We start from the raw sequence: 57,671 nt of genomic DNA, 5'->3' as shown, positions 1-57,671 counted from the left end.
AGCGCCTACACCATCCACGACTTCGAAAATCCCGGCGTCGGATATTACTACGAAAACTGGCCGCATCAAGCCATGTTCGAGGAACTGAACAATTTGACTGCACCGGCGATCCGTCCGGCGGAAAACGTCATCGTACCCGGCAATAACCGGATGCGCATGCTGACGTTCTTATCGCCTCTGCCGTTAGGCGGTCTCAATTCCCCCGGTACGGTGCTCATCATGGTGAGAGAGGAAACGATTATCCGGCTGATGAAGTCGGTTTCCGAATCGTACAATGGCGATTTTTTCATTTTTGACCAAAAAGGAACCCGGCTGGTCGCTTCCAACGAGACCTCCTACACCGATTCGAGCGAATTCCGGAACCTGGTGTCCGGCTTGAGCGAAAACCGTTCAGGATCGGGTATTTACCGGATCGACGGCAAATCTTTTATCGTCTCGCACGAAGTGTCGGATAAAAACGGCTGGAATTACGTCACTTTGGTGGCCGTGTCCGAAACGCTGCAGGATATCCGAACGATTCAGCGCAATACTGTCATTCTTTTTATATTGATTTTATTGCTCGAAGTGATCGTCATCTATGTGTCCATCCGCAAAAACTATCATCCGATCAAAGGTTTGGTTCATTTCGCCAAAAACTTGTTTACGCCGAGAGAGCCGCGGACCATGAACGAATTCGATACGATCCGGTATGCGCTGGATCAGCTTTCCTCCGCCAACAGCAGGCTGGACGAGAGGGTGAAAAGCACGCTGCCGGTTATGCGCGACAATTTGTTGTTCGAGCTGATTTGCGACCGTTACCCGTCATGGGAGGCGTTTCAAAAGGAGGCCGATCCGTACGGAGTCGTATTCGACTACGCTCATATTGCGGCTGCAGTCCTGTCCTGCGAAACGAGCGAAGGCGGTATCGAAGCGGCGGCGGAGTATTGCCGGACGGAGGAGAACAAGCTGCCTGAAGGGCTTCAGGGGTATTTTTTCAAAAGCATTTACAATCAGGAGATCGTCTTTGTCTGTTCCCACGACCCGTGCTTTCGTTTGAAGACATATCTGAGCGGCTTTCAACAGCAGCTGCTTGAGGGAACCGGCATCCGCACGCTGATCGGAATCGGAACGCCGGGGCAGTCCCCGGGCGGGGCTCACCTGTCTTATTTGCAGGCTATCCGCGCCGCCGAGCATCTTCGGGTCCGGAACCAGTACTCGGTTCTTGTTTTTGACGAAATCGAGGTCCAGCAGACGAGCGCGGTTTCCTATTTTACGGAGCAGCTGCAGTCGCTTGAGCTGTTCATATTAAAAAACGACGTCACCGCAGTCGAATCGGTCATGGAGCGCATCGTCGCCTATATCGGGCAGGACGGGACGCCGCCGCATATGGTCAGGGCCGTTTATTTGAACACAGTCATCGTCTTATTCAACGGATTGCACCGTTTTGGGCAAAGCGACCAGAGCATGCTGCAATTGACCGGCGTCTCCCACCTTCATCGATATACGATCGAGCAGATGATCGGCATTATGCGTGAAAGCTGCCGTAAGCTTTGCGATCTCATCCGCAGCTCGCAGCTTCCGGCCCGTACGGCGTCGCAAACAGACATTCTGACTTTTATAGAAGGAAAAGGCATGTATCCCGATTTTTCGCTGCAGCTTATTGCCGACCATTTCAGCATGTCGATTTCCAATTTCAGCTATCATTTCAAGAAGACGATGGGGCAAAATTTCAAGGAATATATCGACCGGCTGCGCATTCAAAAATCCATCGCCTTGCTGCGGAGTACGGATGAAACGCTGGAGTTGATCGCGCAGCAGGTCGGCTATTCGAATACGTCGAGTTTTATTCGGTCCTTCAAAAAGATGGTCGGCATCACCCCCGGCCAGTACCGGGATTCCATCAAAAATCAGGAACCGGCTGAATTTGCGGCCGACTCCTGAAGGTCCGGCCTCCGTTCCGGTAGCTTTGCCGCCCCGGTACTTCCTGCTTGCATCACCCCTCCTCTCGATTTGTTCATTTCCTCCTCACGGTGAGCCTCCGTTATCACTCTCGTCCTTCCGGTTCAAGCAGCGCTTATCGTCATAAGATCGCTGCTTTGAACACGATATCGCCTGCAAGCAGACTGAAAAGAAAGCGATACTTGTTGAAAAACTCCCACGCCAGAGCCGGCACAGCCGCTTCTCCCTTCTCCCCACCCCATGCCTCTCCTGGACGGGTTGCGCAGCTTAAATGGGGGGGACAAGGCGGCTTGGCAGAAAAAAACCTGCGATAGTGCAGGTTTTCCCTTCGAAATCGGCCTATTTTGGCGAGAAGCCTGCGATTGCACAGGAATTTTTCGATTACAGAGGGTCCGAGCGCACGTCCGCGGTGAAAAGCCTGCACTTTGCAGGTTTTCTCCGCATTTCCAGGTAAATTTGCTTTGTTTCCAGCATGTGTGCAAGTTTCTCGTCAGTTTGTTGTAAAGGCGCAGTTTTTGAAAATATGCAGTTTTTGAAATCCGTCTGCAAGGCGCTTCTGCGTCGTTTTCTGGCTGCGATGTTAAGCGTTTTCAAAAAATGGGGATTCATCAAAAACTGATCGTTTACGCCTCCTCGAACGAAAGATTACAGTTAGATGGAATCGGCAAGGATTTGGTACACAACCAATACTTCAATGAGGGGATGATGGCAATGCGCAAAAAATTAGCAGTTGTGCTCTCGCTTTTTATGGTTTCCGCCGTTGTAATGACGGGGTGCAGCGATTCCGGTTCTACTTCCGGGGGCGAAAGCGGGGGAAAAAGCGACTCCGGTTCGGGAAATGCAGGCGGCAGCGGCGCGAAGGTACAATTAACGGCCATAATGGTCAAGCACCCGCTTACCAGACCGCTGGCCGAAATGGAATGGCTGAAAAAGGCGCAAGAAGCGGCAGGCGTTGAAATCAAATGGCAGGAAATTACGGCGGACTGGGGGCAAAAGAAGGGCACCATGCTGGCCAGCGGCGACGTTCCGGACTTATTTGTCGGTCCCAATGTCATTACTGACGCCGATTTTGCGCAATTTCAGGGCTTGTTCCAGGATTTGTCCGATTTGGTTGGCAAAGACGCTCCGAACGTTCAAATGATGTTTAATGAAAAGCCCGAGACCAAAATCATCGCCACGCAGCCTGACGGGAAAATATACGGCTTACCCAGGTACCAGCGCTTTTGGCCCGCTTCCGCTACAAGACAATTTATCAATCAAAAGTGGTTGGACAATCTCGGTCTAAAAATGCCGACGACGTGGGATGAGTTATATAACGTGCTGGTGGCGTTCAAGCAAAAAGACGCGAACGGCAACGGCGATCCGAATGACGAGATTCCTATGGACTGGCCGGGCGGGATCGGCGGATATTTCAATCCTGCGGTCCTCTTGGGTAGCGAGGGCATTACTTTATCCGACGGAAGTCCCCAAGGATATTACGTGGAAGACGGGAAAGTGAAAAACTTCCTGATCGACGAACGTTTCAAAAACCTGGTCGTATTTTTGAACAAATGCTATGCTGCCGGGCTGATCAATCCCGAAGTGTTTACTCACGATTACACGAAATTCCAGTCGATTGCCCGTGGTACCGGGGATACGGCGAAAGTCGGCTTCACGTGGGGCTGGGTCGGATCGGACAGGTTCGGAGACCAGGTGGCTCCGCAGTATACATCGATGCCCCCGCTCAAGATGTCAGCCGATTCGACCTCCAAAATAACCTGGAGCTACGACTACAATTCCCTGAACTTTGGAAGCAACATGATTGTCATGTCGGCGAAAACGAAAAATAAAGACGCGGCGATGAAATTCATCAATCAGCTGTATGACCCTAAAGTCAGCATGCAGGTTTTGTTCGGTTCGTTAGGCCCGAATATTAAAGATAATGGAGATGGAAGCTATAGCGTCCTGCCGCCAACCGATCCGAAAATGGATCCCGGAACATGGAAATGGACGTCGACTATAGCGGATAACGGACCTTTGTACATTCCGGATTCCTTGAAATTGAATCTCGGCAAAGATATGAGCGAAGTGCTCACACAATCCGAATCGCTGAAGAGCGCTTTGAGTGTGAACACCAAGACGGATGTATTCCCGGCCATATTTATCAAATATTCGACCGCGGACAATAACATCCTCAGCTTGAACAACACGAATCTCATGAATTTGGCCAATCCGAAATTTGCCCAGTGGGTTACGAAAGGCGGCATTGATGCCCAATGGGACGCTTATGTGAAAGAATGCCAAAAAGCCGGATTGCAGCAAACCATTGAAATTATGCAAAAATACTACGACAGCTTCATGAGCAAAAACAAATAAATCGCATCCATCCAAAAGGGAGAATGCCGTGATGAGCGCTCAAATACGCGAAGCCGACAAAATCGCTGCCGGTATCCGCTTAGCCGGAAAACCGACAATTGTAAGCACATTCAAACGCGACCATCAACTGTGGATCATGATTTTTCCGGCAATCGCCGTCATCCTGCTTTTTAATTACGTTCCGATGTACGGCATCCAGCTCGCTTTCCGGGACTACGATTTTTCCAAAGGGCTCACGGGAGGGGAATGGCGCGGACTTTACTATTTCAAGCAATTTATTAACAGCTATTTGTTTGCCGATTTAATGAAAAATACGTTTACCATCAGCTTGGCGTCGATTGTGCTCGGATTTCCCGCCCCGATTATTTTGGCGTTGATCCTGAATCAAATCAGAAGGAAAAAAGCGAAGCAAATTTTGCAAACGACGGTGTATTTGCCTCATTTTATTTCCACCATTGTACTGGTCGGAATGCTGAATGTCCTGCTATCGCCGGAAACCGGCATTGTCGGGTACTTGATGAAATCCGCCGGAATGAGCGATGTAAATTTGCTGGCCTCTACCAAAGCATTCATGCCGGTCTACGTGCTCTCCGATATTTGGCAGCATTGCGGGTGGAACAGCATTATTTATCTAGCTGCGTTGTCTACGATCGACCCCCAGCTGTACGATTCCGCCAAAATAGACGGGGCCGGCAGATGGCAAACGATCCGTTACGTGGATCTACCGGCAATTGTGCCTACGATGATTATTTTGTTTATTCTCAGCATGGGGAATATACTCGGCACCGGCTTTGAAAAAATCTTTTTAATGCAAAATTCGTTAAACCTCCCGGTTTCCGAGGTCATCGCCACTTATGTATATAAGATCGGCATTGTGTCCAATCAATTCAGCTACTCGGCGGCAATAGGCTTGTTCAACACAGTCATCAATTTTATATTCCTGATTGCCGTGAACAGCATTTCAAAAAGATTTTCAAATATGAGCCTGTGGTAATCGGATGGCGGAGGAGGGAGCCGACTTGGGTTTATTAAGCAAGCATGGCAATGACATCGCATTCCGTCTTGTTTTGTTCGTGTTATGCGTCTCGTTCTTTCTGATCATTGCCTACCCGTTGTACTTTATCGTTATTGCATCCGTTAGCGATTCCACCCTGGTGTCAACCGGCCAAGTCTTGTTTCTGCCGAAGGGCGTCAGCTTTTTCGGATACCAGGAAATTTTTAAAGACTCGAGAATTTGGGTCGGATATCGAAATACCATCGTTTACACATTGCTGGGCACTTTCGTAAATTTGCTGTTCACTTTACCGGCAGCCTACGTGCTCTCAAGGAAGGAATTCGCGGCCAGGCGCGTTTTAATGTTGATCTTCGTCATTACGTTGTTTTTTAACGGAGGCTTAATTCCGACTTACTTGTTGATAAAAGGACTGCACTTGACCAACACGATGTGGGTTTTCATTTTTCCTTTTGCCGTGAACGTGTTCAATCTCATTATTGCGCGAACGTTTTTTGAAACTTCCTTGCCATCGGAATTGTACGAAGCGGCGGCGATGGATGGTTGTTCTCACTTCAAGTTTTTTGCACAGGTGGCTCTGCCTTTGTCCAAAGCGCTTATATCGGTTATCGGCCTGTACTACTTGGTCGCGCACTGGAACGATTTTTTCACGGGTTTGATTTACATAAGAAATAACGAGCTGCAGCCGCTGCAAATCATATTGAGAGATATCCTTCTGTCGAATCAGGTTTTTGCCAATGGCGCAGGCTTTGGCGGCGACGCGGGAGGCTACGCGCAAAGATATGCCGACCAAATCAAATACGGCGTGATCATCGTTTCAACGCTGCCGATCTTAGTCCTTTATCCTTTCATCCAAAAATACTTTGAAAAAGGCGTATTGATCGGCTCTATAAAAGGGTGAACGAGCGGGGGGAACCGGAAGGTTGCCGCTAGGGCGGGCGATTCACGGACCGGTCGCGGGGCCAGTCGAAGGGCCGTTCGACCGCCGCCATGCGTCGGCGACACAACGCGCGCCCAGGACTCGCGAAGCGGCTTGCCAGCCTGGAAAACCTGCAAATGTGAAGGTTTTTGCCCGTTGAGGCGCCCGCGGTGGAATATTCCTGCAAATGTGCAGGCTTTCCGGCGAATACATAGGCTCAAACCCATTTTGAGCAAAAATTCCTGCACAATCGCAGGCTTTTCCCAAAAACGGGCCACTTCCGCGGAAAAAGCCTGTATTTTCGCAGGCTTTTCGGCTTGCCGAGCCGCTGCGCGGGTGGCTGCGACCAAATCGAAGGGTCCTCAGACTGTTCACAGCCAAATTGAGGCTCCCTTCTGAGCATACAGCTCCCTCTCAACAGCCTGACTGCTGCAGTTTTCTGAGCGCACTAGTGGTGAGGCGGCAGTTCTAGCAGACGCGTAATCCGATGGACACTTTGACAACGCTCATACAGCCACGCTTGTACCAGCCGCTCCTTGGCACGAAACGACATTTTGCATTACCGCTACATAAGGAAGGCTTTGTGAGGAAAGCCCATTTGCAAATTTCGCATTGTGCCATATAATGAAATTAAGTTTCATCTAACAAAACAATCAAGGTGGTGCTTCTATGACCTGCGAATTTGTTGGAATCGACCATGTTCAATTAGCCGCGCCGGCAGGCTGCGAGGATGCGGCCCGGGATTTTTATCACGGCGCGCTGGGCATGTGTGAAATTCCCAAGCCCGACAAGCTGAAGGCCAGAGGCGGGGTCTGGTTTCAATGCGGCGCCCACCAGGTGCACATTGGCGTGCAGCAGGATTTCGCCCCCGCGCGAAAAGCGCACCCCGCTTTCGAAGTCCGCGGCCTGGCTGCGCTTCGGACCCGCCTGGAGTCGCGCGGCGTGAAGGTCCAGGACGACGATGCGCTCGAAGGCGCGGAGCGCATTTACATCGACGATCCGTTCGGGAACCGGATCGAGCTTTTGGAGTGGAGGAGATAGCGCGCGGCTATTGCGGCGGCCGAATGACCCGATACTCCCTCCACTCTTCAGGCAGCAGCCGCTGGTAAAGCGGCTGCAAATACCGGTCGTCCACGAGCAGCAGCGTGCCGCGGTCCGTCTCGGAGCGGATGAGCCTCCCGCCGGCCTGGAGCACTTTATTCATGCCGGGGTACACGTAGGCGTATTCGTAGCCGTTTTTGCCTGTCCGGTCCATGTAGTCTTTGATGATGTTCCGCTCCAGTCCAAGCTGCGGCAGGCCGACGCCTACGACGACAACGCCGGTCAGCCGGTCGCCGACCAAATCGACGCCTTCGGAAAAAACGCCGCCCATTACGGCAAACCCGATCAATGTTCCCGGATTTCCAGCCTGAAAAGCTGCGAGAAAACTTTCCCGCTCCTCTTCGCTCATCGACGGCTGCTGCACCATCGTCTTCACCTGCAAGCCGGCTCCATCGCCATCCGCGGCAAACATTTCATACACACTGTTCATGTACTCATAAGAAGGAAAAAACACCAGGTAGTTGCCGGGCCTATCCTCGGCTAACTGCCGCAGCGTACGCGCGATCGGTTCGCGGCTCCGCTCCCGGTCCTGATAGCGCGTGGACTGCGGCTGGATGAGCACGTCAAGCTGCTCCTTGGCGAACGGAGACGGCACCGATACCGAGTAGTCGTCCTCCCCGCCGCCCAGCAAGTCCATGAAGTAGGACAGCGGAGACAGCGTCGCCGAGAAAAACACGTGCGACCGGTACCCCTTGCCCATCTGCCGCAGCAGATGCGACGGGTCCAGGCAGAACAGCCGCACGCTCACCTCGCTTTTGGCGCATTCCGTGTACGCCACATAGCGCTCGTCGTACAGCTTGGCGATGCGGACGAAGTTCTGCGCGCCAAAATAGGTGTCAAGCAGCAGCGCAGAAGGCTGGTCCGGGCGCGTGCCCGCCAGTTCCTTTTCCGCCGCCTCGGCAAAAGCTTCCGCCAGCACAACAAGCGCTTCCGGCAAATGCTCTTCTACGCGGTTGGCCCGCTCGCCGACCTGCTTGCGCACGGCGATCAGGAAATCGTTGACGGCTTTCGCAGCCGCGTACACGGCCGCATTGACGCCTTTGAACTCCCGCTGCACGCCGAGAAAATCCGATTTGTTCAGCGCAGCCGAATACATCTCCCTCGCCCGGTCCACCATGTTGTGCGCCTCATCGATCAGCAGCACGGTCTGCTTTTTCTGCTCCTCAAACATCCGCTTCAAATTCACCCGCGGATCGAACACATAATTATAGTCGCAAATAACCGCATCCGCCGCATAAGCGGCATCCAGCGAAAACTCGAACGGGCACACCCGGTGCTTGCGCGCATACTGCTCGAACACCTGGCGGCCGACCAAAGTTTCGTTGGCCCATAAATCCAGCACCGCCTCGTTAATCCGGTCGTAATATCCGTCCGCAAACTCGCAATGCTCCTTCGAGCAGCGCACTTCCTCCTGGAAGCAAACCTTCTCCTTCGCCGTAATCGTCACGGCCTGAAGCTCCAGCCCTTTCTCCCGCATAATCGCAAAAGCTTCCTCAGCCGCCGTTCGCGTCAGCGTCTTGGCCGTCAAATAAAAAATGCGCTGCAGCAAGCCTTCCCCAATCGCTTTGACGGAAGGAAAAATCGTCGAGATCGTCTTGCCCGTCCCGGTAGGCGCCTTGGCAAACAACTTATGTCCGTTCGCTATCGTTTGGTACACGGCACCGGCCAACTTGCGCTGCCCTTCGCGGTACGTCTCAAACGGAAACGCGAGCTCCTTGATGCTGCGGTTTCTATTCCGTTCATGCCGCACCTTCGCCTCCGCGTAAGGATAATACCGCGCCACCACATCGAGAACGAACTGTTCGAGTTCTTCCAGCGCAGCCTCCACGGCGAACTGCCTCTTGGCTTCCGAGCCGATCTGAACATACGTCAACTGCACGCGCATTCGGCTTAACCCGTGATCCCTGGCGTACATATAGGCATAAAATTTGGCCTGCGCCCAATGCACGGGATACCCCTCCGACTCCATCAGCCCGATATCGCCGGAAGTCGATTTGATCTCGTCCACGGTGACCGTCTCCCCGTCAAAAAGCAGCCCGTCGCAGCGCCCGTCCACGACAAAGACAAGATTTTCAAAAGCAATCTCGGCCGACACGTAGACTTCCCGCCGGTCTTGTTCGCCGTACATTTGCTGTATGGTTTGGTGCGCCTTCGTACCCTCGGTCAAAGCGGCGCTCGTCCGGAATCCGGAGTCTATGCTCCCGCTGCGAAACGCGTATTCGACCATAGAACGTACGGCAATTTTGACCTTATCCGGCATGTGCGTTTTGCTCCGTTTCAGAAGAACATTTGTTCCTTATTGTAGCATAGCCGGACACATTTTGCCCATCGCGCTCTGATAGGAAATTTGGAATTTTGTGTATTTGCATATTGACAATAAAATCCGGGCGCTCTAAGCTATTTATTAGCCGACTAATCAATAAGGAGACCCGTTCCATGGATCGTTCCAATTCCATCATTCATTTGATGTCCCATGCCGTTAAAATGCACCGGCACACGGTCGATCAGATGATTCACGAACACGATGTATACTCCGGCCAGCCTCCGCTGCTCATCCGCCTATCCGAACAGGACGGCCAAAGTCAAAGCGATCTGGCATCGAGCATGCGCATTACGCCGGCGACGCTGACCGTCATGGTGGACCGCATGGAGAAAACCGCCCTTGTCGAGCGCAGACCCGATCCGAATGACCAGCGGGTATCCCGCGTCTATTTGACGGACAAAGGACGCCGGGCGACGGAAGCCGTCATAGCTGCGATTCAGGCTGTCGATGAAAAGTGCTTCGAGCGGTTTTTGCCCGAGGAAAAACTGCTGCTCCGCCGCCTGCTGCTGCAAATGCACGACAACTTGCACAAATCCGACTGAACAATTAATTAGCCGACGAACAAAACGAGGTGATGTTTATGTGGAAGCTGCGTTCTTATATTAAACCCTACTGGGCTGCGGCACTGCTCGCTCCTCTGCTCATGATCGTGGAGGTATGGATGGACTTGACCCAACCGCGGCTGATGGCGGCCATCGTCAATGACGGCGTGAGCAAGGGCGATCTTCATCTGGTCTGGACGACCGGACTTCAGATGTTCGGCATCGCTTTGATCGGGCTGCTCGGAGGCGTGGGCTGCACCTTCTTTTCAAGCCGGGTGTCGCAAAACTTCGGCGCAGACTTGCGCATGAGCCTGTATGCGAAAGTACAGTCGCTTTCTTTTCGCCAGCTCGACAAGTTTCAAACCGGATCGCTCATCACCCGCCTGACCGGGGACGTCGTACAGATGCTGGGGCTGCTGCAAGTACTGCTTCGCCAGTTCGTGCGGGAGTTCTCCCTGGTGATAGGCAGCACGATCATGGCGGTTATCGTAAGCCCGCGGCTGTCGCTGATTTTGGCCTTCGTCATCCCCGTGCAATTCGTGATCCTGCTCGTGCTGATGCGGCGCTCGACGCCGCTGTTCAAGGCTATGCAGCAGAGACTGGATAAAGTCAATACGGTTCTGCAGGAAAATACGACGGGCATGCGCGTGATCAAAGCTTTTGTCCGCGACGCCTTCGAGCGGGCCCGGTTCGGCAAAGCCAACAACGACTATTTGGACCGGGGGCTGAGAGCGGCGCGCATCGTCGCCTCGACTCCGCCGTTAATGACATTGATTTTGAACGTCAGTGTCGTCGGCGTCATTTGGTACGGAGCCGGGCAAACTTGGAGCGGCGCGATGGCGATCGGGGATTTGGCCGCTTTTCTGATTTATATGACTCAGGTGCTGTTCTCCCTAGTATCGATCAGCAACACGCTGATGACCGTCTCCCGGGCAAAAGTGTCCGCCGACCGCATCCGCGAGGTGCTGGATACGGAACCGGATATGCACGAGTCCGCGGCTGACGGCGGCGAAAAGCACAACAGCGCCGAGTCGGGCGCCGTAGACGCCAAACCGTCGGGTCGGATCGTTTTCGACCATGTCTCATTCGCCTATGGGTCGAATCCCGACAAGTTGGTGCTGGAGCAGATCAGCTTCACCGCCGAGCCGGGCCAGACCGTCGGCATTCTCGGAGCCACCGGCTCGGGCAAATCGACCCTCGTCAGCCTGATTCCGCGGCTGTATGATGTCACGTCGGGCCGCATTCTCATCGACGGCGCCGATGTCCGCGACATGCCCGTGGAGCGCCTGCGCAGCAAGATCGCCATGGTGCTGCAGCAGTCGATTCTTTTCAGCGGCACGATCCGCGACAACATTCGCTTCGGCAAGCCTGAAGCGGCCGAGCCGGAGGTGGAAGCCGCAGCCAGAGCCGCCGAAGCGCACGAGTTTATCCGCAAGCTGCCGGACGGCTACGACGCCAAGCTCGGACAGCGCGGCGTGAACTTGTCCGGCGGCCAGAAGCAGCGCATCTCCATCGCCCGCGCGCTGCTGATGAGGCCCCCTATTCTGGTGCTCGACGACAGCACAAGCGCGATCGATCTCACTACCGAGAAGCGCATCCAGCGCTCGCTGCAGGCTCTGATGAAGCAAAGCACCTGCATCGTCATCGCCCAGCGCATTTCGTCGGTCATGCATGCGGACCGGATCATCGTCTTCGAGCAGGGCCGCGTCGCGGCTGCGGGCACACATCATGAGCTGCTGGCAAGCAGTCCGGTGTACCAGGACATCTACCGCTCGCAGCAAGGAAAGGAGGCCGCCATGCATGGCTAACGGCAGGAATGGCAAGAATGGCAGGAACGGCAACCCGGACAAGCCGCCAAAAGCGCGGGCACAAAACGCCGAGGCCGCAATCCGCAGATTGTGGCAGTACTTGAAGCGCCAGCGCGCCAGTCTCATCACGGTTTTTATCGTGACAGTACTGAGCAGCGGCCTGGGGCTGTTAGGCCCCTATTTTATCGGACGGGCAATCGACCGCTACATCATTCCACGGGACTATGACGGCTTGCTGGGGTTCTGCCTCCTGCTGCTCGCCATATATGCCTGCAGCGGCATGATGTCGTGGGTTCAAGCCTTCGCCATGGCCGGAGTATCCCAACGCACCGTATGGGAATTGCGCCAGGATTTGTTCGCGCATTTGCAAAAGCTGCCGATCCGGTTCTTCGACCAGACGACGCATGGCGAGCTGATGAGCCGCACGACCAACGACGTGGAGAACGTGTCCACCGCGCTCAGCCAAAACCTGACGCAAGTCATCACAAGCGTCATCACCATCATCGGCTCTTTTGCCATGATGCTCGCGCTAAACCCGTGGCTGACCCTGCTCAGCCTGGTTACTGTGCCGATAGCCTTGTACACGACGAAACAAATCACGAAGCGCACGCAAAAGCTGTTCAAGGAACAACAGCAACAGCTCGGGGAATTGAACGGTTTGATCGAGGAAACTATCTCCGGGCAAAAGGTCGTCAAAACGTTCCGCCGCGAAGCCGCCTCCATCCGCCAGCTGGAGGAAATTAACGCCAGGCTCAAAAAAGCTGGCACCGCCGCCCAGACTTTGTCCGGCTTGATGGGCCCGCGCATGAACTTGATCAACCATTGCGCTTTTATTTTGCTGGCTGCCGTCGGGGGCTGGATGGCGCTGAAAGGCTGGACGACGATCGGCATCGTGGTTAGCTTTCTCAATTATTCCAGGCAGTTCAGCAGACCTGTCAACGATCTGGCCAACCAGTACAATATGATTCAGTCCGGCATAGCCGGCGCGGAGCGCGTCTTTGAAGTTATTGACACGGAGACGGAATACGAAGCCGGATCCGGCAGCATGAAGCTCGCCCGCTTGGAGGGCGAAGTCGTTTTCGAGGACGTCTTTTTCGGCTACAAAAAGGAGCTGCCGACTTTGAGCGGCATCTCGCTAACGGCGAAGCCGGGCGATACGATCGCGCTCGTCGGGCCGACCGGCGCCGGCAAAACGACGATCATCAATCTGCTGACCCGCTTCTACGAGATTGATCAGGGTTCGATCCGCATCGACGGCCATGACATCCGCCAGTTGGACAAAAACAACCTGCGCAGCCAGCTCGGCATCGTGCTGCAGGACGTGTACCTTTTCTCGGATTCGATCCGAGAAAATATCCGCTTCGGCCGTCTGGACGCGACGGACGAAGAAGTCGAGGCCGCCGCGCGCCAGGCGAACGCGGACGGCTTTATCCGCAAGCTGCCGCAGGGCTATGACTTCAGGCTGACCGCCGAAGGCGGCAACCTGAGTCAAGGCCAGCGGCAGCTGCTCACGATCGCGCGGGCGATTCTCGCCAACCCCGCGATCCTCGTCCTCGACGAAGCGACCAGCAGCGTCGATACGCGCACGGAAATGGCCATCCAGGAAGCGATGGCCCATCTGATGCAGGGGCGCACGAGCTTCGTGATCGCCCACCGCCTGAGCACGATCCGCGACGCGAGTGCTATCCTGGTCATCCGCGGCGGCGAAATCGTCGAGCGCGGCACCCACGAGGAGCTCCTGGAGCTCCGGGGCCACTACTACGAACTGTACGCGAACCAGTTCCAGCAGGTTGGATAAGGCGGCCACGTGCCGCCGCCCACCCGGGCATTTTTGCCCGCCATCGCCCCGCTATCCCCGCCAGTATCTCCTCCTGGGTTCTCCCGCCCCGCATCTCCTCCCGGGTTCTCCGACCAGCATCTCCTCCCGGGTTCTCCGACCAGTATCTCCTCCCGGGTTCTCCGACCAGTATCTCCTCCCGGGTTCTCCGACCAGTATCTCCTCCCGGTTTCACCGACCGGTATCTCCTCCCGGGTTCTCCCGCCCCGTATCTTCTCCCGGGTTCTCCGACCAGCATCTCCTCCCGGGTTCTCCGACCAGTGTGAAGGAACGGGTTAGAGGAACCGTCGGGGACGCAGCCGCCCTTACCCAATCCACGCCTCTGCAGCCCTTAAATGGGGAGCACAAGGCGATTCGACGAATAAAAAAACCTGCAAAAGTGCAGGCTTCTTCCGTAAAAATAGTCCATTTTGGCGAAAAGCCTGCGATTGTGCAGGAATTTTCGGCTTAAATGAACCTAAGCCCGTGTTCGCGGCGAAAAGCCTGCACAATTGCAGGAATTTTTCGTGGCCAGCGTTTCAGCCGAGCAAAAACTGTACTTTTGCAGGTTTTCTCCCGCCATTAGTATGCAACCATACCTATCACGGTGGATTATCAGTAAGCCGTGCATACTTAAAACTCTGAAAACTATCGAACGATTACCATCATCTAAGACTTGACGCAGTACGGCAGGTTGTTGGAGCAGCTCTGGCGTGTGGGTTTCCGGGCAACGTGTTTTTGCCCCTGATGCCCTTGCCCACGAGTCATCCCTGCAAATTTGCGGTTTTTTCCAGATTTGAGGGTTTGACTTGGCCCGCAATAATTGGAAATTCCTGTACAGTTGGGGCATTTCCTCCTTCCTCCAAACGATCGATCCCGCCCGAAAAGCCTACACTTTCCAGGCTGTTGAGAAGAAAGTCCAATGATTCTTATTAAATGCAGGGGCACCGATTTAAACCGATCTGAGAGAGACGTCTAGGTCATCCTTTTGGTGACTGGAAACAGACATTAACCCAAAAAATACAACAAAAAAGCCCGAACTCGCTCCAAGCGGCTCAGGCATTGTCCAGTTTATGGCTAGTTCTCCTTTGTTTTCAACCAGTGGAACGGGTTCGTATTGAAAAAAAGGTTCGGGTTCACCTGTACATTATGCGCCCAGAACGTAAAATGCAAATGCGGCCCCGTCGAAAATCCCGTCGTTCCGACGAGCCCGATGATGTCGCCCCGCTTCACCTTGTCCCCCGTCTTCACGCGCAGCTCGGAGAGGTGGGCGTACTGCGAGAACAGCCCCATCCCATGATCGATATAGATGGAATTGCCTGTAAGATACAGGCTGTCAGCCAGCGCTACCACGCCGTCGTTCGTGGCCTTGATCGGCGTCCCTTCTTTGGCCGCCAGGTCGATCGCGAGATGCGAACTGTCGTATTTGCCGTTCACATAGCGGGTGTAACCGTATGGCGTCGTCAAAATCCCTTCGATCGGCTGAATGAAATCGGACGAAAACAAAAACTCCGCGGACGACTGGCTGCGCGCCAGATCAATCTTTTTCTGATCCGCCTGGATGCGCTGCGTATCCTGTTTCATGCTCTCCATCTGCTTCGTTACTTGAAGATACTGGGTTTCGAACTTCTTCGCCTGAACCGTAAGCGTCTGGTCGCCGATCGGGTACGTGCCCGGTTTGGCCTGCATCGTGATCGGCAGGTACGTGAAATAGCCCGCTCCGTAGGCTTGCAGCTTGTACGTTTTGCCCAGCCACTCGACCTGCCCCGGTCCGCTATGCCGAACCAGCACGACATCGCCTGGCGACGCCGTGTTCGGAAGCAAGGCCCATAGCGGGCTCATGGCAGCCTTGGCCGTATTCGCCGAGGCGTAAAGCACGCTTTCCTGCTTGAGCTTGCTCATGCGGCTCCGTTCTTCTTGCATACCCGCGCGAATATCCGCCGTAACTTCGCTGTGCCAGGTCTGCCCGCCATCCGCCGTCACCAGCAGAGGCGGCTGAAAATCCTTGGCATCCGTCAGGAGAGCCCACCCGATCTTCGCCGTCAAAAATTGCGACTGCTTGACGGAATAAGTCTTGGCCCCCAGCGTAATCGTCACCGGCGGTTGGAGCGAAATCAGCTTCCCGTCCGCTCCCGTCTGCATCAGCTCGTCCAGTAGGGAATCCGGCGCTTGTGTCCCCGCGTTCTCCGCTTCCGGCTGCGCTTCTTCCGCCGGCACGTCAGCCGCGGCCTCCTGCCAGTGGACCCCGCCATCCGCTGTCGTCATCGTTCCATCGGCGTACTTCAGCCATCCGCGATCGAAGTCTGCCATATGAAAACTGACTGCCTCCCGCGGGGGCGGAGTCGGCGATGCCGAAGGCTCCGCACTCTGCGAATGCGCCTCCTGTTTCCAAAAAGGCGCTTCCATCATCATGCCACCGCCAAAGTAAATGACGGCGCACGCCGCGATAAGGCTGACACCGGTCAGAATCAGCCAATATTTCGGTGATTTCAACAATGAAGTGCGGCGCTCCGGGCGCGCATTGCGTGGTGGAGTCATTTCAGCATCCTTCCCTTATCGGCTTCCTACCTGTTATGTGCTAATGATAACACAAAACCCGGAGACATTCGCGTCCCCGGGCCGTTAAATTCCTCAGCGGTCAGACTTCTAGGTCTGCGCGCCTTTTTTGAGAGATTTTTGATACATGCTCGTATTCATATTCGTAAGCAAAGGAAGCAGCCTCTCGCTGCGAACCATAACGGAATGACAAAGGGGACAGGTCGGCACGGACTCAAATGTAAAGTTATCGCGCATCCAACCTTTACAGCCTTCTTTTTCACAAGACCATACCGGCGTATTTTCTACAGGCAAATCTTCTAACGATCTTTTCCTGGAATACATGATATCGCCCCCCTAAAATGAAAAAACCGCCCTTACACGGTGTTAAGGGCAGTTTAATTTCAGCTTACAGCTTTACTACGTTCTCAGCTTGTGGTCCGCGGTTGCCTTGAACAACGTTGAACTCTACGCGTTGGCCTTCATCCAAAGTTTTGAAGCCGTCGCCTTGAATCGCGCTGAAGTGTACGAATACGTCGTTGCCGCCTTCTACTTCGATGAAACCGAATCCTTTTTCTGCGTTAAACCATTTTACTGTACCTGTTTGCATGGTCATACCTCCAAAATTAAATTAACATGTTATTTTAATTCTCCAAGAGAAATAAAAAATTCACACATTGCAAAAGGCTCCATCTCACAAATGTTATCCCTTTGCAATATGTGAATCCTATTTACACCTAATTGTATTTAATCATACCACATCATGTTTGGAAATACAATTGCCTGGAAAAAACTTTCGTACAATTTTTTTGAAACAGCGAGATCAACCTGAGCGCCCCCGTACAAAGGCAGGCTTATCCTCGTTCATCAAGCCCTCCGACGCGACGAAAAAAAGGGTGGCCGCTCCTTTACCCCTGCAAGGGGATGGGGGTCGACCGCCGCCATGCAGCTGCGCCGCCCGAGATTCGCATACGTTAGCTCGAAAAACTCGCCCGTTGGAGCCACATCTCCCTGTGCCTACGCGCAAAAAGCCTGCAGAAATACATCTTTTTGCCACCGTAATACGCATGATTCGGATAATTCCTGCAAATCTGCAGGAATTCCACCTACACTGCGCGCTCAACCCTCACTTTAGAGATAAATTCCTGCACATTTGCAGGCTTTTCCCTAAAAATGGGCGGTTCCACTGAAAAAAACTGCATTTTCGCAGGTTTTACAAGCTACCAGTGGCCCGCGAACGCCTTTCGCGCGGGTGTGCCCGCTCTTCGCGCTCAGCCCCCACATCAGGGATAAATTCCTGCACATTTGCAGGCTTTTCCCAAAATGGGGCGGCTTCGCTGAAAAAACCTGCATTTTCGCAGGCTTCACACGCTGCCGGGAGTCCGCGTACGCCTTTCGCGCCTCATCCCAACCGACTTTGGCGCCCAGCGCTCCTCGTGCGCCGCTCTTCGCGCTCCGACGCGACAAAAATTGCACCGCGCGAACTCCCAGCGCGCGCGGTCGGCCCAGACCGCTTGCCCCCCAGGTGGGGGACAGCGCCGCTTATACCCGCTTCCCTTGCTTGGCCGGGAGCACCCTTCCTGTGCTCGGAATTTTCCGTTTGCCCAGATTGGTGCCGACAATTCCGGCAATAATAAGCACAGCGCCTACGAGATGAAAGTAAGCCAGCTGTTCGTGCAAAAAGATTACACCGGCCGATACCGACACCAGCGTCGATAAATGCGAAAATACGCTCATTTTGGAAGCTTCCAGATGGGACAGCGCATAATTCGATAACAGTGAAGTGACGATGGAGGACAGAAGACCCAGATACAGAATCGACAAGACGAACACAGGACTTGCAAAAGGCGTGAAATATTGCGTGATCGTTCCTGCCGATATATGCTGGACGACGGAAACGGCGTTGAAAAAAACAAAGGCAAAGGCGATCATCACATAGGTAATTTCCTTATAGCCGAATTGCCGGAGCAGCTTTTTGCCCAGCACGTTATAGCCTGCCAGGGATAGTGCGGATATCAGCAGCAGAATGGAACCGATAGCGCTCGCCGAGTGCAAATCCACGCCTTTCATGGCAAAAATAAATACGACTCCCGCGACGGAAACGACGACGGACAGCTTTTGCAGCGCAGAGGTCTGCTCCTTTATCAGAAACGCAGCGAGAATCATCGTGAAAATCGGCACGGTGGCCTGAATAATTCCCGCTTCCGAAGAAGTCGAATATACGAGGCCGAACACCTGCAGCGTAAAGTACGCGGCCGGGTAAAACAGGGCTAACGGCAGTATCGCGAGCACATCCCTGAGCTTGATGTTCAAGCGCACCCATCCCAATGCCACAGGAACGGAAGCGGCTATGAAGCCGACCGTGAACCGATGCGCCAGCGCATTGAGCGGGTCGGCCGCGGTTAACGCCATTTTCAGAAATAAAAATGATAAGCCTATGATAACGCTAAATGAAACAGCGGCGAGGTAAGCTTTTGTTTTGGTTTTAGTCTCCATACCATTTCTCTCCTTTTCGTAACTTAAGAAATCGATCGCTGCGGTTTCGGTTGGGATGACTTCATAGTAACTCTCAGCTTTGTGTGTTACAATGCAAGAAAAGAGCATCTGTACCGATACAGATAAAAGGATGGGGAGTGATTGTGTATGCACAAATACATGCGGCTGTTGAACGATCTGGAAGCTCTCATTGCCGAACGTTCGTACCAGGACGGGCAAAAGCTGCCGTCGATCCGCGAGCTGGCGGGGCAGTACGGCTGCAGCCACAGCACGATCATTCGAGCGCTCGGCGAATTGGAGCGGCAGCATCGCATCTACGCGGTGCCCAAGAGCGGATTTTATGTCGTCAAAGGCGCCGCGGCCGGTGAACCGTCCTCCGGCTTGATCGATTTCGCCGCCTCTGCGCCCGATCCCGATGTATTTCCGTATCTGGATTTTCAGCATTGCATCAACAAAGCCATTGACACATACAGGAAAGACCTGTTCATATACGGCACATCCCGCGGCCTCTCATCGCTCATCGCCATCGTTCAAAAACAGTTAACGGACTATCAGGTTTTTGCCAAAGAACGCAACATCGTTATCGTATCCGGCGTCCAGCAGGCGTTGTCTTTGCTGAGCAGCGTCCCTTTTCCCGGCGGGAAAACCAAAATTGTCATCGAACAGCCCGGCTATCATCTGTACATCGAGCATTTGGAGCTGTACCGGCATGAAGTCGTCGGCATCCGGAGAACGGCGGAAGGCATTGATCTGGATGAGCTGGAGCGGATTTTCAAGGCCGGCGATGTGAAATTTTTTTACACCATGCCCCGGTTTCATAGCCCTTTGGGCACTTCCTACAGCAAGCAGGATAAGAAGCGAATCGTGGAATTGGCGCAAAAATACGACGTCTACCTCGTCGAAGACGATTATTTGGCCGATATGGAGCAGGACAGCAAAGCTGATCCGCTGTACGCTTACGACACCGCTTCGCGGGTTATTTATTTGAAAAGCTACGCGAAAATCATTTTTCCCGGCCTTCGCATCGGTGTGGCTGTCGTGCCGGATGCGCTGGCCGAAGCGTTTGCCCGCTACAAAAAACTAATCGATATCGACAGTTCGATGCTGTCTCAGGGCGCGCTGGAAATCTATTTGAAAAGCGGCATGTTCGAGCGCCACCGGCAAAAAATCCGCGCCTCCTACGCGCGCCGGGCCCGGCTGCTCTCTTCGGCCCTGCAGGAGCAGGACGTGCTGGAACGCTGCTTCCGCCCGTCGGCGCAGCCGTGCATACATACGCACATCGTACTGGATGAGCGGGTATCGATACCGGGACTCATCCGGTCGATGAGTAAAAAAGGCGTTGTGCTGGAACCCGCCGACAAGCATTATTTGTCCTCTTTTCGCAAGGAGAACATGTTGAAGCTCAACGTATCCAACGTCAAAGAGGAAGATATCCAGCCGGGCATCGCCATTATAGCGAAGGCTTTGAGGCGGTAATCCGCAGATGTCGCACCGCTCGCAGCGCGCGGTGTCGCGCAGCATGGCAGGGGTCATCGACCAGATGTCGACATTTGCTGGGAATCTTCTCGGGGGTTGCAAAGTTCAGGAAATTACTGTAAACTTGATATTGTGATTGGTCAATCAATAACAACTTACTAAGACGCAAAGGAGTGCCCATCATATGGTCAAAGGGGCCACATCGGTTAGCCGCCGCGCCGAGATTGTCGCCGCCGCAATCGAAGTGTTCGCCGAAATCGGCTATTACCGGGCTACGACAGCCCAGGTGGCGGAGCGCGCGGCCATCTCGCAGCCTTACGTTTACCGCTTCTTCACTAAGGAATCGCTGCTGGTGGAAGCGCTGGAAGTATCTTGGCAGCGAATTATGCTGGCGTTTCAACGCGTGATCGATTCCACTGCGCCAGAGCAGTTGGAAGAAGGTTTAATCAGAGCCTACGAGGATGTCATGAGCTCACACCGCGATGAGATTCTGCTGCAAATGCAAGCGCAGGCCATGCGTGAAACGCCTGTCCGCGATGTGATGCGGGAGTGGTTGAATCAGGTGAAACAGCTGGTACAGAGCGCTTTTGAGCAGGCCGGCATCCCGGATGCGCCTGCGAGAACGTCGGATTTTTTGGCAAGAGGAATGCTGTGCAACGTGTCGATGGCGTTGGATATGCCGGAATTGATGATAAAGAGATAGCAAAATTTTTTTAATATATTGTAATTGGTCAATCAATAACAAAATTTTGAGGGAGGAAGAGTATGAAAAAAGCAATTGTTTTGGGTGCGACAGGTGGAGTTGGCAATCCGTTGACGGCAGAATTGGTGAAAAGGGGGATTGAAACGGTAGCGTTCGGGCGGTCCGTGGGCAAATTGAAGGATCTGGCCGAGGAATTGGGAAATCCGGCGCTGCTAAAGCTTGAAACCGGGGATGCCTTCAATGCGGACTCAATCGTGAAGGCTGCCGGTGGAGCGGATGTTATTTTCCAAAGCGCTAACGTGCCGTATAACGAAATGGAGTCCCGGCTTTTGCCGCTCGGGGAATCCGTGATGAAGGCCGCCGAAAGCATGGGCGCGAAGGTCGTCAGCCCTTTATTTTGAGCGGGGAAAAGTATGAGCGCACGATCGGGCCTATCGCTTGGACATCTCATGAACAGGCTATCGCAGAAACCATTCACAGCTTGATGAACCGCAAACCGCGTTAATTCCGGTTTTTCCTTTTTCGACCCTGTATGTGTCGAAGGAGAGGAATCCTGCTAAATTTGTCGAAATGGATACAAGGATGAATATTATTCCAAATTATCCGAAAAAGCAGGTGTCATCATGAAATTCCCAGGTCAGAGACGCTCGTCCAAAAGCGAAGAGACCGCTCTCAGGTACCCTGAATCCGCCTCTCCCTCTGCAGATGGCCTTGCACCCATAAGCGGAGGTTTGTCCAATCCCGGAGCGCCAATCAACTACGCCCATATTATGCATTTGCAAAAAACGCAAGGCAACCGGGCCACCGCGCAGTTCATGATAGCACGACAGCAACAAGGCAATTCGAAACCGGCGCTGCAAGCCAAGCGGCTGCCGAACGACGACATTCGTTCGTCGCATGCTCCTTCCGGCGCGATTCAACGCAAGGTAATGGTGGACGATGAGAATGAGGCTGATATAAACGACGTTCTCGAATACATGGATAAACACAGGATTACCGGCATGTCCGAAGAAGAATTGCAAGCCGAGCTCGATACAGAAAACGAAAACGAAGATGAAGAAATCAGCATCGCCGAATTTATAGATCGAATCGAACTCGGAGACTCGGAGGACATGGATACGGACGACGACGAATGGGATCCTGCCGCAGAAGCCAATGAGCCTTTGCTTCCGGAAGATGTGGATTCGTCCGCTGTACGCAAGGGATTAAGTTTTAATGCTGCGGCGAAAGGTTACATGAAAATAGATACGCCGAAAAATATGAATGGCGAATACGTGTGTCATATTTGCAATAAAACGATCAAGAAAGGCCAAAAAATCGATATGGACCATTCGCCCCCCTGGAAAGAACGATTGGCGGTCTATCTCAAGGCAAAGCAGTTAACCGAGGATGATATAGACGAGCTAGACGGACCGGACATGAATTACCTGTATAACATGAGGGGCAGCGTCTTTGCACATTCCAGCTGTAACCGTGGTCACGCCGGGGAGCAAAATTACAAAGATATTTGGGGGACCTCCAAGAATTGGTATGAGCAAAATGGAGGGCTCTTTTAGTGGATCGAAAAAAAGTGTGGATCGAACGCAAGCAGCCGTTCTCGCAATCGTTGCTTTGGGATTTACAGCAGCATTATTTCCGCATGAAAGGCATAGAAGCGTGGCGCCGGAACGAGGTGCCGCATTATATTACGAATAACGCGGCGATCGCGAACAGCTATGCGGAAACCGTATTCGCCTTCTGGGCGGACCGACAAAGGATGAATGCAGACGATCCGGCGAACGGGGAACCGCTGTACATTTGCGAATTGGGTGCCGGAACGGGTCGCTTCGCACATTATTTTCTGAACCGGCTGCAGCTTCTTTGCTCACAATCCGGTGTCCCGCTGGACTCGTTCCGATACGTCCTGACTGATTTTGCGCGGCGAAACCTGGAGTTTTGGCGCGATCACCCGCGATTTCAACCGTTCGTGGAACAAGGCGCGCTGGATATGGCGCTGTTCGACGTTCGCAAGTCCGATACGCTGCGCTTGCAGTTCGGCGGCAGGACGATCGTGCCCGGTTCGCTTGCCCGCCCCTTGGTCGTGATCGCGAATTACGTGTGGGACAGCGTACGCCAGGACCTGTATCGCCTCAACCAAGGCAAGTGGTCGGAATGTCTGCTCTCGCTCGCTCTAAACGAAATACCGGAGCAATTCGATGCGGGCCAAATTCTCAGAAAGCTTAAGCATCGCTATGACTATGGAGATCCGATCCATGAGCCCGCCTATGCGGAGCCGGATTTTCTGGCGATAATGGACGACTACCGGCGCAGCTTGACGGAGAATACGCACTTATTGTTTCCGGCGGAAGCGCTGCGGTGCTTGCAGCGGCTGAACGCTTTATCCCGTCGGGGATTGATGCTGATATCCGGCGATAAAGGACATCATCGGCTTGCCGATATACAAGGCAATCCGCCTCCTGCAATCGTGCGGCACGGCAGCTTTTCGCTAAACGTCAATTTCCATGCCTTCCAAGCCTATTGCGAACGGATCGGAGGAGCCGCGTTATGCCCGGATCGCCAACCTGCCGGCATTCATGTGTCCGCATTCCTGATGCTACCCCAGGCCTGCGAACATCGCGAGACCATCGATGCCTACCGCAGACACATATCCGATTTCGGTCCGGACGACTTTTGGAGCATCGTTAAACAGCTCCACTCTCAAACCGCCGAGAAATCCGCGGAGGAGATTCTCGACTTTGTGCATTGGAGCGGCTGCGACAGTCCGGTGTTCAGCCGCTTTTTGCCCCGTTTGACCGAGCTCGCGCCGACTTTCGGACCGGTCCTGCGCCAACGCGTGCTCGACGCGATCGAACAGGTGTGGAAGCTGTATTATCCCATCGGCGAAAAGCTGGACTTGGCGTATGCGATTGCCGGTTTGCTATACGTCATGGACGAATACGAAATGGCTCTGGTCTACTTCGAACATTCGGTTCGTCTCTATAGCAAACATACAGAGACGATGTACAACATGGCTGCCTGCTGCAAGATGTTGGGACGACGAGGTCAGGCGGGAGAACTTCTGAAAGAGGCACTGGAGCTCGATCCGTCCAACGCGTATGCGATGAGGATGCTTGCGGAGTGGGGTTAAAGGCCCGGCTTTTATTCAATACGTCATTCGCTCGCGGCACGATTGCTCCAGACGCCATCTCAGTTCCGGCGCCGCCTTATCCAGAATTGTCTGGAACATACTGCGATGAATGGTCAAGAACGTACACGGCGTCATCGTTCGAATCGTAGCGTTTCTGGGTTGTGAAAGCATAAGCGAGACTTCTCCAAAATGGTCTCCATCCTCCAGAACGGCGACCCGTTCCTCATCCCCGGTATCCATTCTCGGCTTGAGCACCTCGATTTGCCCGCGAACGACGATGTAAAATTTATCTCCTTCGATACCGTATTTAACTACCGTCTCTCCGGCCTGCATAAATTCCGTGCCCAAGTAATTGCATACATATTCGAGAAATGCATCGTCCATTCCGTCAAACAGCGGAATTTTTTTCAACCGATCCACATCGATTTTGGCATTCCGTCCGTCGCTGCTTACAAAGAAGCCGCTTTGCTTGTTCCACAACATGCGGTACAACTCGCAGTCCGCAAGCAGTTCCTCATGCGTTCCGCCTTGGACAAGCCTTCCGCCATCCATCAGATAGATGATATCGGCATCTGCGACCGCAGCTAACCGGTGCGTCACCTGAATAACCGTCTTCGAGCCTGACAAAGCGCTGATCGTCCGATTGATAAACATTTCGCTCTCCGGATCCAACGCGGAAGTCGCCTCATCCAACAGGATAATGCTCGGATCGCGAACCAATGAGCGGGTAATTGCGATCCGCTGCTTTTGTCCCCCGGATAAGGCATGGCCGTTCTCTCCGCAGTTCGTCAGGTAACCTGCCGGCAAGCCGGTTATCCATTCGTGAATCCCCGCCGCTTTGGCCGCCTCGATCACTTCCGCATCCGAAGCTCCGGGTTTTCCCAATTTAATATTATCGAGAATGGACAAATTCATTAATTCCGCATCCTGCGAAACATAACCGATGGTGTTCCGCACAGAATCAGCCGATAAGAGGCTGGCATCTTTGCCATCGAACTCCATTTTTCCTTCAGTCGGCTCGTAAAATCCCATCAATAAATGGACAAGCGTACTTTTGCCCGATCCGTTTCTCCCGATAATCGCCGCATAGCTGCCTGCCGGCACTTCGAGATGAACCCCTTCGACAGCCGCTTGTTCGGACGAATAACTAAAGCTTACACCGTGAAAAGCGATTCCCTGTTCGACCTTATGCAGCGGAACCGCCGCTTCCCGGGGAAGCGCCGCTTTTTCCCGCGGTTCGTTCAGCAAACTTTCAATCCGCATGTAGCTTGCAGCCGCCAAAGTTAGCGAAGGCAAATTTTTGATCAACTCTTTGACTTGCTGGCTGGTAGCGAGAAACAGGCTTTGAAACGCAATCAGCTCGCCGACCGAGATGTAATCCCGCATAGCCAAATAAGACCCGGCCATCACCGCCGCGATATTAAAAAACAGCAAAGAAAGCGATACGGAAAGGGGAGCCGCCTTATTGGTGAGCAGTGTTCGTATAGCCAATGGGCGCAGCGCGTCCGCGGCCTGTTTCAGCCGGTCTTTTTCCCAGCCTTTCAAATTATAAGCGCGAACCGTTCTATGGACGGCCAAATGCTCATGAATATGCTCAAGCAGGATAGTCTGCCTGGATTTTAACATGTCGTTTAGCAGGACACCCTTTCTGCCGAAATAAATAGGGAGAATAAGCGACAGCAGCGTGCCAAATAATGATAGGATGGCAAGACTCCAGTGGAGGAGCCAGGCAGTCAATCCCGTATATACCAAAATGGACAGCAAAGCGTAACACGCCGGCACTACGGACAAAAAAGCGGCATGCACAGCATTCAAATCCGTCGTAAATCTCCCGATCAAACTGCCTTTGCTGACCCTATCGTAAAATGATACCGGGAGCTGCTGGAGATGCCCGAACATGTCTTGGCGAATGTCGCTTTGCATCGATACCGAAATTTTGGACATCCAGTATTCATACAAAAACTGACAAATCAAGTAAACTGCATAACCGAAAAGCAGCGACAAAAATAACACAGCCAAAGCATCGTATTTTTTCTCATGAATGATCTGGTCAATAAAATACTTCAAGCTTAACGAGAAAAAAGAATTGAAGGCTATTGCCGCCAACATACAGCACAAAATGCCGCCGCTATAAGCCTTGTACTTCCAATATTGCGATAAAAAATAGTTGCCGAGCGCTGCCATATTCATTTATGCCTCCAGCCGATATTCGAACCGGACATTCATTCCCGCCTTTGTCATCGAAGCCGATTCTACAATAGATTAAACGAATGTGTCTTAGAGTTCCATACCTGAAAAGGGGTATTTTTTATTTTACGGCTGTGAAATCGTGCATAATACAAAATAACTCGTCCGGTGTCAAGGCTTTGGCGCTCAGCAATTTCTCATCAAATTCTAAGAATGGCTGATTATGCTAGACTGGGCTTGACTTCCCTCTTTCCTTAGTAAATATTAGGACATCCCATCTGTGCTATGGTGATATCAGGTAATAACCTAACACCACGATCCAGAAGGAGGACGTCCAGTCATGCAATTAATGAAGAACAACCGCCTTGGCAAATCGTTAGTGGGGATAAGCCTCAGCCTTTCCTTGCTTGCTTCGGGAAGTCTGCTGATGAATCCGCAATCCGCTCATGCCGCAACCGTGAAAGCCGCTTCAACTTCCGCCAGCACTCAAGCGGATCGAATTGTCAATACGGCAGAATCGTATATCGGAAAAGTAAAATACAAATTTGGTGTCAGAGATACCCAACATCTGATTTTGGACTGTTCCTCTTTTACGCAAATGGTTTTCAAGCAAAACGGAATTTCGATTCCATGGGGATCGAGAGCGCAAACCTCAGTGGGAACACCTGTTACTAACAAAGCCAATCTGAAAAAAGGCGACCTGGTCATGTTCAGCGTACACACGCCGGGCAAAATTAACCACGTCGGCATCTACATTGGAAACGGCAAGTTCATCAGCAATACTCCCGGCTCCGGTGTCTCCATTTCCGACCTGAACTCCGGCTATTGGAAAACCAGATTTATTACAGGCCGCCATCTGTAAGACGGCTGAATCAAGAAAAACGGCTCTTGCACACCAGCGGTGTGGACAAGCGCCGTTTTTTTTGATTTCTTCCCAGTTTGGGAGCTGAACTTGCAAATATTTATTGCGTTCGTTATCATACAGAATGAACGTTCAGTATTTTTTTGGCGCGATTAGCCTAATCTATCATTCATTGAATCGGAGTGAAGCCAGTGAACAAAAAACAACTGCAAAGCGAGCAAACCAAAAAGCGGGTTGCCGATGCTGCAAGAGCTCTTTTTGTGCAAAAGGGTTACACGGCTACTTCCATCGAAGATATTGTCGAAGCGACGGGCAGCAGCAAGGGGAATATTTACTATCATTTCAAAAGCAAGGAAGGTTTGTTTCTTTATTTGATAGACGAGTGGGACAAGGAGTGGGAGCGAAAATGGGCGCAGAAAGAGCCGCTTTACAAAACGACAACAGAGAAGCTGTACAAGATGGCCGAGCAAATGGTGCTTGAAGATTTAAATCATCCTCTCACCAAAGCGGCGGATGAGTTTTTCAACAATGAAGCGAAGACAAACGAAGTGGAAGAACGAATTGCCGATATGGTGGCAGGGCATGTTAAGTTTAATCAAAAACTGCTGCAGCAAGGTATCGATGCCGGCGAGTTCAAAGAGAACCAAGCGGAGAGCCTTGCCGTTATACTCGAAAGTTTGGTTTTCGGGCTCAGTCAGATGTCTCGAAAACAAAGCAGGGAGGACGCGCTGGCTCTTTATCATTCGGCGATTACAGTGTTTCTGTATGGGATTGCGAAGGATCCCGGATGATTTGGATGAATTTGTAAGTTATTAGTGTGAATAAATTTTTACGATTAATATAAAACGAATGTTCAGTATATTTGGAGGTTTTTTTCATGTCATTATTAATAAAAAACAAGGGAGCCCTACTGCTGCTAATGATCAACCTGTTCCTGATTTTTACGGGAATCGGTCTCGTCATTCCAATTATGCCCACTTTTATTGACGAACTTCATATCGACGGAAGTACAGTCGGCTTGCTGGTTGCAGCTTTTTCGCTGACTCAGCTGTTATTTTCCCCTATGGCCGGCAGGCTATCCGATACTTTAGGCCGGAAAAAGATTATTGTCGCCGGCATGGTCATTTTCGCCATCTCCGAACTGATATTCGGAATCGCCAGTTCGTCTTTTCTTCTTTATGCGTCGAGAATGCTGGGAGGGATCGGCGCCGCGCTCATCATGCCTGCGGTCATGGCCTATACGGCCGATGTTACTTCCCCGGAGGAGAGGGCCAAAGGAATGGGATTCATTACTGCGGCGATAACGACCGGTTTTATCATTGGCCCCGGGATCGGGGGATTCATCGCTGAATTTGGAATCCGCGTGCCCTTTTACGCAGCGGCGGCGGCCGGCGCTGTTGCAGCGATCATCACGGCGATCGTTTTGTCCGAATCGCTGCCGGCAGGGCGGTCCGCGGAGCCCGAACCTGTGCAAGTGAAAAAACAGAGCCTGATGACGCAATTGCTGCATTCATTCCGGGCGCCCTACTTTTTGAGCTTAATCATCGTGTTCGTCACTTCTTTCGGGCTGGCGAATTATGAGACGGTTTTCGGGCTTTTTGTAGACCGCAAGTTCGCTTTTACTCCAAAAGACATCGCCTTTATTATTACATTCGGCTCCGTAGCCGGCGCCGTTGTGCAAGCAACCGCATTCGGCTGGATTTTGAACCGGTTCGGATCCGGTAAAGTGATTTCCTTCTGTTTGATCGTAGCTGCCCTGTCCGTGCTGCTGACGCTCTGGGTGAACAGTTACTGGACGATCATCGCGGTTACTTTTATCGTATTTTTGTCTATCGACATTTTGCGGCCGGCCATCAGCACGCAGATGTCTCATATGGCCCAGGAGCAGCAAGGTTACGTGGCAGGCCTGAACTCGGCTTACACCAGCCTGGGGAATATAGCCGGACCGATTGCTGCGGGAATTCTTTTTGATGTCGACTTGAATTATCCGTATTTATCGGCTTCCATTGTTCTAATGCTATGTTTCCTTTTATCCATAAGAGCAAGCAGGGGCGGCAGAGCTGCTTCGAAACTTGAAGTTTGAGCGGCGGAGACATCGACAATTTCAATGCGTTCTTTTCCAAGCGTCGAGTCTGTTGTTTTCATGGTTCCGCTCCTTGTCGGATTATCGGCAGAGCGCTTTTTTAAAATACGATTCTTTGGAAAACCAGAAATATGCGGTTTGCAGGGGCACGTTTTATTGTCTGGCGGCTTCCGCGCCCCAAAGCAGTTTGCCGGCTTCGAGCTTGGACAGCCCGGATACGTTGCGGGCCGGATCTTTTTGGGCAATTGCCTCCTTCTGCGTCCTAGTTGCAGGCTCATTCCGGATGATCGCATCCAGATTGTCGTAAGCGACTTTCCGCGCTAGCTCCTGATCGCCTAACCGGTCGATCAATTGATACATCGCCTCAATCGCCGCCTCCTCGCCGGCCAGCCCAAACCCGGAATCAGTGCTCAGCATGAAGCGATCCGGGAACTGCTTCATGACGGGCACGAAATCTTCCAGCTTGTTCGCGCTCTCCGGGTTCAACGCTGTGGTCCCCGAACAGGACGACCCGATCCACCGAAGTCCGCTTCCATGTGTCCGCCATATGGGCGTAGTTCCTTCCGCCGGCATCATGATTGTGCACATCGGCCAGCCGCAGGGCACCATACTGCCGGACGAGCTCGTCCAGGCTTTTTTTCGCGGCTGGCGCTTGCTGGGCTCCCGCCTGTACGGGTGGGGCGCCGGGCGCTTGCGCTGTCGGGGTGCCGGGCGAGGTGGCAGCCGCTTGCATCGGCGATTTGCTGGCCGGTTGCACGGGCGCTGGGCTGGACGTTTGCTCGGGCAGGGTGCCGGCCGAATTCGTTCGGCCCTCCTCCATTCCCTGCGGCCGCCAAATGCAGATGGCGGCGGCTGCGACTGCAAGCGCCGCACCGAATGTAATCGCTCTCATTTTTGGCATTTCCATTCCCACACTTCCAGTCAAATCGCATATTACCTACGCTATAGCACAATTTGGAAGCGGGCATTCCTGGGTTTTCCAGATCAGTTTCCACCGGCATGGGGTCTGACCACCCCGGCGTGCAGCGCCGCGACGCACGCCGGGAGAGGCAAGAACGAGAATAAAAGCACGGGTGGTGCTCACATGCTTCGTTTTGCCGCCAAAGACCGCGCAATCCGTTCTTGAAGCGGCTTGGCAAGCCGAAAAAACTGCAAAAGTGCAGGCTTTTTCGTTGGAAACGGCTTGTTTGGCGGAAAAGCCTGCAATTGTGCAGGAATTTCCGGCCACGGTAGGCTTGAGCGCGAGTTTGGGTGGTAAAGCCTGCACTTTTGCAGGAATTTTTCGCTACAGACATATTAGCGAGCAAAAAACTGCACTTTTGCAGGTTTTCTCCACGTTTCGCAGACTTTCTTCGTACTTTGCAGACTTTCTCCCGTGCTTTGCGGGCCTTCTCCGCTTTGCCAAGCAGCTAAAACAAACGACCGCGACTGCCCTTGCTCCTACAGCAACTTTAATCTCCCCTTTAATACCATATTTTTAATTTTAATCCATTCTCCTGGTAATCCGTACTGTTTATCATAATGATATTGGTAAAACCCTCCAAATCGAAATGAATTGGAGGGTTATTGGATGGCTACTTGAGCCAAGCTGCGCTGTCCTGCGGACACATCCGTTAGACAAGCTCAAATGCCATTAAATCTCTTGCCATGGTGATCGGGCCTTCGTAAATTTCCCGCATCCCTTGCGTGTATTCGGCTTCCGCCTCTTCTGTGGCGGCCGGCGCGGGAATGTGGTGGGTGAGGACAAGGTGCCGAGCCCCTGCATCCCTGGCGATTTCGGCGACTTCCAGCGTAGTCGAGTGGTATTTGGCCGGGTTGGAGAGGCCGACAGCCTGCTCCGGGAATTTGGCGATGAGCGCATCCAGCCATGACTTGTTGTACGACTCGTGCACAAGCAGGTCGACGCCTTTGCTGTATTTGACCATATTTGCTACGGGGATCGTATCTCCGGAAATGACGACGGCTTTGCCCTTGTACTCGAACTTATAAGCCACTGCCGGGTAGACCGGCCGGTGATCGACTTCGAAGGCAGTAATCTTGATGCCCTCCCGGTCATAGACGACGCCTTCGTTACTTTCAAAATAACGAATGTCAGCCCCGGCGCCGGACGAGACGTTGTAACTGACCCGCAGATTCGCGTCAAAATCGAACGACTCTCTCATTTTGCCGATAATGGCTTTCGTGGTCGTCGGCCCATACACGTTCATCGGCCCTTTCCGCCCCTCGAACACCCGATCCGCGGTCACATGGGTACGCCAGCTCGTGATGAACACATCGAAAAATCCGGAATTATGGTCGCTGTGATGGTGGGTAAAAAGAACGTCGGAAATTCGTTGCGGCATGATGCCCGCCCTGATGAGCTGGTCTACCGTCGCGCCTCCGCAATCGACCAGAAAAGTTTGGTCTCCGGCCAGAACGGCAACGCCCGCTTTGGCTCTTCCGTAAAAGGCGCGGGGCGTACCCGTGCCCAAAATGACGATTTTCAGATGATCGTGATAACCCGGCAGTAAGTTTTCTTGCGGTTGAATTTGCAAAATGAACGACCTCCATCGGTACTTTTTGGACTCGATTACTTTTCTTTTTTCACTTCATCCAGCAGGGACAAATCGAGAAATTTGCCGAAATCCAGCTCCTCCGCCTTCACGCCTTTGATATAGCCCGCATCGAACGAAGTTCTGGCCTGCTCATTGATGTCCACCAAGGCGATCTCTTCGGTTAATTTCAAATGATCAAGCGCCGCCTTGATAAGTCCGGTTTCCATCCCTTTGCCAGTCAGCTGTTTCAGCTCGTCGCTGATCAGCGCATAGGATTTGTCCGGGTTCTGCTCAATGAAACGAATGCTCTCCAAGTTGGCTTTTACAGCTTTTTTGGCCAAATCCCGGTGCTCGCCAATAAATTTGTCGCTGGCTACGAGAATCGTTAGCGGGTAATTCCCGTTTTTCGGCGGGATTTTATCCCAATTCACGATGATCTCGCCGGTTCCTTCCCGGATCATTTGCGTGCCCCACGGCTCCGGCGTCAATGTCGCATCCACTTCTTTCTGGCGCATCGCCACCAGAGTATCTGCCGGAGCCCGCGTCACCACCTGTACGCCGGACGAATCGGCGGTCACTTTCAAGCCTTCCTGCTTGAGCAGCAAGCGGAGCGAGAGGTCGGGCGTGCCGCCTTTGGCCGGAACCGCCACCGTTTTGCCCGCCAAGTCTTTGACCGAGCGGATGCCCGCGTCTTTGCGCGCTACCAGCACCGCCCCTCCGTTGTTGACGCCGGAAATGACGCGGATATTTTTGCTTTTCAAATATTGATTAATGACGGGTCCCGGACCGACATATCCCAGGTCGATTTGGCCGGTAGCGATCGCGGTGGCGAAATCGGCGCCGTTGTCGAAGCCGGTAACTTCAATTTTGACATCTTTGCCGAAGCTTTGTTGAAAATAGTTGTTTTGCAGCGCAATAAATCCGGGAGCGTGAGTCACATTTTTTAAAATGCCGATTTTGACGGTCGTATTAGCCGCCGCTGCCGGAGCCTGAGCCGCCTCTTTGCTTTGTCCGCAAGCCGAAACGGCCAGCGATATGAGCAGCACCAGACCTATAAGCCGAATTCTTTGTTTCATCCGTAATCCCCCTCTGAATGACTTATTGTTTGAGCTGAAACCGCAGCACAATCCGGTCTTCCAGCTGTTTGAAGCAAAAATGATCGGATATCGTCCCGATGACCGCAATCAGAATCACAATGCACAAAATGGTTGCCGTATCCCCCAGCCCGCGGCTGTCCTGCAGCATTTGGCCCAGACCCAAACCTTTGGCGATCAGCTCTCCCGCGACCAGCGCTCTCCACGCAAATGCCCAAGCGACGCGGATGCCGGTTATCCAGTGGGGAAACGCCGCAGGCAGCATCACCTGGAAAAACATGCGGAACCCGTTGCCCGCCCCCAGCATGCGAGCGGCCCGCAAATGAATCGGGGAAATATTCAGGATGCCCGTCCGGCTCGCCATGGACATTGTCCAGGTCGCCCCTATCGCCGTGATGAAAATAACGGAAGTATCGGTAAGACCGAACCAAATGATGGCAAAAGGCAGCCAGGCAATGCTCGGAACGGTTTGCAGCGCTACGACCAGGAAGCCGAATGTCTCATCCACATACCGGTAACGCGCAAACAAAAACCCGAGCGTCGTCCCCAGCACGATCGAAATCAGGAACGAGATCAGCAGGCGTCCAAGACTGGCAAGCGCAGCGCCGAGCAAATGCCCCTGCGTAAATCCGTCATAAAAAGCTTGGAGCGTCTGCAGCGGAGAAGGAAACTTCCACCCCCACTGAAACATCCTAAATGCCAACTCCCATGCTGTCAGCAGAAGTATCAGGAACAGTATCCTTCTTAATGCTGTACTCATCTCCGAGCTCCTCTCTGACGACCTTCTCCAGCTCATCGGTTAGAGCCTCCATAATTTTATTTTCCAGGAAATGAATGAGCGGGTCCCCGCTTTGGTGCGGTCTCGCCGCTTGCACGAGAAATTGCTTTTTAATCGTGCCGGGCTGTGTCGACATCACGATCACCCGGTCGGCCAAAGTGACGGCTTCGCGAATGTTGTGCGTAATAAAAAGAATCGTTTTGCGCGTTTTCAGCCAAATTTCTTCCAAATCCTGCAGCAAAATGAACCGGGTCTGTTCGTCCAGCGCGGCAAACGGCTCATCCATTAGCAAAATATCCGGGTCCATGACCAAAGCTCTGGCGATGGCTACCCTTTGCTTCATGCCGCCGGAAAGCTCATGCGGATAACGATCCGCAAATTTGCTCAAATGCACGGCTCGGATTTGTTCCATAGCGAGCGCGTATCGCTCTTTTTTGGCCATTCCCTTTTGCTTCAAGCCGAATGCCACATTATCGAGCACGGTCAGCCACGGGAATAAGCCGTGCTCCTGAAATACGACGATGCGGCCCGGGCCCGGCTCGCCGACCTTTTCCCCGTTTGCCGTAATCGTTCCGGCATCGGCGGCTTCAAAGCCGGCTATCAAGTTCAACAAAGTTGACTTTCCGCAGCCTGAAGGCCCTACAATGGCAACGAACTCGCCTTTTTCAATCGTTAACGAAATCCGGTCCAATGCCGTATACGGCTTGCCTTTGCGCTGCGCAAAAACTTTGCTCACATTATCAACGGTAATCATGCCGCCGCCTCCCAAGAGAATTCATATTAGATGTCGGAAAAGAACCGGCTCGGACGAAAGATGACGATCTTCTTTTTCGCATAGTCGATAAGCCCTCGTTCCCGCCATTTATTCAGCGTCTCCGTTACGGTTTGTCTGCTGCACCCGATGACGTACGAGATTTCCTCGTGGCTGAGGTGCACTTGCACCTCCAGCTTTTCGTCCGCCGGCTTGCCGAGCTGCAGCAAAAACCAGGCGAGCCTCCACGCCACAGGGCGGCAGATGAGCGTTTCAACCATTTTTTGCGTTTGCAGCAGCCTGCGCGCCCCCAGGACGGCCAACGAGTAGGAGAATTCCGCATTCTCCTTGGCCAGCTCTACGAACTTGCGCGAATCGAGCGTTATGATCCGGCTGCCGGTCAAACACCTGGCGTACCGTTTGCGCTTCAGACCGGTCAAAATCTCCGCATTGCCGAAAATGTCCCCCTCGTAACGCAAAAACAAAGTAATCCCTTGCCCCTCCTCGGAGGATTGGGAAATTTTGATTAACCCCGAGTCGACATAATAAGCGCCGTTCGGGGAGTCGTTCTCCTGGAATACAAACTCATTTTTCCTGTAGGCCTGGGGAGTCCCGTATTTCCGAAAAACTTCGACGATCGCTTCCTTGGCAGCATCCTTTTCCTGAAAATCCGCAATGTCGTTATACTGGTCCATAGGATGAATCACCTCATGCATGTTTGATCTGCCATCTTTTAAATACGAGTATTCCGATATGTTATTAATATATTATCATAAAAACGAACCTAAAAATGTCGGATACCCGACAAATTTTCGCGAAATTCAACGCAAATAAGGCCGCCCCGCAGGTCAACGACCCGATAGGACAGCCTGTTACATAACCTCAGCCGCAGGGGCATTTTTAAATTCTCACTCTTTTCACCGTTCCCAGCGTGATTTCCACGTCATCGCCCTCGTACCACATTTGAAACAGGTAAACGAGAACCGATACGCCAAGCATCAGCAAGTACAACTGCAATTTGCTCATCGTTCCCAGCGACATCAGCCGCATGTTTTCAATGAACACGCCCAGGCCATACACAAAAACGGCGTCGACGATCACTTTCACAAGCGCATACAGCCAAAATCGACGGAACGTATACGTAAAAATCCATATCGTTCCCACCAGAATAGCGCAATAAACGACAGGAAAATCAATCACCTTGGACCACGTAAAAAGCGGCTTGTCAATCGTCCACCAATGATATGTCCAGGCGAGCTGACTGAGAATCGTATTGATGACGGTCACAAACAAAGCCGCTGGCACATACCTGCGAATCACTTTCCCATCCAGAAAAAACAGGGAGAGCCACGGAACAATCAGACAAGACCATAACACGATGTTAGCCGCCATGCATCGAACAACCCTTTCCTGCTGGAGTCATTAATGTTATGCTCTCCCATATCCCGGATGCTATTCCGCAAAACCGAATACCCCGCCGTCAGCCAATCCGGTCCGCCATGACGAATATGGAACAGATACCCGCAACGCCAAAAAGGACACCCTCGGTGTCCTTCCTTCGGCTTGCTGCCTGTATAGAGATTATGCCTTGCCTTGCCCCATGATCAAGCTCAGCGTAATTTTTATATCGTTCTGCGTATCCAAAACGACGGTATGAGGGTTCTTCATGCCAAAATCGGCGAACGTCACGACCGTACTGCCTCCCAGGTTAATAACCCCTTGGTTGTAAACGGCATCGGTCTTGAACGTGACGTCTTTGGTTTTATCTTTAACCGTAAGGGTTCCCTTCATGTCAAAAGAAACCTTCTCCCCTTCTTTCCATTCCTTCGGGAAATTGTCGATCGACTTGAGCGTGAACTTGGCCTCAGGGAACGACTGCGCATTCAAGTAGTCCGCTCCTTTGATATGGCCGTCCCGTTGCGAATTGCCGGACTGCAGGGCATCGATGCCTACGGCGGCTTCCGCGCTCATTTTCGACGGATCGGTGGTGTTGATAACCCAGTTCCCTTTGACCGTGCCGTTTTCAAAATTTACCGTTTCCTTCGACGTAGTTACGGAAAAGTATACCTTCGAGTTCTGCTGAATGGTCCAGTCGCCGTTTAATTTTCCCGCATCTACCGCCGCCGAAGCCGCGCCGCCCTGGGAAGCCGCCGCGCTAGCAGGAACCGCCTCCTGAATCGTCACATGATTGCCGGCATAATAATCATAAGCGTAATAAGCTCCTCCCAATACGATAATCGCTCCTGCTACAACTCCCGCCACTTTTAGTTTCATCTTCATTCCTCCTATTTTTATCTCATGTACGTTTTTGGACTGAATCGGCTGTTTTGGAGTATCCCCTCCCCGAAAACTACACAACGTAGTTCATATTTGCAAAAAAATATTCACTTGCATCTTGCACACAATGCCCAGTCGTCAACACTACAATATGTAGTGTAGGAGATCGCCAAATAACTATACTCAGGACATTCTAGCAGCATTACCTGAAATTCAGATTAGAATAACCTTAATATAACATGAAAATACAATGATTTACAATCATAACAATTACCAAAAGAATATTGCGGCGGGGAATCGCTCCCCTGCCTCCACAGCCGGCTTACTTTTGCGTAAGCTTTTCTACAATAAATTGAAGTTCCGCTTCCTGCGAGATCGGGTCATTGGAATAAGAGCCCTTGGGGTCCATATTGAACACGCGGTTGTTTTTCACAGCCGGAAGCTCTTTCCAGATGGCGTTGCCGTACACGATATTCGGATCGGCCGTATCGCCCGACCATGGGCTTGTGAAAATATAATCGCCCGCATATTCGGGAAGCTTCTCGAGCGAAATGGACGCCCATCCCGTTCCGCTGTCAATGGCTTCTTTCTGCACCGCTTGAGGCGCCTTCAGCTTGAATTCGCCGTAAAGGATCTCGCCGCCCCGTCCGAAATTATGCCCGAACACGTAAATGCCTTTCGCATAAGGATTCAGGATCGAAACGGTTTTATCCCCGACAGCCGCCTCCACTTTGGGCTTGCTTTCGGCAATTTTTTTATCCCAGGAGGCAATCCATTCTTTCGCTTTGTCTTCGTTGCCCGTCATTTTGCCGAAGTCCAGAAGCTGCAATCGCCAATTGCGGAATGCCCACAGGCTTGATGCCGAGCGCCAAAAAATCGCCCACATAGCTGGTCGCCAAAATAACGACGCGCTTCGGATGCTTCGGAACTTTGATTTCTCCGTTCGCAGCCGAATAAGTAATGGTTTCGCCGCCGCTCTCTGCGGTTTGAGCGGATGCCGGGGCTTCGGACGGCTTATTCCCGGAAGCGGAGTTCGTCGCAGCGCCCCCGCACGCGGATAAAAGTCCTGCAAGCAAAAGCAGCATGGCTGCAGCCAGCAGCCGAACCTTGTTCAATCTATGCTTGTTCAAAGCAAATCCCCCTAAAATCTTGATTAATAATGATAATCATTATCATCAAAATTTTACACGCTGCGTCCCAGTTTGGCAAGCTTCGGACTATAAACAATGTTAACCCTAATGGAACCATGCCAAGAAGCCGCTAGGGATTCACATATTATATCATTGCAAATTGGAATTGAATCATTTATTATGGATAACATAGATCTATGTTAATAATAACCTTGAGAAGGAGGGGGGGGAACATGCAGTTCTCCAAAAGTACAGATTATGCCCTACACGCCTTAATTCATCTGGGACACTCGGAGCGATGCAACAACGTCGGGATCAAGGAATTATCTGGGACACTTGGTGTTTCCGAAAGCTATTTATCCAAAATCATGTCCAAGCTGAGGCAGGATGGAATCGTACGTGCTGTGCCGGGAGTGAACGGTGGTTACGAGCTTGCACGGCCGGCGGATCAGATTACGTTTCTTGATGTGATTCAAGTGATTGAAGGAAGGCAGCAGCTATTCGAATGCTCGAATTCGAGTTCGCGGCAGCATCGGTTGTTAGCGGAAGAGGGGGCTGCACAGCGGGATCAGAAACGTCTGGAAAAAAACGAATGTTTGGTTGAGAAAGTGATGAACGGCGCGGAACAGCATCTGTACCAATACTTGCGGGAACATACGATTCAGTCGGTATTGGATAAGGCATTCAAGCGTTGCAACCATGAGGCAAACAAGAAGTAATACACTTCTTGCGCCTTTATTATGGATATCATAGGTCTATAGAGGTGTATATTAGCGATGGAAAAACAACTTTTTGATGTGGCAATTATTGGCGGAGGACCGGCTGGGTTGAACGCCGCCCTGGTGCTTGGGCGGGCAAGGAAAAAGGTGGTGGTGATCGATGAAGGTTGTCCCCGCAACACTGTGACTCGCGAGGTCCATGGGTTTCTTACCCGCGACGGGATCAGTCCGGGCGAGTTTCGGCGAATTGCGAAGGAAGAGATCAGCGCCTATCCCTCCGTATCATTCGTGGCGGATACAGCGGTGTCGATCGCGGGAACCGACGGACAGTTTCAAATTGAGACAGAGCAAGGACAAACTTTAGCAAGCACAAAAATATTGTTTGCCGTCGGCATGAAGGATCAGCCGCTCAACATTCCGGGACTTGCGGAGGTATACGGAAAAAGCGCCTTCGTCTGCCCGTATTGCGACGGCTGGGAGTTAAGGGATCAGCCGCTTGTCATCATTACGAAGGGGGCTGAGCTTATGCATTTCGCTCCACTCATATCCGGATGGACGAACCGTTTTACCGTCTGCACGAATGGCCCTGATGAACTGACGGATGCCGAGCGCGCGGAACTCCAGCAAAATCAAGTACCGCTGTTCGACTTGCCGATCCGGCACATTGACTCTTATGACGGAATTGTGCGGCAAGTCGTTCTTGAAGACGGAACAAGCGTTCCATGCAGGGGAATCTTTTTCAAACCGGAACTGGTTACGGGATCGGAATTGCCGCGAACTATCGGATGCCAGATCACGGAAGCTGGGGCGGTCGTTGTCGATGACTTCGGAAAAACGAACATTTCAGGCGTCTATAGCGCCGGGGATGCAGCATCGCGACTGCATCAGGCCATAGCTGCGGCTTCGATGGGCGCATTTACCGCCGCGGGCATCAACAATGAACTAAATACAACAGCTTGGAGGAGAAACTTATGATCGATTTAAATAATATTAAGCGCGGTCCGATCATGGTCGCACTGATCGTCGGAATGTTCGTCGCCGCTTTGAATGAGACGCTAATGGGCAATGCCCTCCCCGAATTGATGAAATCGTTCGGCGTGTCTGCGACGACGGTCCAGTGGCTTTCCACCGCCTATTTGCTCATTGTTGGCGTGCTCGTTCCGGTGACGGCGGTATTGCAGCAATGGTTCACGACCCGGCAAATGTTTCTGTCGGCGATGAGTCTGTTCTTCGTCGGTACGGCCGTCTCGGCGGTGTCGCCGGAATTCGGCATGCTGCTGGTAGGGCGGATTGTTCAGGCGATAGGGACCGGCATGCTGCTGCCGCTTACAATGAACGTAATCATGACCATTTATCCGCCGGAAAAGCGGGGAGGCGCAATGGGGATGTTAGGGCTCGTCGTCATGTTCGCGCCGGCGATCGGTCCGACCATTTCGGGTTTGATTGTTGACGGGCTTTCATGGCGCTGGCTGTTCTACCTTGTGCTGCCCTTTGCGTTGCTCTCGATTATCGTTGGGATTGCTGTCCTGAAAAACGTGTCAGAGGTCACGAAACCGCGGGTAGACTTCTTATCCATCGGACTGTCAACAATTGGCTTCGGCGGAATTGTCTTTGGGTTCAGCAAGGCCGGCGAACTCGGTTGGGCGGTGCCGGAGGTGATTTGGACAATTACGGCGGGAGGCGTCGCCTTGGCATTGTTCGTCTGGCGGCAGCTGCTGCTTAAAGAGCCTGTCATGGATGTACGGGCATTCCGGTATCCCATATTCGCGCTTGTTGCGGTGCTGCTATTCGTGCTTTTGATGACGTTCTTCTCGTCGGCGATCATGCTTCCCATGTTTATGCAGGGCGTGCTGATGATGACGGCATTCAAGTCCGGTTTGATCCTGCTTCCCGGGGGGATTGTAAACGGGCTCATGGCTCCAATCTCAGGCAAGTTGTTCGACAAGTTTGGGCCTCGCGTTCTTGTCATCCCCGGACTTGCAGTTGCCGTCACCTCGTTGTGGCTATTCACCCGATTCGACGAAGCGACGACCAACGGCTTCCTCATCGCCGTGCACATCGCGCTGATGATTGGCATCGCTCTAGTCATGATGCCCGCACAGACAGCTGGGCTTAACCAGCTTCCACGCCATCTGCACCCACATGGGACAGCGATCTTGAACACGCTCCAGCAGGTGTCCGGCGCAATCGGTACTGCCCTGTACATCAGTATTATGTCGGGCGGACAGAAACAGTACTTGAGCAAAGTGAGCGATCCAGAGTCTCCGGTGGAAATAGCCAAGGGTTTGGCAGCTGGTATCAACAACGCATTCTGGATCGGCGTCTTCATCGCACTCGTTGCGTTAGTGCTCGGTCTCTTCCTCCGTAAAGGGAAATCGCCGGAGCATGAACAGGCGGCAGCATGAGACTGACCGTCCGTTTAGGGGAATCCATAAACCAAAAGGAAAGAGTGGGGAATGAACATGAACGATTTTTTCAATGCAGCCATTTGGGAAAAAGCGTGGAAAGACGATTCCGATACCGCCGCAAACAAGATGAGAAGGGCCGGAATCGATCCCTCCAGATCTTTTGACCATAAAGCTAAGTCTTTCAACGAACAATCGTTTAACGAAGAGGGAAGAAAACGAACCAAACGAATCATGAACTGGCTTGAAGAGCAAGGAATTCGATTCGAAAATGCCTCTGTTTTGGATATTGGCGCCGCCTCGGGAGTGTTCTCAGTGCCGTTTGCGGAGCGAGGGGCCCGGGTGACGGCCGTAGAGACCTCTCCGCCGCTGATCGAATTGTTGGAAGAAAACATCTCGAAGTTCGCTGAAGACCAGGTAAAGATTGTACCCGAGAAGTTTGAAGATATTGACGTGCAGGCCAGAGGCTGGAACCAGGCCTTCGATCTCGTCTTTGTCTCGATGAGCCCGGTCATTCACGATTGGGATAGCGTGGAAAAGATACTCCTTTGCGCTCGGAAGTTCTGTTATATCAGTATGCCGGCAAGTCCTGCGGAGCACAGCCTAGTGAATGAAATCTGGCCGCTCGTCACCGGTCAGCCCTTCCACCCGAAACATATGGAAATGGGATATTTGCTGCATCTGCTGTATCTTAAAGGTTATGCTTACGAATCGCTAATCACGCGGGAAACGAAAACGACGGAAGTCACCACAGAAGCGGCGTTGCAAGAAGCGATGACTTGGCTCCGCCATCACCGTCTGCCTGTAGATGAGCAGAATCGAAACATAATTGCCGACTATTTGGAGCAAGCATATCCTTCCGGCAAAGTAGTCATCCAGGAGGGAGGACGTTTTGGCAAAGTGCTGATTCGATTGCAGGATCAGAGCATGTATACGAGAGAGACTTGAGTCTGACAAGGCGGGTTACGTACTCATTCCAGAAAAACCAGAGATCACTAAGCGATCGAGTACCGAAAAGCGGTTGCCTGTTTTCTAAATGGGCCTGCTCGCCACAGCTCTCCCAATAAAGGTAGCCATATGGGTATTCTTAACTTTCCGCGCTTATCGGTTCTTAATATTTTAGAGATGAACACGATATTCTCATTCAGGTGGAGACAAACTCTCCACCTTCTCATTGCCCTCATTGCGGATGCATGCCGAACCTCTACACAGACGCGGCCGTCATCATGTTTCCCAATGCTATATATGTTTGTCTGCTTGCCCATTCAAATATGAGACGATCATTATCTTCGAGTTCTGTTTCAATGAACGATTTATAGTGACCGGAAAGATGCTGCACAACTTCTTCAGGCATATGATGAATGTCTTTCATCATTTTGATCACGTGAGCCGAATCATGCCTCATGCCTTGTCTGGCCAAAAGCATATCTGAACTGGTAAGCTTTTAAAATTTCTTGTTACTTACTCTCCGTACCTGTCATGTGGAATCAACCTTCCTTTGTTGTGTTTTTTGTAAACAAATTTTTCGGGAGCATCACTTCATCGATTCATCTTTCCTTCAGCTCCTTTTACGTTTTGCATATATAACGATGAGAGGCTCTGATCTGTGACATCGGAAAATGACGCCCGAGAGAGAAAAATAGGAAAATATAAACTTTTATTGCCTAATTTATCATGTTAAAGTATTCGTATAATGACATCTTCGCGTTGATGAGGGGGGCCAATGAAACGAAACCGTATAAAAGCAGCCATCATTTGTACGATGCTGTTCGCCATGATGTGGCCCTATTCGGACAAAGTGCAAGCGGCAGATACCAAAAGCGCAAAAGTAGCGGTCCAATCGTTGAATGTGCGCAGTAAAGCGGATGCTCAATCTTCTGTCATCGGTTCTTTGAAGCGGAATGACGTTGTTTCGATCTCCCAGGAGTCGTTCGGTTGGGCAAAGGTCACATCCGGACGTACGACCGGGTGGGTAGCGGGGCAATATTTGCAGAGATTGAGTGCCGGGTCAACGGACAAGCAGTCGAATGCAGCCCCGCGCAGCAATCAAGCCGGCAAGGCAGAGACTACGAAGCAACCATCCGTTCAGTCCGGTCTAAAGGGGAAAGTGATCGTCATTGATCCGGGGCATGGCGGGAACGACAATGGAGTTATCGGCAAGAAGTACGGCAGTATGGAGAAGACGCTTAATTTGTCGACCTCCCGTTACTTGGCCGATATGCTGCGTCAAGCCGGGGCGAAGGTTATCATGACAAGGAATGACGACAAGGATAAGCCTGAGCTCTCCCAACGAGTTGCCGTTAGCGAGAAGAACCGCGCGGATGCGTTCGTCAGTGTTCATTACAACTCGTCCTTAAAGTCGAACTCCGGCACATTAACGTTTTATTATTCTCAATCGAAGGATTTGACGCTGTCAAGAAAAATCGAAAGCCGCCTTCGACAAATAACCGACTTGAAGAGCAGCGGCGTCTCACACGGTAATTACCATGTGCTTCGTGAGAACGGCAGGCCCTCAACTTTAGTGGAGCTAGGTTTTCTATCCAATCCGAAGGATGAAGCAGTCGTCCGGACAAGCGCTTACCAGAAGAAAGCGGCGGAAGCGATCGCAGCCGGACTGGAAGATTATTTTATGTAGCTACTGTTTTCTACTGGCGGCATAAAATCTTAAATGCCCTTCGTTCCAGAAGCGGCAGCATCCTCTTCAAAATGGCAGGGCGAGGACAGATCGCCGCCGATGTGCGCACATTCAGGGCGGCTTGAGGATTGAGCTAAGGGCGGTATAGTTGAATATTAATTCCGCTGAACCTTATCACAAATGACGCAAATTTCAACCGACAACTAAAAAACAGGACCCCTGATGACGAGAATCGGGGGTCCTGGGTTTGATAGCTTGTATCCCTTCAGTCTGCATCATGAGTTTATTATTTCACCCTATTTACTTTAAGGGAGCATATCATAAAGCGGGTTTGTCTCTTCCCGGGCAGTATGTAGTATCGGGCCATTCGGATTACAGGTCGAGACCGAAGAGGCGGAGGGCATTGCCGCTGCAGAACTTGTTGCGGTCTTCGTCGTTGTCGAAATTGGATATGAACTGCTGAAGCTCGTTGGCGGTCGGTCGTTGGAAGGGATAGTCCGTCGAGAACAGCAACTGGTCGATCGTGGTTGCCGCGAGAGCATGCTGGAGCAGCGCCGGGTTGAACATGCCAGAGCTTGTGATGAAGACATTCGAGCGCATATACTCCGACACCTTCCGCTCCAGTCCAGCGATGCGAGACAAGCTGTCGGTCCGATCCTGCCAGAACAGGAGCAGCTCGCCCCAGTGACCGAGAATGATCTGAAGGCCGGGGTGTCGATCGAAGGTGCCTCGAGCGATCAGGCGCAGAGCGGCGACCGCTGCTTCAAGATGCCATCCCCATGAGAAGGTGGAAAGCGCCAGGTCTACCATTGGACTGATTCCCGAATACGCCACTTGACGTATGGTTTTCGAGGGGAGTTGGGGGTGGATGAAGATCGGCTGTCCGAGTGCGGCCGCAGCCGCGAACAGGTCATCGTAGCAGGGATCGTCGAGTGGTGTCTCGCCCGTGCGCCCATAGACCATCGCCCCGACACAGCCGAGTCTGGCTGCGCGTTCGAGCTCGCCCGCGACGGCGTTCGGCTCGGCCATCGGCAGCGTGGACATGGCACGAAGCCGCGAGGGATGACGGCGGACCGCTGCTGCTGCGATGTCATTTGTCTCCCGGCTAAGGGTGACCGCCTCAGTGGAAATGAGGGGGCAAGTCGCAGGCGGAGTCAGTGAGATGATGTGCATGTCGATGCCCTGTTCGTCCATGGCTGCAATCCGCGCGTCACCGATGTCCTCCAGTCTGGTGAGATGGTCGCCCATCTCGTTGAACGTGATACTCTCATCACGGCGCTCCTCCGGCAGCCCTTTAAGTACTGCAGTCAGTTCGGGTGTTGTCCAGTGCTCTTCAATTGCGATGAAACCCGGTTTATTGGACATGTTATTCCTCCTCTTTGAGAAGATAGATTAAGGATCAAGTACGTGACTTTCTTGCTAAAAGCATATACTCACGATGGCTCCGCCATTCACGAGTTTGTTCCATCCATGAACCTCCTCAAATAGCTTGAATCCATCGTAAATCGATTTTATATTGCAGTCCAATGCATTTATAATCATTAATACATTGATCATAAGGAATGGTTGGTGTAGCAGAGTGGAGCTTCTTCAAATGCAATATTTTCAAATAGTCGCCAGACTGGAACATATGACCGCAGCCGCGGAAAGTCTACATGTTACGCAGTCCTCATTAAGCAGGACCATCCAACGTCTGGAAGAAGACCTGAGTGTTCCTCTGTTTGACCGGAGTGGTCGTGCGCTTCGATTAAAGAAGTTTGGCCGCGCATTCTTGAAGCGTGTGGACAAAGCTCTCTTTGAATTGGAGCAGGGGAGGCAGGAGATCCGCAACTTATCTAGTCCGGAGAGCAGAACATTTGGCCGATCGGGTCAGTGTATCGATTTCGGAACTGAAGGAGGAGTGTTTCGTGGGCTTCAAGCATTCTTTTAGCTGTTACGTCAAACTTCAACTCAATCCGCTCAGTGGAAGTCCAAATAAGCTTACAAAAGAACACATATAGCCTGATGGCATAATTAAAAGAGTTAATTATGAAATGAGATATTCAGAGAAAGCAAAGAAGTTTTTTGGTGCAGATCCTGTAATTTCAGATGATGTGTTTTCCATAAGATTGGAAATTATACCCCCAACAAAGCTAGCCACTATATCAAAAGATAAAACTGAGCTAGTGGAGCTTCCTCCGGCAACTACAAGATGTTGTAGGATACAATTTCAAGGGGGGAAGCTTGACTGGTGTATATTAAGATTAGTGGCTATTAATTCATTTTACTTTTGGCTTATATTTACTCCCGAGGACATTATAGTTCCAGAAGAGGAAATTTCATACTAAGGGAGATTCATATTATACAACAATCTCTGCTATTATCGAAAAGAACCTAACAGAGATTATTGGACAAGCACAAGCATACTTAGATAGCTATGAGTTGGGTCAAAGGATTAGCATGGGTACTAATATTGAGTTGATTTATTCTGCTCTTAACCCTGTTGTTACGGGTTCAGAAGTAGCTGCTGGCAGTCAAGATGTTCAGACAAATATTCATATGTCAACGTCTTCGTCATCAAATATGCCAAGCGTCCTACGAAGGAAAACTGCAAACACCTGCAAAAGAGGATATATGCTCTTATACTGAACATATTGTCCTCTTATTTTTATACTACAATAAGCGTTTTTTCTTGCAACCGTTTGTCCGGCCAGCACGGGCTAAAGCGTAATCCAGTTCGACGACCACTTTGCGATTTCGCTGAAAATCGGGGCCAACGCATGGCCCTTCTCCGTTAACGAGTATTCGATCCGCACCGGAGTCTCCGGGAATACTTCTCTTTTGACAATACCCTCCAGCTCAAGCTCCTTTAACCGTTCAGACAATACTTTTCCGCTCAGATTCGGCAGCGCCGTTTCGATCTCGCTAAACCGCTGCGGTCCGGAGAGCAGTTGATACACAATCAAGGATACCCAGCGCTTGCTTAACGTTTCCAAAGCTTTTTCAAAACGGGGGCACATGGCAGACTTGTTCATACGATCACCTCATCTACCTTTAGTGTATCACAAACCGCGTGAAAAAGAGCGTTTTGCGTATGATTTAATTTATTACTTGACGATACTAGTTTTCTTATATATACTTTGTTACATAAAGTAAGTAATTGATTTCAAGTAATATAATTACTGGCAAATTTGAAAAGGAGACGAAATAATGAAAGTAGTAGTATGGATTCTTCAAGGTTTACTGGGACTAGCCTTTCTATTTTTTGGATGGATGAAGGTGTCGGGCAGCGCGATGCAGGTAGGGGCATTCGGCAGCTACGGGTATCCGCTTTGGACCATGTATGCGGTAGGATTGCTGGAAATTTTGGGGGCGATTGGCTTGATCGTCGGTTTCAGAAAAGCTCGGCTGGCCTTTTTGTCCGCGTCGCTGCTGGCGGTCGTGATGATCGGGGCGATATTCACTCATCTGCAGGCCGGCCAAGGGATGGGCGTTGCAATGACGCCGCTTGTCCTGCTGGTGCTCGTTCTGGTCGTCGTCTTCGGGTACCGTCCGAATTCCAGATTGGCCGGGGCTAACAAAACAGCTTAACCATCAACAACCAAATGTGCCGCTCGGGGGATCTTAACGGATCATCTGCCCCGGCGGCATTTTTTTGCGCCGAAACCGCCGCTTGCAATCCTAAGCGAACCATCAGGCTGCTTTAAGGCGATTTTCAGGAAGGCGGGTCATAATAAGTGGAAACGAGATCACAACATACGGAGGGAGGTTGCACGGGATGTCGTTTCCAAAACAACACGCGCTCAAAATCGTTATGGCCGCGCTGCTGCTCGTATCGGTCGCCTTGAGCGTCTATTCGATCTGGCACGTTCCGGTCAGCTCATCTTCCGGGGGCGCGCTCATGCCGCAGCAGGGCTTCAGGCAAGGCGGCGGCTTCATGCCCCAAGGCGGGCAGCAGGGCATGCACTTTTCAAACCGTCCCGGCGGGATGGATTCTCCTGGAGCCGGAGCCGGAGGCGGAACCGGAAGCGGAAGCGAAGGCGGAGCCGGAGGTGGCCCCTCTTCCGATAACGGCAGCCGGCGCATGTCGGGTCCGGGAGGCGGCTCATTCGGACGCTCGTCCGAATCGTCGTCCGCGTACGCCACCGGCCTTGCGGTATTCGCCGCGGTGTTCTTCGGCCTGACGGCCGCGGCGTTCTACAAAGTGGCGCGCACAGGCAGGCAAATCCGGGAGACCAACAAGGCTGCGCTTGTCTGGATGCTGCTCGGAATCGGCCTGTTCCTGCGGATTGCGGCCGCCCCGTGGATTTCGGGGCATCCTTTTGACATCAACCTGTTCAAAAACTGGGCCTCGTCAGCGGCGAACAGCCTGACCGGATTTTATACGAACGGCTCCAGCGATTACCCGCCATTTTACGTCTATGTGCTGTACCTGGTCGGGAAGCTAGCAAGCACGGCTGCCATGAACTCTTATTTCACTTTGCTGATCAAACTGCCGTCGATTTTGGCTGACGTTGCGACCGCCTATCTGCTGTACAGGGTGGCGAGCAAGCGGATGTCTTTTGAAATCAGCCTGTTGATTGCGGCTTTTTACACCTTTAATCCGGCGGTGTTCATCAATTCCACGTTCTGGGGACAGGTGGACTCCTTCTTCACCCTGCTCGTTGTGGCGGCGCTCGTGCTGCTCACGGAAAACAAGCTGGGCTGGTCGACAGTTTTATTGACTGCCGCCGTGCTGATGAAGCCGCAGGGCATCATTTATTTGCCCGTATTGTTCTTCGTTCTGTGGCGGTCCAAACGATTGAAGGCCTGGCTCACTGCAGCCGCTTCGGGCATCGCAACCGTGCTGCTCGTCGTCCTTCCCTTCTCTTTGAACCAAAATCCGTCATGGCTGATCAAACTCTACAGCACTACGGTAAACGAATATCCTTACGCGTCGGTGAACGGCTATAATTTCTTCGCCCTGCTCGGTGCGAACTACAAGAAGGACTCATCCACGCTGTTCCTGTTCAGCTACCATACCTGGGGGATGATATTCATTGTTCTTGTGACGCTTTTTGCATGGTGGACGTACGCCAAAAGCCGCAATCCCCGGTTCGCTTCAGCCGCGGCACTGCTCCTGATCGCCGGTGTGTTCACTTTTTCGTCCAGCATGCATGAGAGATACTTGTTCCCTACGGCGGGGCTCGCTCTGCTGGCTTACATTTACCTGCAGGACAAAAGGTTGCTGTGGCTGGCTGGCGGATTCAGTCTGACGATCTTTTTGAACACGTACGACATCTTGTACAGCTCTGCTCAAAACGGAGCGGCCTACAGCGTTACCTTATGCGCCACTTCGCTCCTCAACGTCCTGTTGTTCGGCTATTTGGCGAAGACAGTTTGGGGATACGGTTTCCGGCGCAAAAACTTCTCCCGATCCAGGCAACCCAAAAGAGGGTCATCCCGAAAACGTCCCTTGTTATCGGAATAACCCTCTTAGGTACAGTGATATTAAATTAAGTCAGACTTTTGAAGCAGTCGCTGTACAATCGCAGCAACCTCGGCTCTTGTAATGTACGCCTTTGGTGCAAGAAGGTTATTGCTCCTTCCCGAGACGATACCGGCTTGAACACTGTCGGCTATGCTGCTCTGCGCCCAAACGGATACATCTGCCGCATCTGCAAACGGACGAAGATTTGCCTCTGTCGCTTGGACAGGGAGCTTGGCTTTCAGTTCCGTGATCTTCATCGCTTTGGCGATAATCGCCATCGCTTGTTCTCGGGTAATTCGGTCACTCGGACGGAAAGTGCCGTCTTCAAATCCATTGATCAGTTGGTACGCGTATGCCGTGTCAATCACGCTGCTATACCACTCCGATGCCTTTACATCCGAGAACGGTGTTGCTCCACTTTCTAATTTCAGTCCAAGTCCACGAACGATAATGGCTGCAAATTCAGCCCGGGTAATATCTGTGTCGGGACTGAATAAGCCGTTACCGATTCCTTCGATAACCATTCGCGAACCCATATCAATGACTGCCTTTTTCGACCAATGATTCGCAACATCCTTGAATTCACTTGGATGCCATACGACCGAGTACGTACTGTTGGTAAGGCTGTTGATGACAGCATAATATTTGCCATCGACCAAAGTGACCTTTGTCGGCACATGGCGAACCGTCCCGTCCGGCTCAACGACAACGCCAGTTGTAATCTTGCTCGGATCAACACCCTCTGGAATTGCAATGGCGCGTCCCACATAGGCATTAAACTTCGATATTTCAACTGTTGTGCCTTCGTGTGCAGCTCTGACCGTAAAGTTTACCGGCGGCACTACAAGCGAGAACGTACCTTTCCCTGCTGCATTCTCCACTATTTTTACCGTATCCGCTGACGGCGCTGCGATCTCAATCTGTACCTTGATATCTTGCAATGCCACTGACTTCCCGAGTTTGTCGGATATGGCGCTGATGTTGATTTGCTGGGCAGGAAGTGTGTACGATGCTTTCTCCGTCTTGATTTCCAAAACCGCCTGTTTGGTTTCCATGTTTTTAACCATTTGACCGTTTAATTCGCCAACGACGACATCGGACTTCGTGTTGACCAGAATCGTTACAACCGCACGTTGTCCTTCCGATGCAAGCTTGTCATCCAGCTTCTTGGGGTCAACGGATACAGTAGTTACGGTTTGGTCATTTCGTTTCGTTGTCGTTGCTGTTCCCGCATTCTCCACTTTACCGTTAACGAGTATATTCACACCGGTATTGGCGGTCTCCGGGGCCGTTGAAGCTGCCGGTCCGGATGACGTATTGCTACTGCTGCTACCGCTGGATGATGATCTCGGCATAACGTCATTGGATAGGGCGGAAGATGCGCTGCTTCCCACACCATTGATCGCCTTCACCGTAAAGGTGTAGCTCGTTCCGTTCGTTAATCCTGTAACGGTAATCGGGCTTGCATTTCCGGTCATGACCACGTTTCCCGGTGATGCTGTCACCTCATACCCCGTGACCGCACTTCCGCCATTGTCGGTTGGAGCCGTAAAAGCAATGGTAGCTTGTCCGTCTCCGGCAACTGCTGAAACATTCGTCGGCGGTGCCGGAATAGCTGCAGAAGTCGCGCTTGCCTGGTTGGATGCCGCACTCAAGCCCCACGGGTTGCCTGCTTTCACCGTAAAATAATAGGTCGTTCCGTTTGTCAGGTTTTGTACATTGTAGGTTGAGTGCGTCACGGTAGTAACGGGTGTATTGCTAAATTGACCTGAAACAGTTGACAAATACAGATTGTAATAAGTAGCTCCCGTTACCGAACTCCAATTTAATGTAACCTGGCGATCTCCCCCAGAAGCTACCAGATTCTGCGGATTTGCAGGGGCATTCGGCAAGTTCACCACTTGCGTCACCGTAAACGTCGCATTTGTCATGTTCGCTGCCGATACCGTCACTATTGCAGAATACGTACCTGCGGTTAAACCGTCTTTTGCTTTCACTGTAAAGGTTGTAGAGGAACCGCTATTAAGTGTTGTATCCAGCGGAGTGATTACAAACTCGTTGGCATTTGTGCCACTCAGCGATGCGGACAGACTTGTCAAATTGCCTGTTCCGGTATTTATTACGCTTATCGTTTTAGTTGCTTGTGTTCCCGGCATATAGCCTTGAATCAGGTCTGTAGTCGTTTGATTCGCAATTGCTGCTATAGAATAGGTAAGTGGGGCCGCTTCTCGCGTTACTGTTACCGTGTACGTCTTTGTGGTCGTTCCATCTTGCGCCGTCACCGTAACCTGGATTCGGTTGCTCCCTACGTTCAGCGGTAGCGATGGAGACGCCGTGCCGTTCGTTAGCGTGAACGGTCCGCTCACCAGCGTACCGTTGCCGTCGTACACGCTTGCTGTTACTGTCGCATTGGCATCGGATACGGTCGGCGTTACGGTAATACTGCTTACGGCGTTCTCCGCGCTGACCGTGTAGTTCGTTGTGCCTTGAGAAAACACCGGACTCAGCGTACCGCTTGACAATGCCAACCCGCTCAACGTGTCTGCCGGGCTCACCGTCAGGGTTGCGGCAGTACTTGTCACTGTTCCCGCACCATTGGTCACTACCACCGTGTAGCTTCCTGCATCTGCTGCCTGTGCAGAGGTAATCGTTAAGTTAGCGGACGTTGCTCCGCTAATATCTGTGCCATCTTTCTTCCACTGGTAGGTCAATGGCATGTCACCACTCGCTGTTACGCTAAATGAAGCCGGTTGTCCCACTGTCACCGTCTGGTTGCCCGGTTGACTTGTGATTGTTGGAGCTACAAGAGCAGTTGTAATGGTCTGCGTTACGGCAGCATCCGAATACCCCGTTGCAACTACGGTAATGGAATGAGTACTTGCATTTAATACTCCGGCATTAATGCTGATTTTTCCGGCGCTTATCGTATAATCCGTACCCTGCAGCGTCGTACTGCCGTCTTTTATAGCGGTAATCGCTCCGCGCCACGCCGCATTATCCGTAAAGGTCAGATCGATGGCGTGGGCCGTATCGTTGTCCGTGCTGTCTGCTGTCAGTTCAGGGGCTGTCATTATCCCCGAAAAACTAGCCGCCCGAACTTGATTGGCGGTTCCGTCCCATTCAGTCCACACTGCGTATAAGACGTTGTTGAATACAGCCAAATTGGGAAAACCTCCGCTTTTTGTCGAATTCACATTCAGACCGCTCGTACCGCCACCGTCTGCACTTGTCCAACTCGCGCCTTCGTACGCCTTGACTCGAATCTGATTAGCGATTCCGTTCGTTTCAGACCACGCAGCATATAAGGCGTTGTTGAATACAGTCAGATTTGATGGACTTCCTGCGACTTTCATCAAATCCGCATTCAGGCCGCCGCCGTCTGCACTTACCCAACTCGTGCCGTCGTATGTCTTGACTCGAACTTGATAAGTCCATCCGTTCTTTTCATACCATTCTGCATATAAGGCGTTGTTGAATACAGCCAGATTGGGATTGAATGCCGGTTGAGTCGTATCGACATTCAGACCGTTCGTACCGCTGCCATCTGCACTTGTCCAGCCTGTGCCGTCGTACTTCTTGACTCGAATTTGAGTGGCGCTTCCACTCGTTTCCATCCATGCTGCATATAAGGCGTTGTCGGATGCAACCAGATTGGGATACGTTGCGCCTTTCGTCGAATCCACATTCAGACCGTTCATGCTGCCGCCGTCTACACTTGTCCAATTCGTGCCGTTGTACTTCTTGACTCGAATTTGATTAACATTACCGGTGGTACCGCCCCATTCATGCCACGCTGCATATAAGGCGTTGTTGAATACAGCCAGATTGGGATTGCTTGCGTATTTCGCCGAATTGATATTCAGACCGCCGCCGTCTACGCTTGTCCAACTCGTGCCGTTGTACTTCTTGACTCGAATTTGAGTTACGGTTCCGTTCGTTTCATGCCACGATGCATATAAGGCGTTGTTGAATACAGTCAGATTTGGATAGGATGCGTCTTTCATCGAATCCACATTCAGAAAGCCGCCATCTGCACTGGTCCAGCTCACACCGTCGTACTTCTTAACTCGAATTAGATTGGCGATTCCGTTCGATTCACTCCACGCTGCATATAAGGCGTTGTTGAATACAGCCAGATTGGGGTTAGCTGCGCTTTTCGCCGAAGTGACATTCAGACCGTACGTGCCACCGCCGTCTACCGACGCCCAATTGGGTGCTGCAAAAGCCGTGTTGCCTTGCATGATCGATAGCAGCATGAAAATAACCGCTAAAATAAGACCTGGCGTTTTTCGGCTGCATGATCTGCTTATTTTCATGCCTTTTACGAGAAATGCCAGTAAAATTCCTTGCATTGATCTTTCCTTTTTACGCATACATGTTCCCCATTCCTCAAAAATTGTTGAAGCTTTTGCTAGACCCTTCTTCGACAATAATCGAGTCCATTCTACAACGATGGCGATAAACAAAAACTCAACAAAAAAGAACCGCGGATTCTGTCGTCCGCGGTTTCCCATTTCTATAGACCGAGCTCGTCTTCAAACCTATACCGCCTTAGCTCCCGCAGCTTAGCCGCTGCCACAGCGTCGCCCATCTTCTCCAGATGCTCCAGCAAGAGGTCGTAATAGTGTTCGCGATAAGGCTCAATCTCGATCAACTTTCTCAGCAGAGGCTCCTTGTCCGTCTCCGCAGCTTCCGCCAACCACTGTTCGAGACGCTGCATATACGAGGAATGAAGCTCGTACCTTTTATTTCCCGCCCAGCCATATTGCTCCGTCTCGAAATAAGCGCCGCGGTAAAGCGAGAGCAGTTCGCCGATATCGCCCGGCCGGCCCCCATGCCTCATAAGCTCCTCCAATCTCGCTGTATCGCTGTCGACCATCTCGGTCTTCAGCCAATACCGTTCGTCGGCGAATGCGACCATGTCCGGAAATCCGGCGTTCTTCAACGCATTCCGCAAATAATACATCGTCGTATGGAGCAGCTTCTGGGAACGCCCGAGTTCGCAGTCCGGCCACAAATCGTCGAGCAGTCGATACCGGTAGGCAGGGGTTCCACCTTGATGCCAAAGATAGGCGAACAGCTCCTTCGTTTTCTTCGTTCTCCAGCTCGCCATCTGCCGGTCCAAGCCGTACAGCTCCATGCTGCCAAGCGCTTTCAAAATCAGCTTGTCACTCTGTGCCGGCCCACTTGAATAATCTCCCGTAATCTGCCGAACCGCGCGGCTCGCGACGCCGCGTACGGGACGGAGCGTATACCGGTCCAACGTCTTCGACAGCTTGTCTTTCGAAACCGGCTTCAACAAATAGCCGAAAGCTCCTGTCTCAAACGCATCGACAGCGAACTCCTGATGAGCGGTAACGAAAATGATATCCATCTCCCCATAACGTCCTAGCAGCTGCTCGGCGGCATTCAAGCCGCTCATCCCCGGCATTTCGATGTCCAGGAAAACGAGGTCCGGCCTCAACCCGGATACTTGTCCGATCGCTTCGGCGATATGCTCGAATTTGCCGACCACCTGTACACCGCCGACTTGTTCCAGCACGATTTCCAGCACGTCCAATGCCATAACCTCGTCATCGATCAAAATTGCTCTGAGCATAGGGTTCCTCCGGCAGATAAAGGTTGATTTGTGTGCCCCGATCCGGTACGCTGACGATTTCCAGCTTATGTCCGTAGATCATTTGCAGGCGGCGGCTGACATTGACGATCCCTACTCCGTGTGATTTTTCTTGTTCCAGCTGCAGCCGTTTCGCCTCTTCCATGCCCACGCCGTCGTCCTTCACCGTCACTAGAACCCCGCCGCCGCTTCGACTCACCATAATTTCCACGGTGCCTCCCAACGGTTTCGGTCCGATGCCGTGCCGCACTGCGTTTTCTACGAGCGGCTGCATCATAAGTGGAGGAAGCCAGAAGGAAAGATCAGCTTCTATCCGGTATTTGACCTGTAATCTGCTGCCGAAACGAAGCTGTTCAATTGCCAAATATGAGCGCACCAGTTCCAATTCTTGCTCGAGCGAAATCCGATCGGCCTGAAAGACGAACGTGAATTTTGCCCTTAAATACGTGGCTAAATCATTGATCGTTTCCCGCAGCCTGTCGACATCCTTATAGCTGAGTGCCACAAGAGTGTTCAAACTGTTGTAAAGAAAATGCGGAGTAATTTGCGTTTGCAAGAAGTCCATTTCCCGCTTAACCGCCTGCTCGGACGAACGCTTCATCGACAGCAGCGACTGCATCCGTGCCTTTAGCTCCACAAGCTCAAACGGCTTCTGCAAAATATCGTTGGCGCCCGCCTCGAAAGCAGCCGTCATGTCGCTCGTCTGGCCGGATGCGGTCAGCATCAGCACGGGGAGCTCCGCCAAGCCGTGCAAGCTGCGAATTTCCCTGCATACGTCCAGCCCGGACAGGCCGGGCATCATCAAATCCAGCAGCACCAAATCCGGCAGCCTCCGTCCCTTGAGTTGCGCAAGCGCATCCTGTCCGCTTCCGACCGCGGTATACGCATAACGGAGTGACATCACGGCATCGATTAGCACTTTCAAATTGGAAGGCTCGTCATCCACGATCAGAACTTCATATTCGGCGGTCTCGTCTTGAACGCGCATGTTTAACGTTACCTTCTCCGCCACTTGCGGTTGCACATATACTCCGGACGCAGCGGCTTCCCGCTCTTGGACGGCAATCGGCAACGTGAACGTGAATCTTGAACCGCGGCCAACCTCGGACTCGACTTCCAGTCTGCCGCCTTGCAGCTCGACCAACTGTTTCGATATGCTCAGGCCGAGTCCGATGCCTCCTTGGGAACGGTGTTCCATCTCTTCCTGCTGCACAAAAGGCTCAAAAATACTTGCCAGTCTGTCCGGCGGAATGCCCGGCCCCGTATCCGCTATCGAGATGGCCAGCCCCGCGCCTAACGCTTCTGCTGAAATACGCACCGTTCCGCTTTCCGTATATTTCAGCGCGTTCTCCAACAAGTTGTGCAAAATTTGCCGCAGCCGATTTTCGTCCGCCTCAACCAAGGGAAGCGTTGAAGGAAGCTCGTTGATCAAGCGAACCTCGCGGTTGATCGGCGTAATCGCCAACGTCTCCAGTACGAAACGAACCGACATATGGACATCCACATGCGTCGTTTGAATATGCAGCTGTCCAAGCTTGATTCGGTTCATGTCGAGAATATCATGCACAAGCCCCGCCAATCGCCGCCCCACCAAGTGCAGCAGCCTCACGTTCTCCCGATGCTCCGGGTGAAGCGGCCGCTCGGGGTCTTCCAGCAGCGATTGGGACAAGTTGATGATGCCGTGCAGGGGCGTTCGCAATTCGTGCGACGTCTTGGCCAGAAATTCGTCCTTCTGGCGATCGTAAACGAGCAACTGCCGGGAGAGGCGTTCGCTTTTGCGGAAAGCCTCCTGAATCCGGTTTGACATTAAGGACGCCTGCGAGTACAGCAGCAAGAGCGGCGTAACGATCATATAGTTCGGGTTATCCATCGCTAGCTGATAACGAAGATGGGCGTAGATCCATGTGAAGAGAAGGAAAAATACCCCGAGCAAAATAGAGCCGGTCCCCTGGCCCCCCCGATTGCGGCCGCTAAAAATTGCGTAAAAAACGAACAGAAGGAAGAGAGTTTCAAGCACAATGGTCGTCCATAGAAGTTCCCGCAAATATTCGTTCGGCGTGAATAGGAAAACGGCAAAGACAGCGATGAATATCCAGCGCAACGCGCGGAATACGCCGTTGTTCCGTCCCCCCAAGAATCGGTGCACATAAAGATAGAAAAAGTAAAATGAAGTCAGCGGCAGCAGGACAATCATTCTTTGCAGCCATAAAAAAGAGAGAGAGGGGACGACCGCCGCCGCCATAATTTCGTCGTCGAAACTGAAAAACAAGCCCGCCGTCAAGCAGAAGATGCCAAAATGCACCAGATGCGGCTCCTTGCGCCACTGCTTGAACATACTTATGTAATAAAGCCCAAACACGAACATGGCCGTAATCAAAATCATGTCGACAAGCCTGAAATGGTCCTGACGGGCGATTACGTCTTTCGCCGGTCCGAATTCCGGCGCCTGCACGAGCCCGCCTTCAAGGTACTTGAAGCTGGACACTTGGACGACGATTTCAACTGCGCCGGCCTCAGCTTGCGCCATTCCCAAGAATGGCAGATTGCTTGGCACGAACCCGTGCTCGGTTGCCGTCGTTCGGCCGTTGCCGCCTATATCGGTTCCGTTCAGAAAAACCCGGCTGGACATGCGGATCTTCTTCCCGCGAAAGCCGTACAAATCCTTCTTGTCCACCTGCACGATCAATCGGTAGGTACCGGCTCCATACCCGTCTTGGCCTCCGGAGTCGACAATACCTTTCCAACTGCCCGGCACCCGCACCATCTGACGCTCGGTCGCAAGCAGCGGATTGACGTAAAAATCGTGCGGAGCCAACAGTTTCCCCTCATAAAACTCCCACTCCCCGTTCAGGGGAATAATACCATGGACGTCGAAATCCCACGTTCTCGCGTCCAACACACCGCCATGAGCTACGGGATAGTGCTTGTCCGCCGGGTTGAGCCAGTCGTAAAGAAAGAAGCACGTTGCGATAAAAAAGATACCGATTATACTGATCATG

The 57,671-nt window shown here is 52.2% G+C and carries 43 protein-coding genes and 3 pseudogenes (2 of these 46 running past the window's edge); 25 read left to right on the top strand and 21 right to left on the bottom strand.

The window, feature by feature from the left end; genetic code table 11:
- The 5 genes from AC6RNO_RS04780 to AC6RNO_RS04760 all read left to right on the top strand — a co-directional run.
- Nucleotides 1–1,920: the 3' portion of a helix-turn-helix domain-containing protein gene (locus AC6RNO_RS04780; RefSeq protein ID WP_488435036.1), read on the top strand. 375 nt of this gene lie to the left of the window's left edge; only the last 1,920 of its 2,295 coding nucleotides appear in the window; the start codon falls outside the window, past its left edge; it ends in the stop codon at nt 1,918–1,920.
- Between the two features lie 729 nt (nt 1,921–2,649).
- The gene (locus tag AC6RNO_RS04775) at nt 2,650–4,293 is read left to right on the top strand and encodes an extracellular solute-binding protein (RefSeq protein ID WP_497104780.1); all 1,644 of its coding nucleotides are present in this window, start codon (nt 2,650–2,652) and stop codon (nt 4,291–4,293) included.
- Between the two features lie 136 nt (nt 4,294–4,429).
- Nucleotides 4,430–5,287, top strand: a complete 858-nt coding sequence (locus AC6RNO_RS04770; RefSeq protein ID WP_497104842.1) for an ABC transporter permease subunit — start codon at nt 4,430–4,432, stop codon at nt 5,285–5,287.
- Between the two features lie 55 nt (nt 5,288–5,342).
- On the top strand, nt 5,343–6,206 hold the full coding sequence (locus tag AC6RNO_RS04765; RefSeq protein WP_497104841.1) for an ABC transporter permease subunit: 864 nt from the start codon (nt 5,343–5,345) through the stop codon (nt 6,204–6,206).
- 687 nt (nt 6,207–6,893) lie between these two features.
- Nucleotides 6,894–7,265: a VOC family protein gene (locus AC6RNO_RS04760; protein ID WP_497104779.1), complete on the top strand. Its 372-nt coding sequence runs from the start codon at nt 6,894–6,896 to the stop codon at nt 7,263–7,265.
- A 7-nt stretch (nt 7,266–7,272) separates the two neighbouring features.
- Here the strand turns inward: AC6RNO_RS04760 and AC6RNO_RS04755 are convergent, their stop codons facing one another.
- The gene (locus AC6RNO_RS04755; RefSeq protein ID WP_497104778.1) at nt 7,273–9,585 is read right to left on the bottom strand and encodes a helicase C-terminal domain-containing protein; all 2,313 of its coding nucleotides are present in this window, start codon (nt 9,583–9,585) and stop codon (nt 7,273–7,275) included.
- A 176-nt stretch (nt 9,586–9,761) separates the two neighbouring features.
- Between AC6RNO_RS04755 and AC6RNO_RS04750 the strand changes: the two genes are divergently transcribed.
- From AC6RNO_RS04750 to AC6RNO_RS04740, 3 genes are read left to right on the top strand one after another with little or no spacing between them, the layout of a single operon-like run.
- On the top strand, nt 9,762–10,190 hold the full coding sequence (locus AC6RNO_RS04750) for a MarR family winged helix-turn-helix transcriptional regulator (protein ID WP_474682498.1): 429 nt from the start codon (nt 9,762–9,764) through the stop codon (nt 10,188–10,190).
- Between the two features lie 38 nt (nt 10,191–10,228).
- Nucleotides 10,229–11,998 (top strand): ABC transporter transmembrane domain-containing protein, encoded by a 1,770-nt coding sequence (locus tag AC6RNO_RS04745; RefSeq protein ID WP_497104777.1) that lies wholly within the window; start codon nt 10,229–10,231, stop codon nt 11,996–11,998.
- Nucleotides 11,991–13,796, top strand: coding sequence for an ABC transporter transmembrane domain-containing protein (locus AC6RNO_RS04740; RefSeq protein ID WP_497104776.1), 1,806 nt, complete (start codon nt 11,991–11,993; stop codon nt 13,794–13,796). Before AC6RNO_RS04745 ends, AC6RNO_RS04740 begins: the two co-directional genes overlap by 8 nt.
- Before the next feature lie 1,095 nt (nt 13,797–14,891).
- Here AC6RNO_RS04740 and AC6RNO_RS04735 read toward each other — a convergent pair.
- The 4 genes from AC6RNO_RS04735 to AC6RNO_RS04720 form a co-directional block, all read right to left on the bottom strand.
- Nucleotides 14,892–16,352: a peptidoglycan DD-metalloendopeptidase family protein gene (locus AC6RNO_RS04735; protein ID WP_497104775.1), complete on the bottom strand. Its 1,461-nt coding sequence runs from the start codon at nt 16,350–16,352 to the stop codon at nt 14,892–14,894.
- A 108-nt stretch (nt 16,353–16,460) separates the two neighbouring features.
- On the bottom strand, nt 16,461–16,694 hold the full coding sequence (locus tag AC6RNO_RS04730; RefSeq protein WP_474682492.1) for a cold-shock protein: 234 nt from the start codon (nt 16,692–16,694) through the stop codon (nt 16,461–16,463).
- 64 nt (nt 16,695–16,758) lie between these two features.
- Nucleotides 16,759–16,959 carry a cold-shock protein gene (locus AC6RNO_RS04725; RefSeq protein ID WP_054817005.1) on the bottom strand — a complete coding sequence of 67 codons (201 nt, stop codon included), beginning with the start codon at nt 16,957–16,959 and terminating at the stop codon, nt 16,759–16,761.
- A 932-nt stretch (nt 16,960–17,891) separates the two neighbouring features.
- Nucleotides 17,892–18,845 carry an EamA family transporter gene (locus tag AC6RNO_RS04720; RefSeq protein ID WP_497104774.1) on the bottom strand — a complete coding sequence of 318 codons (954 nt, stop codon included), beginning with the start codon at nt 18,843–18,845 and terminating at the stop codon, nt 17,892–17,894.
- Nucleotides 18,846–18,992: 147 nt separating this feature from the next.
- Here AC6RNO_RS04720 and AC6RNO_RS04715 point away from each other — a divergent pair, with 147 nt between their 5' ends.
- The 5 genes and pseudogenes from AC6RNO_RS04715 to AC6RNO_RS04695 all read left to right on the top strand — a co-directional run bounded on the left by AC6RNO_RS04715 (nt 18,993) and on the right by AC6RNO_RS04695 (nt 24,151).
- A complete protein-coding gene (locus AC6RNO_RS04715) occupies nt 18,993–20,321 on the top strand; it encodes an aminotransferase class I/II-fold pyridoxal phosphate-dependent enzyme (RefSeq protein WP_497104773.1) in 1,329 nt (442 codons plus the stop codon).
- Nucleotides 20,322–20,505: 184 nt separating this feature from the next.
- Nucleotides 20,506–21,024: a TetR/AcrR family transcriptional regulator gene (locus tag AC6RNO_RS04710; protein WP_488435041.1), complete on the top strand. Its 519-nt coding sequence runs from the start codon at nt 20,506–20,508 to the stop codon at nt 21,022–21,024.
- 62 nt (nt 21,025–21,086) lie between these two features.
- Nucleotides 21,087–21,410 (top strand): annotated as a pseudogene (locus tag AC6RNO_RS04705) (NAD(P)H-binding protein); the annotation flags it as partial.
- Nucleotides 21,411–21,647: 237 nt separating this feature from the next.
- A complete protein-coding gene (locus tag AC6RNO_RS04700; protein WP_497104772.1) occupies nt 21,648–22,580 on the top strand; it encodes a hypothetical protein in 933 nt (310 codons plus the stop codon).
- Nucleotides 22,580–24,151, top strand: a complete 1,572-nt coding sequence (locus tag AC6RNO_RS04695) for a tetratricopeptide repeat protein (protein ID WP_497104771.1) — start codon at nt 22,580–22,582, stop codon at nt 24,149–24,151. Before AC6RNO_RS04700 ends, AC6RNO_RS04695 begins: the two co-directional genes overlap by 1 nt.
- Nucleotides 24,152–24,166: 15 nt before the next feature.
- Here AC6RNO_RS04695 and AC6RNO_RS04690 read toward each other — a convergent pair whose 3' ends face one another.
- On the bottom strand, nt 24,167–26,341 hold the full coding sequence (locus tag AC6RNO_RS04690) for an ABC transporter transmembrane domain-containing protein (RefSeq protein ID WP_497104770.1): 2,175 nt from the start codon (nt 26,339–26,341) through the stop codon (nt 24,167–24,169).
- A gap of 337 nt (nt 26,342–26,678) precedes the next feature.
- On the opposite strand from AC6RNO_RS04690, the gene AC6RNO_RS04685 reads away from it, so the two are divergent.
- From AC6RNO_RS04685 to AC6RNO_RS04675, 3 genes are all read left to right on the top strand, one after another.
- Nucleotides 26,679–27,200, top strand: coding sequence for a C40 family peptidase (locus AC6RNO_RS04685; RefSeq protein ID WP_474682484.1), 522 nt, complete (start codon nt 26,679–26,681; stop codon nt 27,198–27,200).
- Between the two features lie 191 nt (nt 27,201–27,391).
- Complete coding sequence (locus AC6RNO_RS04680) at nt 27,392–27,991, top strand: TetR family transcriptional regulator C-terminal domain-containing protein (protein WP_497104769.1); 600 nt, start codon at nt 27,392–27,394, stop codon at nt 27,989–27,991.
- A gap of 86 nt (nt 27,992–28,077) precedes the next feature.
- A complete protein-coding gene (locus AC6RNO_RS04675) occupies nt 28,078–29,283 on the top strand; it encodes an MFS transporter (protein ID WP_488435045.1) in 1,206 nt (401 codons plus the stop codon).
- 153 nt (nt 29,284–29,436) lie between these two features.
- On the opposite strand, the gene AC6RNO_RS04670 is transcribed toward AC6RNO_RS04675, so the two are convergent.
- From AC6RNO_RS04670 to AC6RNO_RS04625, 10 genes and pseudogenes are all read right to left on the bottom strand, one after another.
- Complete coding sequence (locus AC6RNO_RS04670) at nt 29,437–29,700, bottom strand: hypothetical protein (protein ID WP_497104768.1); 264 nt, start codon at nt 29,698–29,700, stop codon at nt 29,437–29,439.
- Nucleotides 29,687–30,190 (bottom strand): hypothetical protein, encoded by a 504-nt coding sequence (locus AC6RNO_RS04665; protein ID WP_497104767.1) that lies wholly within the window; start codon nt 30,188–30,190, stop codon nt 29,687–29,689. Before AC6RNO_RS04665 ends, AC6RNO_RS04670 begins: the two co-directional genes overlap by 14 nt.
- Before the next feature lie 706 nt (nt 30,191–30,896).
- Nucleotides 30,897–31,817: an MBL fold metallo-hydrolase gene (locus tag AC6RNO_RS04660; protein WP_474682478.1), complete on the bottom strand. Its 921-nt coding sequence runs from the start codon at nt 31,815–31,817 to the stop codon at nt 30,897–30,899.
- A gap of 35 nt (nt 31,818–31,852) precedes the next feature.
- Entirely contained in the window at nt 31,853–32,893 is a 1,041-nt protein-coding gene (locus tag AC6RNO_RS04655) for an aliphatic sulfonate ABC transporter substrate-binding protein (protein ID WP_497104766.1), read from the bottom strand.
- 22 nt (nt 32,894–32,915) lie between these two features.
- The gene (locus tag AC6RNO_RS04650) at nt 32,916–33,602 is read right to left on the bottom strand and encodes an ABC transporter permease (RefSeq protein ID WP_488435049.1); all 687 of its coding nucleotides are present in this window, start codon (nt 33,600–33,602) and stop codon (nt 32,916–32,918) included.
- Between the two features lies 1 nt (nt 33,603).
- Nucleotides 33,604–34,443 carry an ABC transporter ATP-binding protein gene (locus AC6RNO_RS04645; protein ID WP_474682475.1) on the bottom strand — a complete coding sequence of 280 codons (840 nt, stop codon included), beginning with the start codon at nt 34,441–34,443 and terminating at the stop codon, nt 33,604–33,606.
- Between the two features lie 26 nt (nt 34,444–34,469).
- The gene (locus AC6RNO_RS04640) at nt 34,470–35,135 is read right to left on the bottom strand and encodes a Crp/Fnr family transcriptional regulator (RefSeq protein WP_474682474.1); all 666 of its coding nucleotides are present in this window, start codon (nt 35,133–35,135) and stop codon (nt 34,470–34,472) included.
- Nucleotides 35,136–35,340: 205 nt separating this feature from the next.
- Nucleotides 35,341–35,832: a hypothetical protein gene (locus AC6RNO_RS04635; protein ID WP_488435051.1), complete on the bottom strand. Its 492-nt coding sequence runs from the start codon at nt 35,830–35,832 to the stop codon at nt 35,341–35,343.
- Nucleotides 35,833–36,021: 189 nt separating this feature from the next.
- On the bottom strand, nt 36,022–36,714 hold the full coding sequence (locus AC6RNO_RS04630; RefSeq protein ID WP_474682472.1) for a YceI family protein: 693 nt from the start codon (nt 36,712–36,714) through the stop codon (nt 36,022–36,024).
- 325 nt (nt 36,715–37,039) lie between these two features.
- Nucleotides 37,040–37,802 (bottom strand): annotated as a pseudogene (locus AC6RNO_RS04625) (ABC transporter substrate-binding protein).
- Nucleotides 37,803–38,080: 278 nt separating this feature from the next.
- Here AC6RNO_RS04625 and AC6RNO_RS04620 point away from each other — a divergent pair.
- From AC6RNO_RS04620 to AC6RNO_RS04600, 5 genes are all read left to right on the top strand, one after another.
- A complete protein-coding gene (locus tag AC6RNO_RS04620) occupies nt 38,081–38,566 on the top strand; it encodes an RrF2 family transcriptional regulator (RefSeq protein ID WP_474682471.1) in 486 nt (161 codons plus the stop codon).
- 57 nt (nt 38,567–38,623) lie between these two features.
- Nucleotides 38,624–39,541, top strand: coding sequence for an FAD-dependent oxidoreductase (locus tag AC6RNO_RS04615; protein WP_497104765.1), 918 nt, complete (start codon nt 38,624–38,626; stop codon nt 39,539–39,541).
- Nucleotides 39,538–40,971 carry an MDR family MFS transporter gene (locus AC6RNO_RS04610; RefSeq protein WP_474682469.1) on the top strand — a complete coding sequence of 478 codons (1,434 nt, stop codon included), beginning with the start codon at nt 39,538–39,540 and terminating at the stop codon, nt 40,969–40,971. Before AC6RNO_RS04615 ends, AC6RNO_RS04610 begins: the two co-directional genes overlap by 4 nt.
- A 57-nt stretch (nt 40,972–41,028) precedes the next feature.
- Nucleotides 41,029–41,919 (top strand): methyltransferase domain-containing protein, encoded by an 891-nt coding sequence (locus AC6RNO_RS04605; protein WP_497104840.1) that lies wholly within the window; start codon nt 41,029–41,031, stop codon nt 41,917–41,919.
- Between the two features lie 775 nt (nt 41,920–42,694).
- On the top strand, nt 42,695–43,606 hold the full coding sequence (locus AC6RNO_RS04600; RefSeq protein ID WP_474682468.1) for an N-acetylmuramoyl-L-alanine amidase family protein: 912 nt from the start codon (nt 42,695–42,697) through the stop codon (nt 43,604–43,606).
- 372 nt (nt 43,607–43,978) lie between these two features.
- On the opposite strand, the gene AC6RNO_RS04595 is transcribed toward AC6RNO_RS04600, so the two are convergent.
- A complete protein-coding gene (locus AC6RNO_RS04595) occupies nt 43,979–44,971 on the bottom strand; it encodes an amidohydrolase family protein (RefSeq protein ID WP_488435054.1) in 993 nt (330 codons plus the stop codon).
- A gap of 214 nt (nt 44,972–45,185) precedes the next feature.
- On the opposite strand from AC6RNO_RS04595, the pseudogene AC6RNO_RS04590 reads away from it, so the two are divergent.
- Nucleotides 45,186–45,461: pseudogene (locus AC6RNO_RS04590) on the top strand (LysR family transcriptional regulator); the annotation flags it as partial.
- A gap of 178 nt (nt 45,462–45,639) precedes the next feature.
- Complete coding sequence (locus tag AC6RNO_RS04585) at nt 45,640–45,933, top strand: hypothetical protein (protein WP_488435055.1); 294 nt, start codon at nt 45,640–45,642, stop codon at nt 45,931–45,933.
- Between the two features lie 372 nt (nt 45,934–46,305).
- On the opposite strand, the gene catR is transcribed toward AC6RNO_RS04585, so the two are convergent.
- Nucleotides 46,306–46,620, bottom strand: coding sequence for a catDE operon transcriptional regulator CatR (gene catR / locus AC6RNO_RS04580; protein WP_474682466.1), 315 nt, complete (start codon nt 46,618–46,620; stop codon nt 46,306–46,308).
- Nucleotides 46,621–46,795: 175 nt separating this feature from the next.
- Here catR and AC6RNO_RS04575 point away from each other — a divergent pair, with 175 nt between their 5' ends.
- Nucleotides 46,796–47,176 carry a DoxX family protein gene (locus AC6RNO_RS04575; RefSeq protein ID WP_474682465.1) on the top strand — a complete coding sequence of 127 codons (381 nt, stop codon included), beginning with the start codon at nt 46,796–46,798 and terminating at the stop codon, nt 47,174–47,176.
- A gap of 187 nt (nt 47,177–47,363) precedes the next feature.
- On the top strand, nt 47,364–49,055 hold the full coding sequence (locus tag AC6RNO_RS04570) for a glycosyltransferase 87 family protein (protein ID WP_497104764.1): 1,692 nt from the start codon (nt 47,364–47,366) through the stop codon (nt 49,053–49,055).
- A gap of 20 nt (nt 49,056–49,075) precedes the next feature.
- Here the strand turns inward: AC6RNO_RS04570 and AC6RNO_RS04565 are convergent, their stop codons facing one another.
- From AC6RNO_RS04565 to AC6RNO_RS04555, 3 genes are all read right to left on the bottom strand, one after another.
- Complete coding sequence (locus AC6RNO_RS04565; protein ID WP_497104763.1) at nt 49,076–53,407, bottom strand: S-layer homology domain-containing protein; 4,332 nt, start codon at nt 53,405–53,407, stop codon at nt 49,076–49,078.
- Nucleotides 53,408–53,571: 164 nt separating this feature from the next.
- Nucleotides 53,572–54,654, bottom strand: coding sequence for a response regulator (locus tag AC6RNO_RS04560; RefSeq protein ID WP_497104762.1), 1,083 nt, complete (start codon nt 54,652–54,654; stop codon nt 53,572–53,574).
- On the bottom strand, nt 54,629–57,671 hold the 3' portion of the coding sequence (locus AC6RNO_RS04555) for an ATP-binding protein (protein ID WP_497104761.1). The gene runs 14 nt beyond the window's last position; only the last 3,043 of its 3,057 coding nucleotides appear in the window; the start codon falls outside the window, past its right edge; its stop codon occupies nt 54,629–54,631. The genes AC6RNO_RS04560 and AC6RNO_RS04555 overlap by 26 nt, the downstream gene beginning before the upstream one ends.

This window comes from Paenibacillus sp. sgz302190 (assembly GCF_059820445.1).
Note: the sequence above shows the minus strand (reverse complement) of the source record. Positions and strands in the feature narration are given on the sequence as shown.

Coding starts and splice junctions, on each gene's coding strand:
- AC6RNO_RS04775 (WP_497104780.1), top strand. CDS start 2,650: ATGCGCAAAAAATTAGCAGTTGTGCTCTCGCTTTTTATGGTTTCCGCC.
- AC6RNO_RS04770 (WP_497104842.1), top strand. CDS start 4,430: ATGATTTTTCCGGCAATCGCCGTCATCCTGCTTTTTAATTACGTTCCG.
- AC6RNO_RS04760 (WP_497104779.1), top strand. CDS start 6,894: ATGACCTGCGAATTTGTTGGAATCGACCATGTTCAATTAGCCGCGCCG.
- AC6RNO_RS04755 (WP_497104778.1), bottom strand. CDS start 9,585: ATGCCGGATAAGGTCAAAATTGCCGTACGTTCTATGGTCGAATACGCG.
- AC6RNO_RS04750 (WP_474682498.1), top strand. CDS start 9,762: ATGGATCGTTCCAATTCCATCATTCATTTGATGTCCCATGCCGTTAAA.
- AC6RNO_RS04745 (WP_497104777.1), top strand. CDS start 10,229: ATGTGGAAGCTGCGTTCTTATATTAAACCCTACTGGGCTGCGGCACTG.
- AC6RNO_RS04740 (WP_497104776.1), top strand. CDS start 11,991: ATGGCTAACGGCAGGAATGGCAAGAATGGCAGGAACGGCAACCCGGAC.
- AC6RNO_RS04735 (WP_497104775.1), bottom strand. CDS start 16,352: ATGACTCCACCACGCAATGCGCGCCCGGAGCGCCGCACTTCATTGTTG.
- AC6RNO_RS04730 (WP_474682492.1), bottom strand. CDS start 16,694: ATGTATTCCAGGAAAAGATCGTTAGAAGATTTGCCTGTAGAAAATACG.
- AC6RNO_RS04725 (WP_054817005.1), bottom strand. CDS start 16,959: ATGCAAACAGGTACAGTAAAATGGTTTAACGCAGAAAAAGGATTCGGT.
- AC6RNO_RS04720 (WP_497104774.1), bottom strand. CDS start 18,845: ATGGAGACTAAAACCAAAACAAAAGCTTACCTCGCCGCTGTTTCATTT.
- AC6RNO_RS04715 (WP_497104773.1), top strand. CDS start 18,993: ATGCACAAATACATGCGGCTGTTGAACGATCTGGAAGCTCTCATTGCC.
- AC6RNO_RS04710 (WP_488435041.1), top strand. CDS start 20,506: ATGGTCAAAGGGGCCACATCGGTTAGCCGCCGCGCCGAGATTGTCGCC.
- AC6RNO_RS04700 (WP_497104772.1), top strand. CDS start 21,648: ATGAAATTCCCAGGTCAGAGACGCTCGTCCAAAAGCGAAGAGACCGCT.
- AC6RNO_RS04690 (WP_497104770.1), bottom strand. CDS start 26,341: ATGAATATGGCAGCGCTCGGCAACTATTTTTTATCGCAATATTGGAAG.
- AC6RNO_RS04685 (WP_474682484.1), top strand. CDS start 26,679: ATGCAATTAATGAAGAACAACCGCCTTGGCAAATCGTTAGTGGGGATA.
- AC6RNO_RS04675 (WP_488435045.1), top strand. CDS start 28,078: ATGTCATTATTAATAAAAAACAAGGGAGCCCTACTGCTGCTAATGATC.
- AC6RNO_RS04670 (WP_497104768.1), bottom strand. CDS start 29,700: ATGCTGAGCACTGATTCCGGGTTTGGGCTGGCCGGCGAGGAGGCGGCG.
- AC6RNO_RS04665 (WP_497104767.1), bottom strand. CDS start 30,190: ATGGAAATGCCAAAAATGAGAGCGATTACATTCGGTGCGGCGCTTGCA.
- AC6RNO_RS04655 (WP_497104766.1), bottom strand. CDS start 32,893: ATGAAACAAAGAATTCGGCTTATAGGTCTGGTGCTGCTCATATCGCTG.
- AC6RNO_RS04650 (WP_488435049.1), bottom strand. CDS start 33,602: ATGTTTCAGTGGGGGTGGAAGTTTCCTTCTCCGCTGCAGACGCTCCAA.
- AC6RNO_RS04645 (WP_474682475.1), bottom strand. CDS start 34,443: ATGATTACCGTTGATAATGTGAGCAAAGTTTTTGCGCAGCGCAAAGGC.
- AC6RNO_RS04640 (WP_474682474.1), bottom strand. CDS start 35,135: ATGGACCAGTATAACGACATTGCGGATTTTCAGGAAAAGGATGCTGCC.
- AC6RNO_RS04635 (WP_488435051.1), bottom strand. CDS start 35,832: ATGGCGGCTAACATCGTGTTATGGTCTTGTCTGATTGTTCCGTGGCTC.
- AC6RNO_RS04630 (WP_474682472.1), bottom strand. CDS start 36,714: ATGAAACTAAAAGTGGCGGGAGTTGTAGCAGGAGCGATTATCGTATTG.
- AC6RNO_RS04620 (WP_474682471.1), top strand. CDS start 38,081: ATGCAGTTCTCCAAAAGTACAGATTATGCCCTACACGCCTTAATTCAT.
- AC6RNO_RS04615 (WP_497104765.1), top strand. CDS start 38,624: ATGGAAAAACAACTTTTTGATGTGGCAATTATTGGCGGAGGACCGGCT.
- AC6RNO_RS04610 (WP_474682469.1), top strand. CDS start 39,538: ATGATCGATTTAAATAATATTAAGCGCGGTCCGATCATGGTCGCACTG.
- AC6RNO_RS04605 (WP_497104840.1), top strand. CDS start 41,029: ATGAACGATTTTTTCAATGCAGCCATTTGGGAAAAAGCGTGGAAAGAC.
- AC6RNO_RS04600 (WP_474682468.1), top strand. CDS start 42,695: ATGAAACGAAACCGTATAAAAGCAGCCATCATTTGTACGATGCTGTTC.
- AC6RNO_RS04595 (WP_488435054.1), bottom strand. CDS start 44,971: ATGTCCAATAAACCGGGTTTCATCGCAATTGAAGAGCACTGGACAACA.
- AC6RNO_RS04585 (WP_488435055.1), top strand. CDS start 45,640: ATGAGATATTCAGAGAAAGCAAAGAAGTTTTTTGGTGCAGATCCTGTA.
- catR (WP_474682466.1), bottom strand. CDS start 46,620: ATGAACAAGTCTGCCATGTGCCCCCGTTTTGAAAAAGCTTTGGAAACG.
- AC6RNO_RS04575 (WP_474682465.1), top strand. CDS start 46,796: ATGAAAGTAGTAGTATGGATTCTTCAAGGTTTACTGGGACTAGCCTTT.
- AC6RNO_RS04570 (WP_497104764.1), top strand. CDS start 47,364: ATGTCGTTTCCAAAACAACACGCGCTCAAAATCGTTATGGCCGCGCTG.
- AC6RNO_RS04565 (WP_497104763.1), bottom strand. CDS start 53,407: ATGCAAGGAATTTTACTGGCATTTCTCGTAAAAGGCATGAAAATAAGC.
- AC6RNO_RS04560 (WP_497104762.1), bottom strand. CDS start 54,654: ATGCTCAGAGCAATTTTGATCGATGACGAGGTTATGGCATTGGACGTG.